The 49,266-nt window shown below is 62.6% G+C and carries 46 protein-coding genes (1 of these 46 only partly in view); 17 read left to right on the plus strand and 29 right to left on the minus strand.

The genetic code is table 11. The annotated features are described in order from the left end of the window. The 5 genes from M5B96_RS25470 to zur form a co-directional block, all read right to left on the minus strand. Positions 1 to 360, minus strand: the start of a protein-coding gene (locus tag M5B96_RS25470; RefSeq protein ID WP_177145587.1) for a methionine ABC transporter ATP-binding protein. Its footprint begins 648 nt before the window's first position; 360 of the gene's 1,008 nt are visible here — the first part of the coding sequence; its start codon is at positions 358 to 360; its stop codon lies off the left edge, out of view. A 263-nt stretch (positions 361 to 623) separates the two neighbouring features. Next, positions 624 to 1,340, minus strand: a complete 717-nt coding sequence (locus M5B96_RS25475; RefSeq protein WP_248799745.1) for a PA5502 family lipoprotein — start codon at positions 1,338 to 1,340, stop codon at positions 624 to 626. Between the two features lie 37 nt (positions 1,341 to 1,377). After that, on the minus strand, positions 1,378 to 2,166 hold the full coding sequence (znuB, locus tag M5B96_RS25480; RefSeq protein ID WP_248799746.1) for a zinc ABC transporter permease subunit ZnuB: 789 nt from the start codon (positions 2,164 to 2,166) through the stop codon (positions 1,378 to 1,380). Continuing rightward, complete coding sequence (gene znuC, locus M5B96_RS25485; protein WP_248799747.1) at positions 2,159 to 2,947, minus strand: zinc ABC transporter ATP-binding protein ZnuC; 789 nt, start codon at positions 2,945 to 2,947, stop codon at positions 2,159 to 2,161. The genes znuB and znuC overlap by 8 nt, the downstream gene beginning before the upstream one ends. Beyond that, a complete protein-coding gene (zur, locus tag M5B96_RS25490) occupies positions 2,947 to 3,429 on the minus strand; it encodes a zinc uptake transcriptional repressor Zur (protein ID WP_248799748.1) in 483 nt (160 codons plus the stop codon). Before zur ends, znuC begins: the two co-directional genes overlap by 1 nt. 66 nt (positions 3,430 to 3,495) lie before the next feature. On the opposite strand from zur, the gene M5B96_RS25495 reads away from it, so the two are divergent. Next, the gene (locus tag M5B96_RS25495; RefSeq protein WP_248799749.1) at positions 3,496 to 4,416 is read left to right on the plus strand and encodes a zinc ABC transporter substrate-binding protein; all 921 of its coding nucleotides are present in this window, start codon (positions 3,496 to 3,498) and stop codon (positions 4,414 to 4,416) included. 325 nt (positions 4,417 to 4,741) lie between these two features. Here the strand turns inward: M5B96_RS25495 and M5B96_RS25500 are convergent, their stop codons facing one another. Next, positions 4,742 to 5,692 carry a homoserine kinase gene (locus M5B96_RS25500; RefSeq protein ID WP_248799750.1) on the minus strand — a complete coding sequence of 317 codons (951 nt, stop codon included), beginning with the start codon at positions 5,690 to 5,692 and terminating at the stop codon, positions 4,742 to 4,744. Positions 5,693 to 5,748: 56 nt separating this feature from the next. Continuing rightward, positions 5,749 to 6,039, minus strand: coding sequence for a DUF2782 domain-containing protein (locus M5B96_RS25505; protein WP_248799751.1), 291 nt, complete (start codon positions 6,037 to 6,039; stop codon positions 5,749 to 5,751). Between the two features lie 74 nt (positions 6,040 to 6,113). Between M5B96_RS25505 and polA the strand changes: the two genes are divergently transcribed. Next, positions 6,114 to 8,933, plus strand: a complete 2,820-nt coding sequence (gene polA, locus M5B96_RS25510) for a DNA polymerase I (RefSeq protein ID WP_248799752.1) — start codon at positions 6,114 to 6,116, stop codon at positions 8,931 to 8,933. A gap of 517 nt (positions 8,934 to 9,450) precedes the next feature. On the opposite strand, the gene yihA is transcribed toward polA, so the two are convergent. After that, positions 9,451 to 10,095, minus strand: a complete 645-nt coding sequence (gene yihA, locus M5B96_RS25515; RefSeq protein WP_248799753.1) for a ribosome biogenesis GTP-binding protein YihA/YsxC — start codon at positions 10,093 to 10,095, stop codon at positions 9,451 to 9,453. A gap of 189 nt (positions 10,096 to 10,284) precedes the next feature. Between yihA and M5B96_RS25520 the strand changes: the two genes are divergently transcribed. The 7 genes from M5B96_RS25520 (at position 10,285) to M5B96_RS25550 (ending at position 17,813) form a co-directional block, all read left to right on the plus strand. Continuing rightward, positions 10,285 to 10,575 carry a c-type cytochrome gene (locus tag M5B96_RS25520; protein ID WP_248799754.1) on the plus strand — a complete coding sequence of 97 codons (291 nt, stop codon included), beginning with the start codon at positions 10,285 to 10,287 and terminating at the stop codon, positions 10,573 to 10,575. 45 nt (positions 10,576 to 10,620) lie between these two features. Next, positions 10,621 to 11,226 (plus strand): c-type cytochrome, encoded by a 606-nt coding sequence (locus M5B96_RS25525; protein ID WP_248799755.1) that lies wholly within the window; start codon positions 10,621 to 10,623, stop codon positions 11,224 to 11,226. A gap of 208 nt (positions 11,227 to 11,434) precedes the next feature. Beyond that, positions 11,435 to 12,079 (plus strand): thiol:disulfide interchange protein DsbA/DsbL, encoded by a 645-nt coding sequence (locus tag M5B96_RS25530; RefSeq protein ID WP_248799756.1) that lies wholly within the window; start codon positions 11,435 to 11,437, stop codon positions 12,077 to 12,079. A gap of 13 nt (positions 12,080 to 12,092) precedes the next feature. Beyond that, positions 12,093 to 12,950 carry an endonuclease/exonuclease/phosphatase family protein gene (locus M5B96_RS25535; RefSeq protein ID WP_412548650.1) on the plus strand — a complete coding sequence of 286 codons (858 nt, stop codon included), beginning with the start codon at positions 12,093 to 12,095 and terminating at the stop codon, positions 12,948 to 12,950. A 17-nt stretch (positions 12,951 to 12,967) separates the two neighbouring features. Further along, entirely contained in the window at positions 12,968 to 15,160 is a 2,193-nt protein-coding gene (locus M5B96_RS25540; RefSeq protein WP_248799758.1) for a GGDEF domain-containing protein, read from the plus strand. Between the two features lie 183 nt (positions 15,161 to 15,343). Then, positions 15,344 to 16,123, plus strand: a complete 780-nt coding sequence (locus M5B96_RS25545; RefSeq protein WP_248799759.1) for an N-acetylmuramoyl-L-alanine amidase — start codon at positions 15,344 to 15,346, stop codon at positions 16,121 to 16,123. Between the two features lie 76 nt (positions 16,124 to 16,199). Next, positions 16,200 to 17,813, plus strand: coding sequence for an EAL domain-containing protein (locus M5B96_RS25550; RefSeq protein ID WP_248799760.1), 1,614 nt, complete (start codon positions 16,200 to 16,202; stop codon positions 17,811 to 17,813). Positions 17,814 to 17,825: 12 nt separating this feature from the next. Here the strand turns inward: M5B96_RS25550 and M5B96_RS25555 are convergent, their stop codons facing one another. Together M5B96_RS25555 and algB are read right to left on the minus strand one after the other, a co-directional pair. After that, positions 17,826 to 19,604 carry an ATP-binding protein gene (locus M5B96_RS25555; RefSeq protein WP_248799761.1) on the minus strand — a complete coding sequence of 593 codons (1,779 nt, stop codon included), beginning with the start codon at positions 19,602 to 19,604 and terminating at the stop codon, positions 17,826 to 17,828. 10 nt (positions 19,605 to 19,614) lie between these two features. After that, positions 19,615 to 20,961, minus strand: coding sequence for a sigma-54-dependent response regulator transcription factor AlgB (algB, locus tag M5B96_RS25560; protein ID WP_248799762.1), 1,347 nt, complete (start codon positions 20,959 to 20,961; stop codon positions 19,615 to 19,617). Between the two features lie 448 nt (positions 20,962 to 21,409). Here algB and M5B96_RS25565 point away from each other — a divergent pair, with 448 nt between their 5' ends. From M5B96_RS25565 to M5B96_RS25580, 4 genes are all read left to right on the plus strand, one after another. Further along, positions 21,410 to 21,691: a hypothetical protein gene (locus tag M5B96_RS25565; RefSeq protein WP_248799763.1), complete on the plus strand. Its 282-nt coding sequence runs from the start codon at positions 21,410 to 21,412 to the stop codon at positions 21,689 to 21,691. A gap of 79 nt (positions 21,692 to 21,770) precedes the next feature. Continuing rightward, positions 21,771 to 21,935, plus strand: coding sequence for a DUF1328 domain-containing protein (locus M5B96_RS25570; protein WP_100940022.1), 165 nt, complete (start codon positions 21,771 to 21,773; stop codon positions 21,933 to 21,935). A 529-nt stretch (positions 21,936 to 22,464) separates the two neighbouring features. Further along, positions 22,465 to 23,796, plus strand: a complete 1,332-nt coding sequence (gene gltP, locus M5B96_RS25575) for a glutamate/aspartate:proton symporter GltP (RefSeq protein WP_248799764.1) — start codon at positions 22,465 to 22,467, stop codon at positions 23,794 to 23,796. 227 nt (positions 23,797 to 24,023) lie between these two features. Beyond that, positions 24,024 to 25,253: a nucleoside recognition domain-containing protein gene (locus M5B96_RS25580; RefSeq protein ID WP_248799765.1), complete on the plus strand. Its 1,230-nt coding sequence runs from the start codon at positions 24,024 to 24,026 to the stop codon at positions 25,251 to 25,253. 140 nt (positions 25,254 to 25,393) lie between these two features. On the opposite strand, the gene M5B96_RS25585 is transcribed toward M5B96_RS25580, so the two are convergent. From M5B96_RS25585 to M5B96_RS25625, 9 genes are all read right to left on the minus strand, one after another. Then, a complete protein-coding gene (locus M5B96_RS25585) occupies positions 25,394 to 26,026 on the minus strand; it encodes an ABC-type transport auxiliary lipoprotein family protein (RefSeq protein WP_248799766.1) in 633 nt (210 codons plus the stop codon). Continuing rightward, positions 26,023 to 26,961 (minus strand): MlaD family protein, encoded by a 939-nt coding sequence (locus M5B96_RS25590; RefSeq protein ID WP_248799767.1) that lies wholly within the window; start codon positions 26,959 to 26,961, stop codon positions 26,023 to 26,025. Before M5B96_RS25590 ends, M5B96_RS25585 begins: the two co-directional genes overlap by 4 nt. Before the next feature lies 1 nt (position 26,962). Further along, positions 26,963 to 27,766 (minus strand): ABC transporter ATP-binding protein, encoded by an 804-nt coding sequence (locus M5B96_RS25595; RefSeq protein WP_248799768.1) that lies wholly within the window; start codon positions 27,764 to 27,766, stop codon positions 26,963 to 26,965. Further along, positions 27,763 to 28,908, minus strand: a complete 1,146-nt coding sequence (locus tag M5B96_RS25600; RefSeq protein WP_248799789.1) for an ABC transporter permease — start codon at positions 28,906 to 28,908, stop codon at positions 27,763 to 27,765. Before M5B96_RS25600 ends, M5B96_RS25595 begins: the two co-directional genes overlap by 4 nt. Before the next feature lie 66 nt (positions 28,909 to 28,974). Then, positions 28,975 to 29,991, minus strand: a complete 1,017-nt coding sequence (locus tag M5B96_RS25605; protein ID WP_248799769.1) for a DUF5924 family protein — start codon at positions 29,989 to 29,991, stop codon at positions 28,975 to 28,977. A gap of 90 nt (positions 29,992 to 30,081) precedes the next feature. After that, a complete protein-coding gene (locus M5B96_RS25610; protein WP_248799770.1) occupies positions 30,082 to 31,461 on the minus strand; it encodes a M16 family metallopeptidase in 1,380 nt (459 codons plus the stop codon). 55 nt (positions 31,462 to 31,516) lie between these two features. After that, positions 31,517 to 33,175 carry a Na/Pi cotransporter family protein gene (locus M5B96_RS25615; protein ID WP_248799771.1) on the minus strand — a complete coding sequence of 553 codons (1,659 nt, stop codon included), beginning with the start codon at positions 33,173 to 33,175 and terminating at the stop codon, positions 31,517 to 31,519. 301 nt (positions 33,176 to 33,476) lie between these two features. Next, positions 33,477 to 34,226 carry a TerC family protein gene (locus M5B96_RS25620; RefSeq protein ID WP_248799772.1) on the minus strand — a complete coding sequence of 250 codons (750 nt, stop codon included), beginning with the start codon at positions 34,224 to 34,226 and terminating at the stop codon, positions 33,477 to 33,479. 90 nt (positions 34,227 to 34,316) lie between these two features. Further along, entirely contained in the window at positions 34,317 to 35,624 is a 1,308-nt protein-coding gene (locus M5B96_RS25625) for a CitMHS family transporter (RefSeq protein WP_248799773.1), read from the minus strand. A 345-nt stretch (positions 35,625 to 35,969) separates the two neighbouring features. Between M5B96_RS25625 and M5B96_RS25630 the strand changes: the two genes are divergently transcribed. Both M5B96_RS25630 and M5B96_RS25635 read left to right on the plus strand, forming a co-directional pair. After that, a complete protein-coding gene (locus M5B96_RS25630) occupies positions 35,970 to 36,278 on the plus strand; it encodes a hypothetical protein (protein WP_248799774.1) in 309 nt (102 codons plus the stop codon). Positions 36,279 to 36,483: 205 nt separating this feature from the next. Continuing rightward, positions 36,484 to 36,780 carry a hypothetical protein gene (locus M5B96_RS25635; protein ID WP_248799775.1) on the plus strand — a complete coding sequence of 99 codons (297 nt, stop codon included), beginning with the start codon at positions 36,484 to 36,486 and terminating at the stop codon, positions 36,778 to 36,780. A 14-nt stretch (positions 36,781 to 36,794) separates the two neighbouring features. Here the strand turns inward: M5B96_RS25635 and M5B96_RS25640 are convergent, their stop codons facing one another. The 10 genes from M5B96_RS25640 to M5B96_RS25685 all read right to left on the minus strand — a co-directional run bounded on the left by M5B96_RS25640 (position 36,795) and on the right by M5B96_RS25685 (position 46,608). Continuing rightward, positions 36,795 to 38,762 carry a DUF4105 domain-containing protein gene (locus M5B96_RS25640; protein ID WP_248799776.1) on the minus strand — a complete coding sequence of 656 codons (1,968 nt, stop codon included), beginning with the start codon at positions 38,760 to 38,762 and terminating at the stop codon, positions 36,795 to 36,797. Next, positions 38,759 to 39,079, minus strand: a complete 321-nt coding sequence (locus M5B96_RS25645; protein ID WP_248799777.1) for a DUF2388 domain-containing protein — start codon at positions 39,077 to 39,079, stop codon at positions 38,759 to 38,761. The genes M5B96_RS25640 and M5B96_RS25645 overlap by 4 nt, the downstream gene beginning before the upstream one ends. A 27-nt stretch (positions 39,080 to 39,106) precedes the next feature. Next, the gene (locus M5B96_RS25650; protein WP_248799778.1) at positions 39,107 to 39,400 is read right to left on the minus strand and encodes a DUF2388 domain-containing protein; all 294 of its coding nucleotides are present in this window, start codon (positions 39,398 to 39,400) and stop codon (positions 39,107 to 39,109) included. A 65-nt stretch (positions 39,401 to 39,465) separates the two neighbouring features. After that, positions 39,466 to 39,783, minus strand: a complete 318-nt coding sequence (locus tag M5B96_RS25655) for a DUF2388 domain-containing protein (RefSeq protein ID WP_248799779.1) — start codon at positions 39,781 to 39,783, stop codon at positions 39,466 to 39,468. 379 nt (positions 39,784 to 40,162) lie between these two features. Beyond that, positions 40,163 to 40,378 carry a DUF1127 domain-containing protein gene (locus M5B96_RS25660; protein WP_248799780.1) on the minus strand — a complete coding sequence of 72 codons (216 nt, stop codon included), beginning with the start codon at positions 40,376 to 40,378 and terminating at the stop codon, positions 40,163 to 40,165. 319 nt (positions 40,379 to 40,697) lie between these two features. Then, on the minus strand, positions 40,698 to 42,191 hold the full coding sequence (locus M5B96_RS25665) for an acetyl-CoA hydrolase/transferase family protein (protein WP_248799781.1): 1,494 nt from the start codon (positions 42,189 to 42,191) through the stop codon (positions 40,698 to 40,700). Positions 42,192 to 42,373: 182 nt separating this feature from the next. Beyond that, complete coding sequence (locus M5B96_RS25670) at positions 42,374 to 43,810, minus strand: NAD(P)(+) transhydrogenase (Re/Si-specific) subunit beta (protein WP_248799782.1); 1,437 nt, start codon at positions 43,808 to 43,810, stop codon at positions 42,374 to 42,376. Then, positions 43,810 to 44,133 (minus strand): NAD(P) transhydrogenase subunit alpha, encoded by a 324-nt coding sequence (locus tag M5B96_RS25675; RefSeq protein ID WP_017335806.1) that lies wholly within the window; start codon positions 44,131 to 44,133, stop codon positions 43,810 to 43,812. Before M5B96_RS25675 ends, M5B96_RS25670 begins: the two co-directional genes overlap by 1 nt. Positions 44,134 to 44,148: 15 nt before the next feature. Continuing rightward, positions 44,149 to 45,270, minus strand: a complete 1,122-nt coding sequence (locus M5B96_RS25680) for a Re/Si-specific NAD(P)(+) transhydrogenase subunit alpha (protein ID WP_248799783.1) — start codon at positions 45,268 to 45,270, stop codon at positions 44,149 to 44,151. Between the two features lie 417 nt (positions 45,271 to 45,687). Then, complete coding sequence (locus M5B96_RS25685; protein WP_248799784.1) at positions 45,688 to 46,608, minus strand: LysR family transcriptional regulator; 921 nt, start codon at positions 46,606 to 46,608, stop codon at positions 45,688 to 45,690. A gap of 158 nt (positions 46,609 to 46,766) precedes the next feature. Between M5B96_RS25685 and M5B96_RS25690 the strand changes: the two genes are divergently transcribed. Together M5B96_RS25690 and M5B96_RS25695 are read left to right on the plus strand one after the other, a co-directional pair. Beyond that, complete coding sequence (locus M5B96_RS25690; RefSeq protein ID WP_248799785.1) at positions 46,767 to 47,948, plus strand: acyl-CoA dehydrogenase; 1,182 nt, start codon at positions 46,767 to 46,769, stop codon at positions 47,946 to 47,948. A 17-nt stretch (positions 47,949 to 47,965) separates the two neighbouring features. Then, positions 47,966 to 49,186 carry a CaiB/BaiF CoA transferase family protein gene (locus M5B96_RS25695; protein ID WP_248799786.1) on the plus strand — a complete coding sequence of 407 codons (1,221 nt, stop codon included), beginning with the start codon at positions 47,966 to 47,968 and terminating at the stop codon, positions 49,184 to 49,186. Positions 49,187 to 49,266 lie beyond the last annotated feature (80 nt).

Genomic DNA, 49,266 nt, shown 5'->3' on the forward strand with positions numbered 1-49,266 from the left:
CTGGTCGATCTCGCGACGGGACAGCTCGCCGGCCAGGGTCAGCGGTAGCGCGACGTTGTCGGCCACGGTCTTGGAGGCCAGCAGGTTGAAGTGCTGGAAGATCATCCCGACCTGTTGGCGGAAACGCCGCAAGCCATTGGCGTCGAGCGCCGTGACCTCTTCGTCGTCGACAATGATCTGGCCGCCGCTGGGGGCTTCGAGGCGGTTGATCAGACGCAGCAGGGTACTTTTTCCCGCGCCGGAATGACCGATCAGGCCGAACACCTGGCCGTTCTCAACCCGCAGGTTGGTGGGGTGCAGGGCGGGAATATCCTTACCGGCGACCCGGTAGGTTTTATGGACGTTATGAAACTCGATCACGTAGCGAACCTTGTGGGGCGCAATGGAAAAAGGTCAGCGGTTAGCCGGGCGGGCATTTTAGCCGTTCTGCATAGAGGTTTTTAGCATTTATTTCGCATAAAACCTTTCAAATAGAAATAAGCCGACCTGCGGTCACAAACCCATGACCGTTGTGGGGGCCGGCTTGCCGGCGATGACTTCCACACGTTCGACGCAAGGCTTGCCGGCCTCATCGCTGCGGTGCGGCGTCCCGACAAGCCGACTCCTACAGAAGAGGGTCGGCCTTATGGCTTGCGTGGGGTCAACACCACCTGCGCCTTCACCTGTCGGTCGATCTGCTTGTCGATCTTCAGCGCGAAATCCGCATCGAGCTTTTTCACCCGTTTTTCCAGCAAGGTCGCCAGCCACGGATAATCCTGGGTACGCGGTACCTGGAAGGTCACCGTGCACTGGTAATTCACCACGTCCGCCGCCAGGGCATCCATCTGCCTGCGCAGTTGCGCAACATCCTGGATGTTCAGGGCAATCGTGCTGCTCTCGGCACTCGGATCGATCAAGCGTGCCGCCGGCTTGGCCTCGGCGGCCTTGAGCGCGGCCTCGGCCTTTTCCAGCTCGGCCTTGCGCGCCTGGGCAATCGCGCCATTGACTCCGCCGGTCAGGGCCGGAGCCTTGGGCATCAGCGCCCGGGCGCGGCTCAGGGCCGTGGCGGCGGCGTTGACGTCACCTTTTTGCAGCACGATCTGGCTGCGCTGCAGATAGGCTTCGGCCAACTGCCGCTGGTAGGTCAGCCACTGGGGATCGTCCGGCGACTGGGTCTGCAAGGCAGCCAACTGGTCCTCGGCGGTGGCCAGTTCATTGCTGTTGATGCTCCGCTCCAGCGCGGCGATGGCCGCGACCCGGGCGTCGGGCACCGAGGTGTCCAGCGGCGGGGTGCTCTGGCAGGCGCCCAGCAGCAGGGAAAATGCGACAAGGAGCAGATAACGGGAGGCGAACGGCTTCATTCCTGCGACTCTCTAATTGCGCAAAAAACGAGCAAGTCTACACCCCTCTGCGTGGCAGGACAAAACTCAGCAGAAACAGGCCGGCGGCCGTCACCACGATGGACGGCCCCGCCGGGGTGTCCTTGAACCAGGACAATGCCAGGCCACCGCACACCGCGAGCATGCCGAGCAGGCTGGCGCCCAGGGCCATCTGCTCCGGCGAACGGGCGTGGCGCTGGGCGGCGGCGGCCGGGATGATCAACAAGGAGGTGATCAGCAGCACGCCGACAATCTTCATCGCCACCGCGATCACCACCGCGATCAGCAGCATCAGCGCCATGCGCAACGACGCCACCGGCAGGCCTTCGACCGTGGCCAGTTCTTCATGCACGGTGATCGCCAGCAGTGGTCGCCAGAGGCCGATCAGCAGCACCAGCACCACCGCGCTGCCACCGAGGATCCAGTACAGGTCGGTGGTGCTGATGGCCAGCAGGTCGCCGAACAGGTACCCCATCAGGTCGATGCGTACTTCATGCATGAAGCTTAGTACCACCAGGCCGAGGGACAAGGTGCTCGGCGCGAGAATTCCCAGCAGGGTGTCGGAGGCCAGGGGTTGGCGCTGTTGCAGGGTCACCAGCAGCACCGCCAGCAGCAGGCAGCCGACGGTCACCGCCAGGGTCGGGCTGACATCCAGCAGAAAGCCCAGGGCCACGCCGAGCAAGGCCGCGTGGGACAAGGTGTCGCCGAAATAGGCCATGCGTCGCCAGACCACGAACGAACCCAAGGGGCCCGCCACCAGCGCCAGGGCCAAGCCTGCGAGCAGGGCGTAGAGCAGGAAATCAGCCATGCTTGCAGCTTTCTCCGTGAACGTGGGTATGGGCCGCGCCGGGCTCTTCGTTGACCACCGCGCCGTGCAGATCATGGGCGTGGTCATGGTGGTGGTGATAGATCGCCAGGCTCTGGGCGTTCTGCCCGAACAGCTCGACGAAGGCCGGGTCGCCGCTGACCTGCTCGGGATGGCCGGAGCAGCAGACATGGCGATTGAGGCAGACCACCTGGTCGGTGGTGCTCATCACCAGGTGCAGATCGTGGGAGACCATCAGCACGCCGCAACCGTGGCGGTCGCGCAGGCGGGTGATCAGGCTGTAGAGCTCGGCCTGGCCGGCGACATCGACGCCTTGCACGGGCTCGTCGAGCACCAGCAGTTGCGGTTCGCGCAGCAACGCCCGGGCCAGCAGCACGCGCTGCATTTCGCCGCCGGAGATGCTTTGCACCGGGCTGTCGATCACTTGTTCGGCGCCGACTTCGCCCAGCGCGGCCATGGCCCGCACGCGATCGACGCCTGGCACCAGGCGCAGGAAGCGCAGCACCGACAGCGGCAGGGTCGGGTCGACATGGAGTTTCTGCGGCATATAGCCGACCCGCAGCTTCGGCTTGCGCCAGACTCTGCCGCGATCCGGCTTGAGCAGGCCGAGCACGGCGCGCACCAGGGTGGTCTTGCCGGCGCCGTTGGGGCCGATCAGGGTGACGATCTGCCCGGGCTCGACGCTCAGGTCGATGTTGTCGAGCACGTTCTGCCCGGCAAAGGTCACGCCCACCTGCTCGAGGCGAATCAGCGCAGTGCTCATCAGGCCCCCTGGCAACCCGAGCAGAGCCCGATCACTTCGACGGTCTGGGCCTCGACGGCGAAGCCGACCTCCCGGGCACTGCCGATGATGGCGTCGCTGATGGATTTCTGTTCCAGCTCGATGGCGGCATGGCACTCGCGGCAGATCAGGAACTGGCCCTGGTGGGCGTGCTCCGGATGGTTGCAGCCGACAAAGGCGTTGAGCGATGCGATGCGATGGACCAGGCCGTTGTCCAGCAGGAAGTCCAGGGCGCGGTAGACGGTCGGCGGCGCGGCGCGGCGGCCGTCCTGCTCGCTCAGCACGGCGAGGATGTCATAGGCACCCAGCGGCTTGTGGCTCTGCCAGACCAGTTCGAGCACTCGCCGCCGCAGGGCGGTCAGGCGCAGGCCCTGGCGTGCGCACAGGGCATCGGCGTCGGACAGCGCGCTGTGCACGCAGTGAGAGTGATCATGGGGACGGCTGGCGAGAGGGGTTTTAGGCATGAGCGGCGACGGCGTTTGTGAGAGACGTTATTATGTTACCTGTTCCTGCCGCCTTGAGTGTTCATCGTGCCCCGTCTTTTTGCCTTTTTTGTCGCTATCAGTGCCAGTTTGTTGGTGATTTCCCCGGTTCAGGCGCAAGTCAGCGTGCTGACCAGCATCAAACCCCTGCAGTTGATTGCCGCCGCCGTGCAGGAGGGCGTCGACACGCCTGAAGTGCTGCTGCCGCCGGGCGCTTCGCCGCACAACTACGCACTGCGGCCTTCCGATGTACGCAAGGTGCAGTCGGTCGACCTGCTCTACTGGATCGGCCCGGACATGGAAAGCTTCCTGCCCCGGGTGCTCAAGGGCCGCGGGCTGCCGAGCGTGGCGGTGCAGGACCTGCCGGGGATGAAGCTTCGTCGGTTCGCCGAAGATAGCCACTCCCATGCCGAAGATGCCGACGAACATGACCATGATCATCGTCCGGGCACGCTGGACGCGCACCTCTGGCTGTCGACGGTGAACGCCCGGGTGATTGCCGCGCGCATGGCCGCGGACCTGAGTACGGCCGATCCGGCCAACGCGCAACGCTACCAAAGCAATGTAAATGCCTTCGATGCGCGGCTCGATGCCCTGGATGCGCGGTTGAAGGCACGTCTGGCAGGGGTGGCGGGCAAGCCGTACTTTGTCTTCCATGAGGCCTTCGACTACTTCGAGGATGCCTATGGGCTCAAGCACACCGGTGTGTTCAGCGTGGCCGCCGAAGTGCAGCCGGGCGCCCAGCATGTAGCGGCGATGCGCACGCGCTTGCAGGAAGTGGGCAAGACCTGTGTGTTCAGCGAACCGCCGTTGCGCCCGCGCTTGGCGGAAACCCTGGTGAGTGGCTTGCCGGTGAAGCTGGCTGAGCTGGATGGCCTGGGTGGCTATACGCCGGCGGGGGCGCATGGGTATGAGCAGGTGCTGGAGAAGTTGGGCAATGACCTGGCGGGGTGCCTGGAGTCGTTGTAGGTAGCCGAGCATTACCTCAATGCCATTGCGTCAAGGAAGCGCTGATTTATTCAAGAGGCCAGTTCTTGCTCTCAGGTAAATCAAGGCCTTCAGGGTGTTTTCGGACGAAAAACCGAATGAATCAGCGTTTCCCTAAGTGAAGATTAAAGCCGAGTGCGACCTTGTGGCGAGCGGGCTTGCCCGCGCTGGGGGGCGAAGCGCCCCTAAAACCGGCGAATGAAGTCTATCAGGCAGACCGAGGCGGCCGGTTTGCGACTGCTTCGCAGCCGGGCGCGGGCAAGCCCGCTCGCCACAAGGTGAGTTCGCAGTAGCTTGTAAATCGGCTTTAGAGCGCGAACGGCAACGAGCAACTGACCTGCTGGCGCTGCGCCAGGCGCTGCTGGAACTCCATCGGGTCGTGGATCAGCACGTCCTGCCCGGCAAAGGATTCGGCGGCAATCAGGCGCGACAGCCAGAAGCGCACGCAGCCCACCCGCAGCATGGTCGGCCACAGTTCCGCCTCACTCGCGGTAAACGGCCGCAGGCCGGCATACGCCCCCAGCAGTGCCCGGGCCCGTTGTCCGTCGAGCACCCCGGCGTCATCCGAGCACCAGTCGTTCAGGGCAATCGCCACGTCGTAGAGCATCGGCCCGGAACAGGCGTTGTAGAAGTCGATCAGCCCGGTCAGGTGAGTACCTTCGAACATCGCATTGTCGCGGAACAGGTCGGCGTGCAGGTTCGCCCTTGGCAGCGCGAGGATCTGCGCCTTGTACCGGCCGATCTCTTCCAGCGCCGCTTGCAGCAAACCGCGGGCCTCGTCGCCGAGGTGCGACTGCAACTTCTCGCCCTCTTCGAGCATCCAGTCCAGGCCGCGATCGGTCTTGCGTTCGAGGATATGGTCGCGGGTCGCCAGGTGCAGGTGGCCGAGCAACTCGCCGACCTGGGCGCAGTGCTGGGCGTTGGCCACCTTGATGTGCTTGCCGGCCAGCCGCGGTTGCAGCAACGCCGGCTTGCCGGCCAGTTCGCGCAGGGCCTGGCCGTCGGTGGTGCGCAAGGCATAGGGCACCGGCAGGTCGGCGTCGTGCAGCACGTCGAGCAGCTCGATGAAGAACGGCATTTCCTGCACCGGTCCGCGTTCAACCAGGGTCAGGACGTATTCACCCTTCTCCAGGCTGATGAAGAAATTGGTGTTTTCACTGCCGGCGGCAATTCCCTGGAAGTCGAGCAGACGACCGAGCCCGTAAGGGGCGAGAAAGGTTTCCAGCTCAGGCCGAGCCAGGGGGGTGAACACAGACATGGTTAAAACTGCCAGTACGGGCGCCGCCCAAGGCGGCGCCGATTAAAGTTAGGGGCTTACTTCCACTCGAAGATCTTCCACGCCGGAATCAGCATATCCGGTTGGTCCGAGCGGATATAGTTTGCATCAGTACCATCGGCACGGACCAGAAAGTAGGGCTTGCCACCCTTGGGGGTGACCTTGATGGCGTACAGAAAGCCATTTACCCGGTATTCCTGGATCGTTTTGTCACCTTCCGTGTGAATCGTCACTTCTGGTTCGGCTGAAGGCGCATCCGTCGCGGCCAGGGTGGCCAACGACGTCAGTGCAAGCAGGCCGCCCAATAACAGGCGATTGAGTTTACGCATGATAACCTTGTCCCTTTGTCGTCAACGGTCCGGCTATTCTAGCGCCGCACCCGCCGAAAAGGTTGATCGTACTCATGAACCAAGCTCCTCTCGTCCTGGTGGACGGTTCTTCCTACCTGTATCGCGCCTTCCATGCGATGCCGCCGCTCACCACGTCCAAGGGTTTGCCCACCGGAGCGGTCAAGGGCGTGCTGAACATGCTCAGAAGCCTGCGCAAACAGTATCCACAGAGCCCCTTCGCGGTGGTCTTCGACGCCAAGGGCGGGACCTTTCGCGATGAAATGTATGCCCACTACAAGGCCAACCGCCCGAGCATGCCTGACGACATGCGCGTGCAGATCGAGCCGCTGCATGCCAGCGTGCGTGCCATGGGGTTCCCGTTGCTGTGCGTGGAAGGCGTGGAAGCCGACGATGTGATCGGCACCCTGGCCCGCAGCAGCGCGGCCGCCGACCGACCGGTGGTGATCTCCACCGGTGACAAGGACATGGCGCAGCTGGTCGACGGGCACATTACGCTGGTCAATACCATGAACGAAACCTCGCTGGACGTGGAAGGCGTGAAGGCGAAGTTTGGCGTCGCTCCGGAGCAGATCATCGATCTGCTGGCGCTGATGGGCGACTCCTCCGACAACATTCCCGGGGTCAAGGGGGTCGGCGAGAAAACCGCCGTGGCCCTGCTGGTGGGGGTCAACGGCGGTTTGAAGGAGCTCTACGAGCAGCTCGACCAGGTGCCGAACCTGCCGATTCGCGGGGCCAAGACCTTGCCGGCCAAGTTGCTCGAGCACAAGGAGATGGCGTTCCTGTCCTATCAGTTGGCGACCATCAAGATCGATGTGCCGCTGACGATCGGCCTGGACGACTTGCACCTGGGCGAGCCGGACCGGGAGAAGCTCGCCGAGCTGTATGCCGAGCTGGAGTTCAAGAGCTGGATCGACGAGTTGCAGCGCGAAACCAAGCGTCTCGAGCAGGCGGCTGCCACGGCGCCGCAGGCTGACAGAGCCGGGCTCTTCGACGCCGAACCGGCGGATGCTACCCCGGCGCAGGCCGAGGCTCCCAGCGCGCCGCAGTACGAAACCATCCTCGACCAGGCCCGCTTCGATGTCTGGCTGAAGAAGCTCAAGGAGGCGAAACTTTTCGCCTTTGATACCGAAACCACCGGGATCGACGCGCAACAGGCGCAACTGGTCGGTGTTTCCTTCGCCGTCCGGGCCAATGAAGCCGCTTATGTACCGCTGACCCATTGCTATATCGATGCGCCGCCGCAACTGGACCGCGACAACGTGCTGCGGGCCTTGCAGCCGCTGCTGGAAGACCCGGAAAAGCTCAAGGTCGGCCAACACGCCAAGTTCGACATGAACATCCTCGCCAACTGCGCCATCGGCGGCGACCCGGCATGCGGCATCAGTGTGCGTGGCGTCGCCTTCGACACCATGCTCGAGTCCTACGTGCTGAATGCCACGGCGACCCGGCACGATATGGACAGCCTGGCGAAGAAGTACCTCGGCTACGACACCGTCAGCTTCCAGGACATTGCCGGCAGGGGCGCCAAGCAGCTGACCTTCGACCAGATCGCCCTGGAGCAGGCCGGGCCCTATGCCGCCGAAGATGCCGACGTGACCTTGCGCCTGCACCAGGCCCTGCATGCGCAGCTGGCGGCCGTGCCGAGCCTGCTCAGCGTGCTGACCGATATTGAAATGCCGCTGGTGCCGGTGCTGGCGCGGATCGAGCGCCAGGGGGCATTGGTCGATGCCGCGTTGCTCGGCGTGCAGAGCATCGAACTGGGCGAGAAGATGGTGGCGCTGGAGCGCGAAGCGTTCGCCATCGCCGGCGAGCAATTCAATCTCGGTTCGCCCAAGCAGCTGGGCGCGATCCTTTACGAGAAACTTGGCCTGCCGGTGCTGAAGAAGACCGGCAAGGGGCAGGCGTCCACGGCGGAAGAAGTGTTGGCCAAGCTGGCCGAAGATGACTATCCGTTGCCCAAGGTGCTGATGCAGTACCGTTCCATGAGCAAGCTGAAAAGTACCTACACCGATCGCCTGCCGGAGCAGATCAACCCGCGTACCGGGCGTATCCACACCTCCTACCATCAGGCGGTGGCGGCCACCGGTCGGCTGTCCTCCAGCGATCCGAACCTGCAGAACATCCCGGTGCGCACCGCCGAAGGGCGGCGGATCCGCCAGGCGTTCATCGCGCCCAAGGGCTACAAGCTGCTGGCGGCGGACTATTCGCAGATCGAACTGCGGATCATGGCGCACTTGTCCAAGGACGAAGGCCTGCTCAATGCCTTCCGCCACAACCTCGACGTGCACGCGGCGACGGCGGCGGAAGTGTTCAAGGTTGAGTTGGCCGAGGTCACCTCCGACCAGCGCCGCAGCGCCAAGGCCATCAACTTCGGCCTGATCTATGGCATGGGGGCGCAGAAGCTGGGCAAGGACATCGGTGTCGATACCAAGACCGCCAAGGCTTATATCGACGTCTACTTCGCCCGTTATCCGGGGGTTCGCGAATATATGGAGCGCACCCGCGCCCAGGCTTCGGAGCAGGGTTATGTCGAGACCCTGTTCGGGCGTCGGCTGTACCTGCCGGAAATCCACTCCAACCGGCCCCAGGAGCGTGCTGGCGCCGAGCGCACGGCGATCAACGCGCCGATGCAGGGCACGGCGGCGGACATCATCAAGAAGGCCATGGTGGCGGTGGATAACTGGCTCTGCGAATCCGGCCTGGATGCCCGGGTCATCCTCCAGGTGCACGACGAACTGGTGCTGGAGGTGCGCGAGGAGCTGGTGGAGGAAGTCAGTGAGAAGATTCGCCGTTACATGAGCGGCGCGGTGCAGCTGGATGTGCCGTTGCTGGTGGACGTGGGCGTGGGCGATAACTGGGATGAGGCGCACTGAGCCTGGACCTTGAACGCGCCACGGACCTCTGTGGGAGCCGGCAAGCCGGTTCCCACAAAAGCAGGGTTTTGCCGTGACATGGCGTTGCGGCAAAACACCATCGAAAGGCCATTAGTTCCGGAATTGGCGCCACTTATGCCAAATAGTTTTTGAAAATATTCGGAACTAAATCGGCAAGGCCGCACTCAGAGTTACTGAATGGCTGGTGAAGCCCTTCGATGCTCCTATGTTGTGTTAAGTGTTGGCAGATATTCCGGACGCCGCCCTAGCGGTTCGGAACTTAGACCCCGAACTTCCCCTCCCCATACGAAGTCCGGGGTTTTTTTTACTCAAAATTTGCCCCCATGGTGCGTCATGCCGCGTCAGAGGCCGGTTCGCGGCTCTTCGTAGGCGCCTGGCTTGTCGGATGCCGCAGCGCAGCGATGAGGCCCTTGAGCCGTGCGTCGCCCTTTCGGCCGCCATCGCCGGCAAGCCGGTTCCCACAAAGGTCCGTGGCATATTGCCCGGCCGCGGCGCGTTATTCCGCTGCGGCTTCGCTGCCCTTGTCCGCCAGTTCCATCCAGTCCGCCAGCACCGTGTAGGCCTCTTCCAGGCCCAGGCGCTTGGGCGCCGAGAACAGCTGGATGCTGATGCTGTCGCCCCAGCCCTTGCGGATTTCCGCCTGTACCTTGAGCAGGGTGTTCTTTGCCGCGCCATAGGTCAGCTTGTCGGCCTTGGTCAGCAGGATATGCATCGGCATGCCGCTGGCCACCGCCCAATCGAGCATCAGGAGATCGAAGTCGGTCATCGGATGGCGGATGTCCATCATCAGGATCAGGCCCTTCAGACTCTCGCGGCCACCCAGGTACGCTTCCAGGTGGCGCTGCCAGTGCAGCTTGAGCGGAATCGGAACTTTTGCATATCCGTAGCCCGGCAGGTCGACCAGACGCCGATCATCGTCTAGCTTGAAGAAGTTCAACAACTGTGTGCGACCCGGGGTTTTCGAGGTGCGCGCCAGGCTCGCATGGGTCAGGGTGTTGAGGGCGCTGGATTTGCCGGCGTTGGAACGGCCGGCAAAGGCCACTTCAAAGCCTTCGTCGTCCGGGCACTGGTCGACTTTGGCGGCGCTGAGCATGAAGGTGGACTGTTGGCACAGGCCGAGAATGGGGTTCTTGAGTTGCATGGGATTTCCGATGTGGGCGGTGCCGGGGATGGATGCGGCAGCAGTGTCGTTTCCGTTTCAGTAGCGCCAGTATATAATGCCGCAGATTTTGTGTGTGCTTTGTCCCTACACAGGATAAAGCCCACGGGGGCGATAGACCTAGACCGCGCAGTAGAACGCGGTGTGTCCCCAACCCTGAGAAGGTCATTTATGACCCAATGGCTGCTGGCCGCCGGGCTCTTGATGCCGCTTTACAGCGCGCAGGCTACACAGGATCCGGAAGCCGTGTACAACCGTGTTTGTGGTGCCTGCCATGCCGGACAGTTGCCGATGGCCCCTCGAAAGGGTGACCCGCTGGCCTGGAAGCCAAGATTGGCGCAAGGTATGGAGACGCTGGTGCAACACGTGACCCAGGGTTTCAAGGCGATGCCGCCGCGTGGTTTGTGCATGGACTGCAGTGCCGAGGATTACCGAAGCATCATCCAGTGGATGAGCGAGTAAGCCCGGTCCATAACTCTTAACCCTTAGCCGTAGTTGGATTAGCTGATGAACAAACTGATCGTGAGTCTGCTGTTGACCCTGGGGATCACAGGCCTGGCACAGGCCGCTGGCGATGCCAAGGCCGGTCAGGCCAAAGCCGCCGTCTGCGGAGCCTGCCACGGGCCCGATGGCAACAGCATGGCCCCCAACTTCCCGAAACTGGCCGGCCAGGGCGAGCGCTACCTGACCAAGCAAATGCAGGACATCAAGTCGGGCAAGCGCACCGTGCTGGAAATGACCGGCCTGCTGACCAACCTGAGCGATCAGGACCTGTCCGATATCGCCGCCTACTTTTCCAGCCAGCAGGGCAGCGTCGGTGCCGCCGATCCCAAGGTCGTTGCCCGCGGTGAAGAGTTGTTCCGCGGCGGCAAGCTGGACCAGGGCATGCCGTCCTGCATCGGCTGCCACTCGCCCAATGGCGCCGGTAATGCCGCCGCCGGCTTCCCGCACCTGGGCGGCCAGCATGCGCAATACGTTGCCAAGCAGTTGACCGACTTCCGTGAAGGCAACCGCACCAACGACGGCGATACCATGATCATGCGCAGCATCGCGTCGAAGATGAGCAACAAGGATATCGAAGCCGTCTCCAGCTACGTACAGGGTCTGCACTGAGGTTCTGACGGTCAGGCGCGCGGCGGATTGTCATCTTTGGCAACGTTAATGATCGATTAATCCGCCGCTGCAACGATAAAAGGGTGGCCTTGGCCGCCCTTTTTTGTGGCCGCTGCCGTTACACTGATTATCGAACTAGAGCCCGCCCCGGCCTGTCTGGATGACAGGTCGCGTCCGAGGCCACTTATTCCCTGTCCAGGAGCAAAGCATGCGTAATCTGATTCTCAGCGCCGCACTCGTCACCGCCAGCCTGTTCGGCATGACGGCCCAGGCCGCCGATGTGCCACTTGAGGCCGGCAAGACCTACGTCGAGCTGGAAAAACCCGTGCAGGTTGCCGTCCCGGGCAAGATTGAGGTGATCGAGTTCTTCTGGTACGGCTGCCCGCATTGCTATGCCTTTGAACCGACCATCAATCCCTGGGCCGAGAAGCTGCCCAGCGACGTCAACTTCGTGCGTATCCCGGCCATCTTCGGCGGCCCCTGGAACGCCCACGGGCAAATGTTCCTGACCCTCGAAGCCATGGGTGTGGAAAACCGTGTGCACAAGGCGGTGTTCGAAGAAGTGCAGAAAACCCACAAGATGACCCAGCCTGAAGAGATGGCCGACTTCCTCGCCGGCCAAGGCGTCGACAAGCAGAAGTTCCTCGATACCTTCAACTCGTTCGCGATCAAGGGGCAGATGAAAAAGTCCAAGGACCTGGCTGAGCAGTACGGCATCTCCGGCGTACCGACCATGATCGTCAACGGCAAATACCGCTTTGACCTCGGTACCGCCGGTGGTCCTGAAGCCGCGCTGAATGTCGCCGACCAGTTGATCGCCAAGGAGCGGGCCGCCATGACGGCGGCCAAGTAAGGCCGCCGCCGTGATCGGGCGCTGGGGGACGGAGCGTCTCGTTGGCCTGCATGAGCCCAGGGTCAACGAGCGTCACCTGGAGAGTACCGGCCTGCCGGCGGACAACCGCCTGCGCCTGCTCAGTTTCAATATCCAGGTGGGGATCAGTACCCAGCGTTATCGACATTACCTGACCCGTGGCTGGCAGCACTTGTTGCCCGCCACCGGGCGCGCGGACAACCTGCAGAAGATCGGCGGCCTGCTCGCCGACTTCGACCTGGTGGCCCTCCAGGAGGCCGATGGCGGCAGCCTGCGTTCGGGCTACATCAATCAGGTCGAGCACCTGGCCCAACTCGGCGCTTTTCCCTACTGGTACCAGCAACTCAACCGCAATCTCGGGCGGCTGGGCCAGCACAGCAATGGGGTGCTGAGCCGTTTGCGGCCCTCGGCGATCGAGGATCATCCCTTGCCGGGGCCGGCCGGCCGCGGGGCCATTCTCGTGCGTTTTGGCGAGGGCCCGGAGGCCCTGGTGGTGGTGATGATGCACCTGGCCCTGGGGGCGCGGGCGCGTACCTTGCAACTGGCCTATATCCGCGAGTTGATCGGTGGTTTTCGGCACCTGGTGCTGATGGGCGACATGAACACCCAGGCCAGCGACCTGCTGCTACACTCGCCTCTACGAGACCTCGGCTTACTTGCGCCGCAGGTGGAAGCCACTTTCCCCAGTTGGCGTCCGCAACGCTGCCTGGACCATATTCTGCTCAGCCCGAGCCTGACGCTGGAGCGAGTCGAGGTGCTGGCCCAACCTATTTCCGATCATTTGCCGGTGGCCGTCGAAATTCGTCTGCCAGGTTCCATCGGTTCTGATACGTTGCCGGCCTTGAGTAGCTAAATCTCGCGGACGCCGGCATGAGCAGCGAAGAAGTCGAACGCTGGAAAGAGAAATACCTTAAAAGCATCGAACAACAGGAAAAGCTCGAGCGTCGTTGGGACGCCCGTCTGGACCTGCTTCGCCGTGGGCTGGTGCGCAGCACCCTGGCGGCGGAAGGGACCGACCGTGCGGTTGACCAGTGCATGAAGGAAATGCGCGACATCGTGCGCAGCGACGATATGGATGCGGCGTTGTCGGCCCTGTTGCCGCGGCTGGAAAAGGCCGTGCTCGACTCCGAGCAGCGTCGTGAGATCCGCTCCGAACAAGTCAGCAGCGCGTTGAATGCGCTGGTGACCCAGCTGCAATCCCTGCCGCTGCCCCGCGAAGTCAGGCGGCCGCTGAAGAACTTCGCCAAGCAGCTGGAGGGGCGCGTCGGCCAGGCGCGGGAAATCCCCCTGCTGCTCAGCGAGCTCAGCAGCCTGCAAGGCAAGGCCCTGACGCAGCTTGAGCAGCCGGCTGAGCCGGGTCGGCCGAGCCTGTTGCAACGGTTGTTCGGCGGCAAGGAGAGCGTGCCGGAAACCACCCCGGGGCATCCCCCGGCGCCCTCTGCCGGGGCCGAAGGGGTTGCGGTCCATGCGGTCGAACCCACGGCCCGTGACGCCGAGGTGTCGGAGCCTGTTCATGCACCGGCCCCGGCCCCCGCAGCACCTGCTGTAACACCTGCACCTGTAGCTGCCCCGGCCGTAGCGTCGGCGCCTGCGCTTGTGGCCCCGGTCGAGGTCGCCGCGCCAGAATTGCCTCGCTCGGCGCCGCCCGCTATCGAGTCCGAGCCGGCCCCTGCGGCAGCGCCCGTCGAGGCCGTGGCCTATGTGCCGCCGGTGTTGTCGCCGGAGCCGTTGGCCGCGGTCGCCGAGCCGGTACCCGAGGCACCGTCCATGGCCCCGGCGAGCAAAGAGCAGCAACCGCCGTCGCCGCTAGCGGCGGCCGAGCCCGGGGGGCCACCCGCTTCGCTCGTCAAGGTGGCCGCCCCGCCAGAAGCGCAGGCCCTCGCGGTACATCCCGTGGCCACGGTATTTATCGACAGCCTGCCGTTGCCGCCGGTGATGGCTGAAGCGCTGGCGGCGGTCGACCCGGAGTATCCGGAACCGGATGTGCTGTTTGCCTTGCCCGAATCCCCGGAGCCGTCCTACAGCTCGGTGGCCGAACACATCGAGTCGACGTTGCTGGGCCTGCTGGATGACCTGACCCTGCCCGAACGGCACCAGGCGCACGCCGAAGCCATGCGCCACCGGCTCGAACATGGGCTGAACTGGTACGAGTTGCTACCGATCCTCGACGATCTGGCGGTATTGATGCTGGCGATCAACGATAGCGGCCAACACGATTTCCAGATCTACCTCAAGCAACTCAACGAACGCCTGGAGTCGTTCCAGAGCAACCTGCAGGCAGCCAGTGCGGGGCATGCCGAAGGGCGTACGGCGGCGAATGAGTTGCACAGCCAACTGCGCGAGCATGTCGATAGCCTGCAGAGCAGCGTGCAGGATGCCGCGGACCTGGACAGCCTCAAGCACGTCCTGGAAAACCGCCTCGAAGGTTTGCTCGGCACCATGGACCAGCACCAGCAGCAACGGGCGATCCGCGAGCAGGAAGTCGCCTTGCGCCTGCAAAGCCTGGCCGAGCGTGTGGCGCACATGGAGCAGGAGGCCCAGGGCTATCGTGATCACCTTGAGGAACAGCGTCAGAAAGCCCTGGTCGACCCGCTGACCGGCCTGCCCAATCGCGCGGCCTGGAGTGAGCGGCTGGAGCATGAGATGGCGCACTGGCAGCAGCATGGCAACACCCTGCTGATCGCCATGCTCGATCTTGATCACTTCAAGCGGATCAACGACAACTATGGCCACCTGGCCGGCGACAAGGTGTTGAAGATCATTGCCGGCGAGTTGCGCAAGCGCCTGCGTGCCAGCGATTTCATTGCCCGGTTCGGCGGCGAGGAATTCGTCCTGTTGGTGCCCAATACCCCGATCAGCGCCGGGCTCAAGCTGGCCGAGAGCTTGCGCGCGGCGATTGAAGCCTGTCCGTTCCACTTCAAGGGCGAGCGGGTGACGATCACCGTGTCGGTCGGGCTGTCGGCGTTCAAGACCGGTGAGCGCGGCGATCATGCGCTGAAAAGAGCCGATGAGGCGCTTTACCGGGCCAAGAATGCCGGACGCAATCGTGTCGAGCAGGGCTGAGTACAAGGCCTGCGTTCTGTAGGCGCCGGCAAGCCGGCTCCTGCAGTGCGGGTGTTGAGCGAAAGGGTTGGACCAGGGGCAGGACGCTGCTCCAGGTTGCATCAGGTAACAGTGTATTGGGCGCTGCCGGGCTTACCAGTACGTTATGCTGTCAAATTACTGTCTTTGTTTGTTGCCGCCACCATGAAACTGCTCCCCTTGCTTCTTTCGATCCTGCTGCTGGCGGGCTGCGCCAGCGGTCCGCGCATCGACACCAGCCACCCGTCGGTCAACTACGACAACCGCGTGCAGTTCGTGATCCTCCACTACACCTCGGCGAATATGGAAAACTCGCTGAGACTGCTGACCCATGGCCAGGTCAGCAGCCATTACCTGATCGGCGACGACCCCCGCGCCACGATCTACAAGCTGGTGGACGAGAGCCAGCGCGCCTGGCACGCCGGGGACAGCGAGTGGCTGGGCCGTACCTGGCTGAATTCCAGCTCCATCGGCATTGAAATCGTCAATCCGGGTTTCCGCGACACACCCGGCGGGCGGGTCTGGTTCCCCTACAGCGAGGCCCAGATCCAGGCGCTGGTGCTGCTGCTCAAGGACATCGTCAAGCGCAATCATATCGAGCCGCGTAATGTGATCGGCCATAGCGATATCGCGCCGTTGCGCAAGCAGGACCCGGGACCGCTGATGCCCTGGAAGCGCCTGGCGGCGGAAGGCCTCGGTGTCTGGCCTGACGAACAGGCGGTCGCGGCCTTGCAAGGCGTCTATGCCGCGCAATTGCCGAGCATCACCTGGTTCCAGCAGCAGCTCGTGCGCCTGGGCTATGCCACGCCGCAGACCGGCGAACTGGATGTTGCCACGCGCCATGTACTGGCGGCCTTCCAGATGCACTTCCGCCCCAGCCGCTTCGACGGCCTGCCGGATGCGCAAAGTGCGGCGATCCTCCAGGTGCTGAATTCGTCAGAATAACGTCACTGCCGGACGGTCAGCGCCAACTCGCCAATCTGTTGCTATAACTCATTGGTAAGTCTTCGGATATTCGCTGATGCCGGCTCGTGAGACGTTGCGCACCTGGTTCCATCGTCCCTGGTCGCTGGCATTGCTGGCGGCCCTGCTCAGTATCGTCCTGTTGTTGGCCGGTAGCCTGGGAGTGGCGATGCATCAGGTCAGGCAGCATGAAAGCGAACAGATGAATGCCCAGGGACAACGTTTCCTTGAGCGCCTGGAGCAGCTTTTCGGCCAGCTACGTGAGGGGCTCGATCAATTGGAGGCCCAGCCCTTGCGGGACTGCAGCCCGGCGATGATCGACACTCTGCAACAGCTGAGCTTCAACTACCGCTTTATCTCCGAAGCCTTCTATGTCGATGCCGTCCAGTCCTGCTCCAACTGGCCGAACCGGGAGGCGCACATGACCTTGCGCAGGCCGGATATGCGCGGGCCGACCTACAGTTATTGGCTCAATACCTCGACCGAGCCCAATGACAACCTGGCCACCCTGATGCTCGGACGTGGTCACTTCCGGGTGTCCACCTCCCGTGGGCATCTGAGCGATGTGGTGGAACTGCCGCCGGGGGCCAGCCTGCTGGTGGTGGTCGACCGTGGTCGGCGGGCGATTCCGGTGTTGGGGCCGACGCAGGCCTGGCCGCCCCCTGGCTGGCCGACCAGCGCGCGCGAACCGCTGGTGATCACGCCGGATGAGTTGATCTATCGCATGCCCACCCGCACCCCGGAATACCAGCTGGTGATGGTGGCGCCGCGCGAGACCATGCCGCTGCCGATCGACCCGCTGTGGTGGTGGTTGCTCTCGGTAAGCCTGCTGATTGCCTTCTGTATTGGTGGCCTGACCTTGCAACTGGCCCGTCAGCGCCAGTCGCTCAACGGCGAGCTGCAAGGCGCGCTGCGCCGTGGTGAATTCCAGGTGCTGTATCAACCGATCTTCGACCTCGGCAGTCGCCATTGCGTGGGCGCCGAAGCCTTGATCCGCTGGCGCCGGCCGGATGGCACGCTGACCAGCCCCGACCTGTTCATCCCCCTGGCGGAAGACACCGGGCAGATCCGCCAGATCACCGATTTCGTCCTGCAGCGTTTGCTGGACCAACTGGGCCAGCTGTTGCGGGCCAATCCGCAGCTGTATATCTCGGTGAACCTGGCGGCTTGCGATGTCATGGTGCCGCGTATCGGCGAGGTGATTGCCGACCTGTTGCGGACACACCGGGTCAGCGCCCGGCAGATCGCCTTCGAAGTGACTGAGCGCGGGCTGATCGATGTGGTGGTGGCCCGGGATAATTTGCAGGCCCTGCGCGACGTTGGTCACCAGGTGTTGATCGATGACTTCGGCACCGGCTATTGCAGCCTGGCCTACTTGCAAACCCTGCCGGTGGACTGCCTGAAGATCGACAAGGCCTTTATCGATGCCCTGGGCCATGACGCCGCCAGCAGTGGCGTGGCGCCGCATATCATCCGCATGGCCCATGCGCTGCATTTGCGGGTGATCGCCGAGGGCATCGAGTACGAGCACCAGGCCGTGCTGCTGAGCAGCGAAGGGGTCAATTACGGCCAGGGTTGGCTGTTCGCCCAGGCGCTGACGGCGGTGCAGTTCGTCGAGTTGATCACTCGCGGTCGCCGCCTGGCCTCGCGGCGCCTGGACGACGAGGCCTAGGTGGTGGAGCCGCTAGAGCGGCAGCGCCATATAGAACTGCGTGCCCTGCCCCGGCCTTGAATACACACCCATGCGCCCGCTGTGCAACTGCACGATTTCCTTGCACAGGGCCAGGCCGAGGCCGGCACCGCCTTTCTTGCGGCCGACCTGGACGAAGGGCTCGAAGATCCGGCCCTGTTGACCGTAGGCAATGCCCTCGCCGTTGTCCTCGACGCTGATGATGACCCGCTCGCCATGGCGCCGGGCCTGCAAGCGAATCTGCCCGCCGCGGGCGGTATGGCGCAGGGCATTGTCCAGCAGATTGTCGAGCACGCGCTCCAGTTGCGCTTGATCGGCCGGCAGGCGCGGCAAGGGTGGTTGGAGTTCCACCTGCAGGTCGATGCCCTGGTCCAGGGCCCGTTCGGCGTAGCGCAGGCGGCTGGCTTCGAGCAGTGAGTCGATGTCGCAAGGCTCCAGGGTCAGCTTCTGCAGGCCGTTCTGGTAACGGGAGAAATTCAGCAGGTCGTTGATCAATTGCATCAGCCGCTGCATCTCTTCGTTGACCGTGTTCAGAAGGTCCGCTTCCCGCGATTCGCTGTCGAAATGCACCCGCTCCTGCAACAGGCCGAAGGCCATATGCATGCCGGTAACCGGCGTGCGCAGTTCGTGGGAGGCGCGCAGGACGAACTCGCTCCGCACCCGCTCGAAGGCCCGTTGTTCGGTGACGTCGTGGAGCACCATCACCGCGCCGAGAATATGGCCCTGGGTGTGACTGACCGGGGTCAGGCTGTAGGTCAGCAGGCGGGACTCGCCTTCGACCTCGACCTCAAGGTCCTCCGGTGCCCGTTCCAGGCTGGCCCCGCGCAGGATCAATTGCAGCTGTGCGTCCAGCTCGGGCCGTTGCAGGGCCTCGCCAAGACCTTGACCCAGGCGGTCGCTGTCCCAGCCCAATTGCCGTTGCGCCACCGGGTTGAGGTGCTCCAGGCGGCCTTCGCGGTCAATCATCAGCAGCCCGTCGTCGATGCTGTCGAGCACAGCCTGCAAGCGTTGCTGACCGGCCAGCAATTCGTCGATGTTGGTTGCCTGATGCTGGCGCAGGGCCTCGGCCATGATGCCGAAGCGCCTAGTCAGCAGGTTCATCTCCTGCGCCGAGGAAATCGGCAGGGTCACTTCGAAGTTGCCCTGGCCGATGTGGTCCGCCGCCTCGGCCAGGGCCTCGATCGGCGCGCCGAAACGCCGGGCGATGCCGTGGGCGGTGATGAAACCGATGATCAGCACCGCCAGCCCGACAAACCCCAGCAACCCGGCCACCAGCAGCGCCCGCTCGCGAGCGTTGATTTCCGTCGAGCTGATGTTATCCAGCGCCTGCTTGTGCTCGGCGATCAGGCCGTTGCGCAGGACGTTGAAGCTGCTGGTGAGCTCCTCGATGCTGCCGCTGCCGTCGCGCGAGCGGGCGAAGGCCTGGAGGAACTGCTCGTAGTCGATTCGCGCCTGGGCGAAGCCGCTGCGTACATCGCTGCCCTGCTCATGATCGATGCCTTCGTGGAGCAGCTGCAGGTAGTGCTCGCGCGCCGCCTCGAGCGCGACCTGGTCGGGTTTGTCGCCGAGCATCAGGAGCAACTGGTCGCCCAGGCTCTGGCGTAGCTTGAGGCCCAGGTCCAGGGTGATGAAGTTGTCGCTGACCAGCGACTCCTGGGTCTTGGCCATCTGCATCACGCTGACCAGGCCGAGCATCAGCCCGAGCAAGGCGACCGTGATCAGAGCCGAAATACTCAGGAAGAGCCGGGTGCGCAGCTTCATCGTGAGCTTCATGGTGTGCGACTCACAGGTTGTACTGTTTGCGTTTGCGGTACAGCGTCGAGGCATCGATGCCCAGGGTCTTGGCGGCCTGGTCGAGGGTGTCGCTGGTGGCCAGTACGGCACCGATATGGGCTTTTTCCAGTTCGTCCAGGCTCAGGGCGGCACCGATACGCGGTGCGCTGTTGGCCGGTTGCTCGGCCATGCCCAGGTGGCTGATCTCCACGCGCTCCTGGGGACAGATGATGCTGGCGCGTTCGACCACGTTGCGCAATTCGCGGATATTGCCCGGCCAGCGGTAGTTGAGCAGGGCTTCGCGGGCTTCATCGCCGAAGCCGCGGGCCGGCCGCGCGTACTCCTTGACGAATCGCGCGAGGAAACGATCGGCGAGCATCAGGATGTCTTCACTGCGCTCGCGCAGGGGCGGCAGGTGCAGGGTGATGACATTCAGGCGGTAGAGCAGGTCCTCGCGAAAACGGCCGTCGCGGACCATGTCTTCGAGGTTGAGGTTGGTGGCGGCGAGGATGCGCACATCGGCCCGCCGGGTCACCGGATCGCCGACCCGTTCGTATTCCTTGTCCTGGATAAAGCGCAACAGCTTGGGTTGCAGGGTCAGGGGAAAGTCGCCGATCTCGTCGAGAAACAAGGTCCCGCCATCGGCCTGGTTGACCCGCCCCAGGGTGCTTTCGCTGGCGCCGGTGAAGGCCCCGCGGCTGTGCCCGAACAGCTCGCTTTCCATCAGCTCGGCGGTCAGCGACGGGCAGTTGATGGTCACGCAGGACTTCTTCGCCCGTTTGCTCCAGCCGTGGATGGCCCGCGCCAGTTCGCCCTTGCCGGTCCCGGACTCGCCGAGGATCAGGATGTTCGCATCGGTGCCGGCCACCTGTCGTGCGGTCTCCAGCACGGCCATCATCGACGGGCTGTGGGAATCCAGGCCGTCCTTGGGCTGGCGCACTTCACCTTCGAGGGCTTCGAGGCGGGCCGACAGTTGCCGCACCTCCAGTTGCTTGGCCGTGGCCAGGCGCAGTTGGTCGGGGCTGCACGGCTTGACCAAATAGTCGGCGGCACCGGCCTGGATGGCGTCGACAGCGGTGTCCACGGCGGAGTGGGCGGTGACGATCACCACACGCATCCAGGGCGCCTGGATGCGCATCTGGGCCAGCACATCGAGGCCGTTGTCCTCGCCCAACCGCAGGTCGAGGAAGCACAGGTCGAAGACCTGGCGCTGCAACAGGCTGTCGGCCTGGGCCGCGCTGTTCGCCGTGGCGACGGTGTAGCCTTCGTCTTCCAGGCAATAGCGAAAGGTGCGAAGGATGGCGGATTCATCATCCACCAGCAGAATACGGCCTTGATGTTCCGTGGCGGATTCCATACCCCATGCTCCTTTAGTGAAAGTTTCCAGACTGTCCCGGAAAAATCCGGCACGTTAGAGAGCTGATTCCGATTGACCCGATAACAAGCAGGGTAACGGTCTCCGTCCCTGATTGCTAACCCGCTGATTTGGGGAATTTTTTAAGCTCTTTGCTTCCGACAGTTGGGGGCTCAGCTAATTCCTACTGATTTCTTGCTCTTTATTCGTGAGTTTAGGTTCTTTCCTACGGATTTATCGTGCAATACGCACGACTGCAGGATGGGTATCGTGCAGGATGCGCGTTCATCAATTGGATGAGTTTTTCAACTTATTGATTTTATTGATTATTTCCAATAAAAAAAGCTGGCATGCAGGCTGCAATGCTCCTCCCACGAGTGTTCACAGTGGTCGGGTTGGTTCCTCTCCCCCGGCCCTGGAACAATCACCCTTGTGTCGGAGGAGTTTCAGGATGAATCGCCCACGTACCGCCCATTTCCATCTTTCGCCATTGCACCTGCAGCAAGGATTGTTTGCCGTGCTGGCGTTACTGCTCACGTTGCTTGCCGGCCAGCAGTTCCAACGTTGGAGCCAGGCCAGTGTCCAGGTCCAGCGCCTGCCCGGGCATGCCCTGCAACAAACCCATTTCAGTGCCGCCGGTGCCAGCATCAGCGACCCTGCCGCCTACCGTCTGACGTCGGTCGATCAGGTCCAGGTGCCTGACGAGCCGTTTCAGCAGCGTTGGGTGTTCTAGGCAATAACCGGGCGGTCGGATGCTCGCCCGTGAGCAGCAAAGGCCGCATCGAAAAACTTGTAAGTTGAGGAGAATCACCATGTTGAGCTGGGCAGTCACATTCCTGATCATTGCCATTGTCGCCGCGGTATTGGGCTTTGGTGGCATCGCCGGTACCGCTACGGGTATCGCCAAGATTCTCTTTGTCGTATTCCTGGTGATGTTCGTGGTGTCCTTCCTGTTCGGACGCCGCGGTCGAGGTTGACCCTGAGCCGTAGCCGCCCTGCCGTGGGGCGGCAGCTCCTGTGCTGGCAGGACAGCCGTTTGCCGCTTTAATCCTATGTCGTTCTGACATTAAGTGGCATTTTCACGGGATCCCTGGTTCGGCTGTGACCGTACGTCTAGAAATACCCTGCCAATCCCCCCGATGTTTCCGATTGAATTTGTAGGACTTTTCTGCTTGTTTGGCCTCGATCCACTCTTGTGATACAGAGGGAAAAATGCTTTGTAATGGCCGGTTTACGGCACTTTTTTCGGCTGAAATGTCCTGTCGGCGAGGGGCAAAACAGTCGTATTGTTGAACAAATGTCATGCCGATTCGGCATAGGGTAGTCGTTTACGGCATTAGACGTCCCCCCCTTGCATGGGAATAGTTGCGCCTTTTTTCGCCTGCCAAAAAGCCATCAGGCTGGTGGGCGATGACCTTCCATGGGCGACAGTTGCCAACACTTGGCCTGCATCAGCGCAGTGCTGAGGGGCTCCTGTCCGGCTCCACTTGAAGCAAGGGTAACGACATGAAGAAGGCAAAGCTCAGCCTCGCCTGGCAGATCCTTATCGGTCTGGTACTGGGGATTGCAGTGGGCGCGCTGCTCAACCATTTCAGTGCCGAGAAGGCCTGGTGGATCAGCAATGTGCTGCAACCGGCAGGCGATATCTTTATCCGCCTGATCAAGATGATCGTCATACCGATTGTCATTTCCTCGCTGGTGGTCGGCATTGCCGGGGTCGGCGATGCGAAGAAACTGGGGCGCATCGGCCTCAAGACCATTATCTACTTCGAGATCGTCACCACTATCGCCATCGTGGTCGGCCTGCTGCTGGCCAATGTGTTCCACCCGGGCTCGGGCATCGACATGAGCACCCTGGGCACCGTGGATATCTCCAAGTACAAGGCCACCGCCGCCGAAGTGCAGCATGAGCATGCGTTTATCGAAACCATCCTCAATCTGATTCCTTCGAACATCTTTGCCGCCATGGCTCGTGGCGAAATGCTGCCGATCATCTTCTTCTCGGTGCTCTTCGGCCTGGGCCTGTCGAGCCTGCAGGCCGAGTTGCGCGACCCGTTGGTGAAGATGTTCCAAGGCGTCTCGGAAAGCATGTTCAAGGTCACCCACATGATCATGAACTACGCCCCGATCGGTGTGTTCGCCCTGATCGCGGTGACCGTCGCCAGCTTCGGCTTCGCTTCGCTGCTGCCGCTGGCCAAGCTGGTGCTGCTGGTCTACGCCGCCATCCTGTTCTTCGCTTTTGCCATACTTGGCCTGGTGGCCCGCCTGTTCGGCTTCTCGGTGATCAAGCTGATGCGCATCTTCAAGGACGAGTTGGTGCTGGCCTACTCCACCGCCAGTTCTGAAACCGTGTTGCCACGGGTGATCGAGAAGATGGAAGCCTACGGCGCGCCGAAAGCCATTTGCAGCTTTGTGGTGCCGACCGGCTACTCTTTCAACCTCGACGGTTCGACCCTGTACCAGAGCATCGCGGCAATCTTCATTGCCCAGCTCTACGGCATCGACCTGTCCATCAGCCAGCAACTGCTCCTGGTGCTGACCCTGATGGTCACCTCCAAGGGCATTGCCGGGGTTCCGGGCGTGTCCTTCGTGGTGTTGCTGGCGACCCTGGGCAGCGTCGGTATTCCGCTGGAAGGCCTGGCCTTTATCGCCGGTGTCGACCGGGTGATGGATATGGCGCGGACCGCATTGAACGTAATCGGCAATGCCCTGGCGGTGCTGGTGATTTCCCGTTGGGAAGGCATGTACGACGATGCCAAGGGCGAGCGCTACTGGAACTCCCTGCCGCACTGGCGCAGCAAGGAGCCGCTGCCGGCGGGTGAGGTCTCCAAGGGCTAACCGCCGTGCCCATGGTGTGGAAGTGGCGCTGTTCTTGTGGGAGCAGAGCTTGCTCGCGAAGAGGCCAGCGGGAACGCTAGAAGCTTCGTCGGAGTGCCGCCCAGACCAAGCGCCGCTTCCACAGGTTCGGTGTATTTCCAGCCGCCCAGACAAACCCCGGACTTTCCGGGGTTTGTTGTTTCTGGCCTGACCGCTATCATTCGCCGCATCCTCAAGGAGTTCTCCCGATGCTCAATGGCCTTTGGCTTGGCTTTTTCGTGGTGGCGACCGTCTCGGCGCTGGCGCAATGGCTGCTGGCTGGCAACCATGCGATCTTCGCCGCGATGGTGGAAAGCATCTTTGCCATGGCCAAGCTCTCGGTGGAGGTCATGGTCCTGCTGTTTGGCACCCTGACCCTCTGGCTCGGTTTTCTGCGGATTGCCGAAAAGGCCGGGATCGTCGAGTGGCTGGCCAAAGCCCTGGGGCCGTTGTTCAGCCATCTGATGCCGGAGGTGCCGCGAGGTCACCCGGCCATTGGCCTGATCACCCTCAACTTTGCCGCCAACGCCCTGGGCCTGGACAACGCCGCCACACCCATCGGCCTCAAGGCCATGCGTTCCCTGCAGGAGCTCAACCCGAGCCAGACCGTGGCGAGCAACGCGCAGATCCTGTTCCTGGTGCTCAACGCCTCGTCCCTGACCCTGCTGCCGGTGACCATCTTCATGTACCGCGCGCAGCAAGGCGCGGCTGACCCGACCCTGGTGTTCCTGCCGATCCTGCTGGCCACCTGCGCCTCGAGCCTGGTCGGCCTGTTCTCGGTGGCGGTGATGCAGCGCCTGCGGCTGTGGGACCCGGTGGTGCTGGCCTACCTGATTCCCGGCGCGTTGCTGCTCGGCGGTTTCATGGCACTGCTGGCCGGGCTGTCGGCCACGGCGTTGGCCGGCCTGTCGTCGATCCTCGGCAACCTGACGTTGTTCGGCCTGATCATGCTGTTCCTGGTGATCGGCGCGTTACGCAAGGTGAAGGTCTATGAGGCCTTTGTCGAAGGGGCGAAAGAGGGTTTCGATGTCGCCAAGAACCTGTTGCCGTACCTGGTCGCGATGCTTTGTGCGATTGGCGTGCTGCGGGCTTCCGGGGCGCTGGACTTTGGCCTCGACGGCATTCGTCACCTGGTGCAGTGGGCCGGTTGGGATACGCGTTTCGTCGATGCCTTGCCGACGGCGATGGTCAAGCCGTTCTCCGGCAGTGCCGCCCGGGCCATGCTGATCGAGACCATGAAGACCCAGGGCGTGGACAGCTTCCCGGCGCTGGCGGCGGCGACTATCCAGGGCAGCACCGAAACCACCTTCTACGTGCTGGCGGTGTATTTCGGCGCGGTGAATATCCAGCGCGCGCGACATGCGGTGGGTTGCGCCTTGCTGGCGGAACTGGCCGGGGTGCTGGCGGCGATCGGGGTGTGCTACTGGTTCTTTGGCTGAAACCTGCGCTTGCCTGTGGTTGTGTGGCAAGACTCACCGCCGCTATCGCCGGCAAGCCGGCTCCCACAGTACGGTGTCTGGCCGCAATCTATCGGCAAGCGCGGATCCTTGTAGAAGCTGGCTTGCCGGCGATGGCGGCCTCAGCGTTTAGCCGAGTCCTCGCCCTGCTGCACTGCCCAGCCGATCATCTGTGCCATCAGCTTGTCACCGGCCTGGCCGAAGCCCGCCACCACGCCAGGGACCTGTTTGTCGCTGATCGGCTGGCGCACTTCAAAGCGTCGGCTGGCAAGAATCCGCTGGTCAATCCCACGCACCAGCCGCGCATCGAAGCGGATCACCACCTCGGCCCCCTGTCCGCGGTACTCGGTCTGGAACGCCTGCAACTCGCCGCCCAGCTCGAAATCCGCCTGCAGGTTGCTGTCGTCGGTGCTCAGCAGGCGTACCCGGCCGTCGCGCTGGAAGGCGTCGAGGATCCGGTTGCGCAACAGCACCGGTGCCGGATCGCTCCAGCGCGAGGCCTTGTAGTGGCTGATCAGGTCGCCCTGGGGCACCACGGCGATATTCGGGTTGTTCAAGGCGTCACTGGCAATCGGCTTGGCAATCCGCAACGACCAGTTGACCGGCAGGCTGTTGGGCGCCGGCACACTGTTCTGCGCCGTCGGCAGGCGATAGACATCCGCCGGGTCGGCCTGGGGCAGGATCGAGCAGCCGCCGCTCAAGGCCAGGCCGACAACCAGGGTAAGCTGGCTCAATACACGAGGGGCACGCCTCATGGGGTGAATTCCTTGTTCTTGTCACGGCCCAGCAAGTAGCCGCTGGGGTTGGCTTCCAGGCGCTTGGAGATCGCGCGCAGGGAACTGAGGGTGTCACGCAGCTCGCGGATCGCCGGGGACAGCTCATTCAAACCCTGCAAGCCGCTGTTGACCGAGTCCTGGTTGTTGTTCAGCAGCTTGTTGATCGTCGCGCTGCTCTGCTCCAGGGATTGCATGGCCCGCTCGGCGCTGCCGAAGGCCTGCTTACCCTGGTTGTCGAGCAGGCCGTTGGCGTTGCGCATCAGCGCGCTGGTCTGCTCCAGGGTTGCACTGACCTGCTTGCTGACCAGGCTCAGTTGCTTCAGGGTCTGGCGGATATCGTCGCGCTGGCCGGCGATGGCCCCGGTGGCCTGCTGGAGGTTGTCCAGGGTCTGGCTGACCTGGTCGACGTTTTTCTGCGAGAACATTTCGTTGGCATTATGCAGCAGCAGGTTGATCCCGCTCATCAGGTCGTTGCTGTCGTTGAGCAGGCGTGAGATCGGTGACGGCGAGGCGATGATCTGCGGCAGGTTGCCGTCCTTGCCCCTGAGCTCGGGACTTTGCGGCGTGCCGTCGCTGAGCTGGATCAGCGAGGTGCCGGTGATGCCGGTCAGGGCCAGCTTGGCGCGGGTGTCTTCCTTGATCGGCGTGTCACCGGCCAGGCGGATCCGTGCCAGCACCCGGCGCGGGTCTTTCGGGTCGAGGCTCAGTTGCAGCACATCACCGACCTTGATCCCGCTGTACTGCACCGGGCTGCCCTTGGACAGGCCGCTGACCGCCTCGTTGAACACCACTTCATAGTCCTTGAACGCGGTGTCGACGCTGGACTTGGCCAGCCACAGGCCGAACAGCAACGCGGCCACGACCACCAGCACGCTGAACAGGCCGATCATCACATGATGGGCACGGGTTTCCATCTCATCCCTCCTTGTGCGGGGTTACCGCGTCAAATGCGGCGCGGCCACGCGGGCCATGGAAGTATTCATGAATCCACGGATCGTCGGTGTCGGCGACCCGGTCGATGGCATCGGCCACCAGCACGCGTTTCTGCGCCAGCACCGCGACCCGGTCGGTGATGGTGTAGAGCGTGTCCAGGTCGTGGGTGACCAGGAACACACTCAGGCCCAGGGCATCGCGCAGGGTCAGGATCAGTTGGTCGAAGGCTGCCGCGCCTATGGGGTCGAGGCCGGCGGTGGGTTCGTCGAGAAACAGGATATCCGGGTCCAGCGCCAGGGCCCGGGCCAGGGCGGCGCGCTTGATCATCCCGCCGGACAGCGAGGCCGGGTATTTGTTGGCGGCCGACAGCGGCAGGCCGGCCAGGGCCAGCTTGACCGCCGCCAGGTGCTCGGCATCGCGCCGGCTGAGGCCGGCGTGCTCGATCAACGGCAGGGCGACGTTCTCGGTGACCGTCAGCGAGGAAAACAGCGCGCCCTTCTGGAACAGTACGCCGAAGCGCCGTTCGACCAGGGAGCGCGCCTGTTCCGAGAGGCTGCGCAGGTCCTGGCCGAACACCCGCACGCTGCCCTCGCTGGGTTTGCGCAGGCCGACGATGCTGCGCAACAGCACCGATTTTCCGCTGCCGGAGCCGCCGACCACGGCGAGGATTTCGCCGCGGTAGAGGTCCAGGTCGAGGTTTTCGTGGACGCTCTGGCTGCCGAAGCGGTTGCACAGCCCGCGCACCTCGATCACCGCCTCGCTCGGCGCCCGTGGCGGCCGGCTCACCAGCCCATCTCCATGAAGAACAGCGCGGCAACGGCATCCAGCACGATCACGATAAAAATCGACTGGACCACACTGGAGGTGGTGTGGGCACCGACCGACTCGGCGCTGCCGCTGACCTTGAAGCCTTCCAGGCAACCGACGGCGGCGATCAGGAAGGCGAAGAATGGCGCCTTGGCCATGCCCACCAGGAAATGCCGGACGCCGATATCGGCCTGCAACAGGGACAGGAACATCGCCGGCGAGATCCCCAGCGACCAGGCGCAGACCACGCCGCCACCGACAATCCCGCAGAGCATCGCCAGGAAGGTCAGCATCGGCAGGGCGATCAGCAGGGCCAGAACCCGCGGCAGCACCAGCAGCTCCATGGGGTCGAGGCCGAGGGTGCGAATGGCATCGATCTCCTCGTTGGCCTTCATCGAGCCGATCTGCGCGGTGAAGGCGCTGGCGGTACGCCCGGCCATGAGGATGGCGGTGAGCAGCACGCCGAACTCGCGCAGGAAGGAGAACGCCACCAGGTCGACGGTAAAGATACTGGCGCCGAAGCTTTTCAATACCGTGGCGCCGAGAAACGCCACCACGGCGCCGACCAGGAAGGTCAGCAGGGCGACGATCGGGGCTGCATCGAGGCCGGTCTGTTCGATATGCGCGACGGTCGCGGTCATGCGCCAGCGCCGCGGGTTGAAAATCCCCCGGGCCAGGGTCTCGAGAATCAGGCCGACAAACCCGAGCAATTGCAGGGTATCTTGCCAGACGGCATCGACGGCGCGGCCGATGCGCTCGAGCAACTGGATGCCCGCCGCCTCTTCGGGTTCGCGCACCGGCTCGCAGAAGTCCGCCAGCGAGCAATACACGGTGTGCAGCAGGGCCCGGTCGGCGGCACTGATGCGGCAGCTCGGGTGCTCGGCCGAGCGGCCGAGGCGTTCGGCGCCCAGCAGTTCCACCAGCAAGGATGCGCCGGCGGTGTCGAGGGCGCCGAGGTCATTGAGGTCGATATCGGTACTGGCGTCGTATTGGCCAACCAGTTGCGCGGCACGTTGCTTCAGGTTGGCGTAATGGGCCAGCGTCCAGTCACCACTGATCCGCAGGCGCGCGGGACTGCTCGAGGTATCCAGGTGGGCGGTGCCGGCCGTTGCGCTGATGATCGAAAGCTCCGTGCTTAACAGATATTGATACTGGCCTCTGTAATAGCACGATCTTGCCCCTGATCTCTAGTCAGGCGCGTCCGTCACCTTGAAGCGCAGCACGCCGAGCATCTGGCCGCCCTCGGTGAGTACCCGGACCTGCCAGTCGCCGGTGGGATCGGCCGGGAAGTTCTGCTTGTGCGACCAGGCGCGATAACCTTCCTTGCGTCCGCCATGGATATCCAGGGCGATGCGGTCGACCTCGCGGCCGTTGAACTGCCAGACATGGTAGATCCGCTCGTCCAGCCCACGCGGTGCGTTGATCGCGGTGTAGGCATACAACCCGTCCTTGCGCACCTGGCGGGTGCTGACTTGATCCAGGCCCTCGCCCGGGGTGCGGTCCTGCAACTCGGTGGTCACCGCGACTTCGGTCATCCACAAGGTCGCCGGCGGTACCCACGAGCGCAGGAACCAGCCGGCGCCGCCGATCGCCAGGCTGACCCCGATCAGCATCCACCAGCCCCGCCAACTGCGCAGCGGCAGGCTCACCGCCAGGCTTGGGATCGATAGCAGCAGCGCGGTTCCCAGCGCCAGCTGGTAGCTCTGCGGGGTGGTCAGGTGCAGGATGATCGGCAGGGCGGTCAGCAGCGCGGCGAACAGGGTCAGGGTATGCAGCGCCAGCAGCAGCCAGCGTCTCGGCGAGAGCCAGTTGTAGTACAGCGGGTCGATGATCGAGACCAGCGCCGCCGCGCCGAGCAATCCGGTGAACAGCAGCTGGCTGCTGTTCCAGGTGGTGGTAATGAAAAAGAACGGCAGGACAAAGGACAGGCTTTGCTGGTGGATCATCTGCGTGGCATAGCGCAGCAGCGGCTCGGGGATGTCGTGTTTGAACACGCGGCTGAAGAACTGCGTCAAGACGTTCTCCAACATCAACCAGAGCCAGCTCACCAGCAGGATGACCGCAATCCAGCTGGCGGAATCCTGCTGGCGGTCGACCAGGATGAAGCTGGCAATACCGGAGCAGAATCCGAAGGCGGCAATGACCCCTGGATAACGCTTCATCAATGCGAGGAGGCGTTGGATGTGCAGGGTCCAGTTCGGCATTCGGCGGTTCACAGTTCGGGCGATTAGAATATCGCGACACAATACCGTTTCAGGCCGGATTAGTCGTGTCAGTGATGGCCTTCTTATGGCCTAGTGGCGTCGATAGCTCCGCCAACCCAGCAGCCCGATCAGCAGCAAGCCCGCCAGGGCGGCGCCCAGGCCGATCAGTTGCTCATCGCTGAGCAACGGTTTTTCGACCCGCAGGTAACCCGGCTGCTTGAGCAGTTGGCGCAGTGCCTGGTTGGCATCCGCCAGCGTCACCGCCCGCAGGGCCTGGGCCGGGTCGGTAAAATGGCCGTCCTCGTAGTCGCCCAGCGCCCCCCAGTAGTAGTCGGCCAGGGCGCTGTTGCCTTGCACCGCCCAGGCCTGGCGGGCGATGGCGGCCTGTTGCAGGCGGGCGAAGGTGTCCGGGTCGAGCCCGTCCTTGAGCAGGCGGGCCTTGAGTTGCTCGAGCACCTGCCGGGCGTCGTCCAGGTTATCGCGCTCGACATCGGCGTTGACGCTGAAGAAGCCAACGCCGCCGAGCACCTCGCGTTCGCTCCACGGCCCGTAGGACAGGCCGTGGTCCAGGCGCAAGTGCCGATACAGCGCCCAGTCCAGATAATCCTTGAGCAGGTCGAAGGTCTCGTCGGGCAACCCTTCGAGTACCGGCTCGGGAAACAGCCAGTGGATTTTCGCCCCATTGCCGACCCAGCCGCGCGGCAGGTCACGTTGCGCGGCGGCGGCCTGGTTGTGGATCTCCGGCAACGGCAGATGGTCATTCGGTTCAATCGGCTCCAGTGCGCCGAAGGCCCGGTCCAGGTAGGCCGGAAGCAGGCGATCGAGCTCGCCGACCATGATCAGAGTCATGTTGTTCGGCGCGTACCAGTTCTTGCGCACGGCCTCCAACTGTTCGCGGGTCAGGTGCTGGACATCGGCGCGTTCGGTGCATTTGAGTCCCAACTCCACCGCCAACTGGTTGCTGGCGCTGTGCCCGAGGTCCTGGCGGTCCAGCCAGCGCTGCAAGTGCGAGTAATGGCCGCCTTCCTCGCGCTCCACCACCTGCTTGGCGGCGGCGATGGCGCTGTCGCTGAGCTCGGTGCGGGTGAGGATCTCCAGCAGCAGGTCGAGAATCTTGCGCTGGTTCGCCGCCGGGGCCTCGATCACGAAGGTGGTGTCGGCGTTGCTGGTGTAGGCGTTCCATTCGCCCCCGAGGGCTTGCATGCGCTCTTCCAGCCCGCCTTCGCCGCGGGCATCGACGCCGCTGAACAACAGGTGTTCGAGCAGGTGCGGCAGTTCCTTGTCGGCACAGGAGAAATCGTCGAAGCCGACCCCCACCACCAGGCGGATTGCCACGTGGCCGTGCTCGCTGCCGGGTTTGAGCAGCAGTTGCAGGCCGTTGGGCAGTTGATAACCCTCGACCTGGAAGCGATCAAGGGCGGCGGCGTGCAGGGTATTGAGCAACAAGCAAGCGAACAACAGGCAACGCATAACCATTTTCCGAAGGCAGGGTCCTACGCAAAGACAACGCTGGAACCGTGGACGTTCAAGACGATTGGCTGATGTCGTCGAGATTTTCCGAGGCCAGGGCGCCGGTCTCGGCGGTTTCCAGCACCGCATAGGCGCTGCCGCAGAATAGCGAATTCAAGCGTTTCATGTCGGCAATCAGCTCCAGGTGCAGCGAGCTGGTTTCCAGGCTTTGTACCACCCCACGCTGCAAGCGACTGACATGAGCGTGGGCCAGGCGCCGTTCCTGGGCGCGGAAACGACGTTTTTCCCGGAGCAATTGCCGGGCGTTGTGCGGATCGGCGCCGAGGAACACCGTGAGGCCCAGGCGCAGGTTGTCGATCAGTTGCCGCTGCAGCCCGGCCAGCTCCTCCAGGCCATCCTCGGAAAACGAGCGGCGTTGCGAGGTTTTCTGTCGTTGCACCTTGCGCAGCATCTGCTCGATTAGGTCGGCCGCCAGCTTCAGGTTGACCGCCAGTTCGATGGTTTCCGCCCAGCGCCGGCTGTCCTGGTCGCCGAGGTCTTCCCGGGGCATCTGCGCCAGATAGAGTTTGACCGCGCTGCAGAGCACCTCGACGTCGTCGCACAGGCGGCGTATCTCGATGGCCACGGCGGTCTGCTTGCCATTGAGCACGTTGAGCATGGCGTCGAGCATGCTGTCGACCAGGTCGCCGATGCGCAGGGTTTCCCGCACCGCGTTGGACAGCGCCAGGCTCGGGGTGTCGAGGGCGGCGAGGTCGAGATGACGGGGGGTGGCCTTGCCGTTGGCCTCGGGACGCTCCGGCAGCAGCCAGGTACAGAGCCGGGCCATCGGCCCGACGCTGGGCAGCAGCAGCAGGCAGCGCACTGTGTTGTAGAGCAGGTGGAAGCCGATGACGATTTCCTGGGGGCTCAAGCCAAGGTGGTTGAGCCAGTGCGCCAGCGGACTTAGCGCCGGGATAATCAACAGCAGGCCGATCAGCTTGTACAGCAGGCTGCCGAGGGCCACCTGGCGGCCGGCGGCGTTCTGCATGCTGGTGCCGAGGAAGGCCAGCACGCCGCTGCCGATGTTCGCGCCGATCACCAGGCCGATGGCCACCGGCAGGCTGATCACGTTGGCGCCGGCCAGGGTCGCGGTGAGCAGCACGGCGGCCAGGCTGGAGTAGGAGACCATGGCGAACAGCGCGCCGACCAGGGCATCGAGGAGGATGTCGCCGGTCAGGGAAGCGAACATCACCTTCACCCCCTGGGCATGGGTGATGGGCGCGGCGGCTTCGACGATCAGTTGCAGGGCAAGGATGATCAGCCCCAGGCCGATGCCCACGCGGCCGAGCTGGCCGGCGCGGGTCTGCTTGCGCGAAAGGAAAAAGATCACCCCGAGGAAGATCAGCAGCGGCGACAGCCAGGACAGGTCGAAGGTCAGGACCCGGGCCATCAGTGCGGTGCCGACGTCGGCGCCGAGCATGATGGCCAGGGCCGGGGTCAGCGTCATCAGGCCCTGGCCGACGAAGGACGTCACCAGCATGGCGGTGGCGTTGCTGCTCTGGACCATGGCGGTGACCAGGATTCCGGCGACAAAGGCCAAGGGGCGCCTGGACATGTTGCGGCCGATGACGTGGCGCAGCTGTGAACCATAGACCCGCAGGATGCCGGTCCGGACGATGTGCGTGCCCCAGATCAGCAGGGTCACGGCGGAAAGCAGATTGAGCAGGGTCAGCATGGAGGGCCCCCTGGGATGACTGGTGCCCCATCGGGGCAAGCTCGGATTGTGACCGTGCGCCTTTTCTACGACTTGTCCTTAAGCTGTAGTTGGCTATTTGGCTAAGCGCCAGCATCGCATGAGTAGCGCCGGGCCTGAAACAAAAATGTCATATTTCCGTGAGGCCCTGTAGGTCCCTGACGCTGTTCGCTTGGCCTGAGCGCGTACCTTGTGGGAGCGGAGCTTGCCCGCGAAGGGGGCCGTGAGACCGCTAAAAGCTCCGCTCCCACAGTGGGTCCAGGGTTATTGATCCGCCACATCCTCAGTGCCGTTTCGCAGCTTGCTCCTCCTGCTTCTTTTTCTGCATCGCCGTGCGCATCTTGATGTTGATCGCTTCCACCGCCAGGGAGAACGCCATGGCGAAGTAGACATAGCCCTTGGGCACGTGCACGTCGAAGGCTTCGGCGATCAGCACGGTGCCGACCACGATCAGGAACGACAGCGCGAGCATCTTCAGCGACGGGTGCTTGTCGATGAAGTCGCCGATGGTCTTCGAGGCCAGCATCATCACCAGCACCGCGACGACGATCGCGGCAATCATCACCGGTACATGGGAGACCATGCCCACGGCGGTAATCACCGAGTCGAGGGAAAACACGATGTCGATAATGGCGATCTGGATGATGGTGTAGAGGAAGTTGCCGCCCTTGCCTTTCGGCCCGTCGCCCGCCTCTTCCGCGCCTTCCATGCCATGGTAGATCTCCTGGGAGCTTTTCCACAGCAGGAACAGGCCACCGAAGAACAGGATCAGGTCACGTCCGGAGATCCCCTGGCCGAAGACCACGAACAGGTCGTCGGTCAGGCGCATGACCCAGGTGATCGACAGCAGCAGGAGGATCCGCGTGATCATCGCCAGGGCCAGGCCGAAAATCCGCGTGCGTTGCTGCATATGCCGGGGCATGCGGCTGACCAGGATCGAGATCATGATGATGTTGTCGATGCCCAGGACAATCTCCAGGGCGGTCAGGGTGAAAAAGGCCACCCAGAGTTCCGGGTTGGTCAGCCAATCCATATCTATTCCTTTGAACGAGTGTTTGAGCCGTATCGGCGCCAGGCTCCAGGTTCTGAAGGCCGCGCGCCTATACGACAGTGAATCATTGCCTTATAGACTACCGAAGAGCGGAAAGGTCCCCAGCAACAAGGCGGCCAGCAGTATGCACAGGCACACCAGCACCGCCCACTTGAGAGTGAAGCGCTGGTGATCGCCGAACTCGATACCGGCCAGGGCCACCAGCAGGTAGGTCGAGGGAACCAGTGGACTCAACAGGTGGACGGGCTGGCCGACGATCGAGGCACGGGCCATTTCCACGGCGCTGATGCCGTAGTGGCTGGCGGCTTCGGCGAGCACCGGCAGCACGCCATAGTAGAAGGCGTCGTTGGACATGAAGAAGGTGAACGGCATGCTCACCAGCGCGGTGATTGGCGCCAGGTACGGACCGAGCGCCGGTGGGATCACCGCCAGCAGGCTCTTGGACATGGCGTCGACCATGCCGGTGCCGGACAGGATGCCGGTGAAGATACCGGCGGCGAAGATCAGCCCGACCACCGCCAGCACGCTGCCGGCATGGGCGCCGATGCGGTCCTTCTGCTGTTGCAGGCACGGGTAGTTGACGATCATGGCGATACTGAACGCCACCATGAACAGCACCGGCAACGGCAGCAGGCCGGCGATCAACGCGCCCATCAGGGCGACGGTCAGCGCGCCGTTGAACAGGATCAGTTTCGGCCGGCGCGCGTCGGGGAATTGCGAGACGCTGATTTCGCTGTGATCGACCTCATCGCCGATGACATGCAGCTCGCCCAGGCGCGCGCGCTCGCGCAGGCCATAGACGTAGGCAATGGCCAGGATCGCCAGGACCCCGGCGAGCATGGCCGGGATCATCGGTACGAAGATATCCGAGGGGTCGACGTGCAGCGCGCTGGCGGCACGGGCGGTCGGGCCGCCCCAGGGAGTCATGTTCATCACCCCGCCGGCGAGGATGATCAGCCCGGCCATGATTCGCGGACTCATGCCGATGCGACTGTACAGCGGCAGCATGGCGGCGACGCAGATCATGTAGGTGGTGGCGCCGTCACCGTCGAGGGACACCACCAGGGCCAGCACGGCGGTGCCCACCGAGACTTTCAGCGGGTCGCCCTTGACCAGCTTGAGGATCTTGCGCACGGCCGGGTCGAACAGACCCGAGTCGATCATCAGGGCGAAATACAGGATGGCGAACATCAGCATCACGCCGGTGGGCGCGAGCTTGGTGATGCCGTCGATCATCATCTTGCCGATACCGGCGGCGAAGCCACCGAACAGGGCGAAGACAATCGGTACGATGATCAGGGCGATCAGCGCGGACAGGCGCTTGGTCATGATCAGGTACATGAAGGTAATGACCATGGCAAAGCCAAGGAAAGTCAGCATGGGCGTACTCCGGGCGGGGTCGCAACGAAGAGGCGGGTCTTAGCAAGCATCGGTATCACCATTTTTGTTGTTAGTTGGGTCGTGGAGCGCTTGTGGCGCGCTCCGTGGCCGACCGGTCTGGTGGCGGTGGCGGGGCGATGCTAATGGGGTGAAGCTTTCAGCCAGCTTTCGTGAAACAAACTCTAACAAATGGACTTTTGTAGGAGCAGCCGGTCGTGGCGATAGCGTCCGATCAGGCGATATAAATCTCAGGACACATGTCGTCGGCACGCTAGCCGCAGCAAGCTGGCTTATGGTTCCAATGCTATTCACTCAAGGCCGAACACGGTCTTGTGGCGAGCGGGCTTGCTCGCGCTGGGTGGCGAAGCGGCCCTAAAACCTGCGAATCTGGTGCATCAGGTAGACCGAGGTGGCCGGTTTTGCGACTGCTGCGCAGCTGAGCGAGGTATTCAGTTTTTTATCGCCAGCCACTCTTATTTTGTCGTGAAGGCTTTGTACTTGGCAGCGCAAAGGAAGAGGATCTCTATCCCTGTTCTGTCGTCACTCGACGATCATTGGGCGTCCGATGATCTGCAAGCAGGCATGCCGGATAACCCGATCATTGATGAGTCCATCAGACTTTACGAACAGGAAGTGGAGCTGACTCTGGGATGAGTATTGAATTCGACGAATCAGGTATGCGCTTCGGTCCTTGCGAGGAAGACAATTTTTCCCCATAGAGCGCAGCTCGGTTTATAAAAAGGCTGGAGACGGGCTGAAAATAGCCGAGTTCGTACTGGTAAGACCCTCCCCAGGAGGCAGGGAAGAGGCTTGGATTGTGGAGGCCAAGTCTAGTGTGCCGCGAGACTCGGCAGACTATATGGGAGAAATCCGTCAAAAATTGACGAATGCGGCGCAACTGACCATTGCATCATGCCTTGGACGTCATGGTGATGCTGTTGCCGAACTACCGGCAGCTTTGCAGGCATTAGATATGCGGACGTGTGGTTTCAAGCTCGTATTAATCATCAACGGTGTGCCCAAGCAATACCTACCTGACTTGAGCAATGCGTTGGCCAAGGAAATGAGACCTTTGGTCAAAACGTTGGGATTCGATCCCCTGTCGGTATCTGTCATTAACGACATCAAGGCACGCGATATCGGTTTGATCGTGTAACGATGGCCTGAGCCTCAAGGCAGTTCCAACCCGCCCGCCGCCTTGTGCAGCGCCCGCAGGTGTTCGCCGACAAGCTTCAGGTTGGCTTCACTGGCCTCGATCTGCGCTTCCCGGGCCGGGTCCAGCAGCTTGCGGATTTCCTTGTCCAGGTCGCCGGTCAGGCGCTGCAGCTGCTGCTGGCGCTGGCTGCTTTCAGCTTCCAGGCGCTTCCACTCGGACGCTTGCGGCAAGCCATAGCCGCTGCTGCCGAGCAATTCCGCCGGACGACTGAGGTAGCCGCTGTTGGCAAGAATCTCCTGCAAGGTGCGGTTGGCCTTGTCCATGTCGTTGTCCTTGAGCTTGATGTCGCGGGCACCGAGGTATTTCTGTTTCACCTCGTCCTGGGCCAGCAGCAACTGCCGGCGGAAGCTCGCCTGCTCCAGCAGCAGCATGGCGGCGCTGGCGCGCAGGTTGGCCTGGGCAAACCACGGGCGACGGGCTTCGGCGGACTGCGACAACCAGTCCTCGACGGTTTCCTGCTTGATCGGCAACTGCTTTCTCAGGACATCGAACATGGCCTGGTAGCGATCCCGGTAGGAGTCGAAGCGGTAACCCAGGCGCAAGGCTTCGCGGGGATCGTCGAGCACGCTGGTATCGGCCAGGCCGCGACCCTTGAGCACCTCCAGCAAACCATTCGGGACTATGCTGTCCAGGCCCTTGAGCTGGGCGTTGTCGCTGCCGCTGCGCAGCAGCTTCAAGGTCTCCACGGCGCAGTTGTTGCTGATGAAGTAGTAGTTGCCGTCGTAGCTCCAGTGCATTTCGGCGGCGTGCTCGACCACTTCCTCGATTTCCTTGCGCGACAGCTTCAGCGGCACCGAGGCCAGGCTGCGCAGTTCGGTCTTGGTGTATTCGTCGATCACCTGGGACAGCGGCAGGACGAACAGCCGCGACGGGTAGGCGCCGGTCAGGCCGCCCCAGGTCGAGAGCTGGACGTCGTTGACGAAGGCGCGATAGGACAGCACCAGGTGCTGGTCCAGGTCCAGCCGGCAATCCGGCCCACGTGGTCGGCCAGGGGCGCAGATCACCAGGCGCAGCATGCTGTGGCCCCAGCGGCTGACCCAGTTCTGGTTGGCCTCGGCCAGCAGGTAGTCGACTTCATAGACGCGCTCGGGGTCGATCTTGCCCAGGGGCGTCTTGCCAAAATCGTTGCCGGCGTTGAGGAACGGGAAGGCCTGGTCGCAGCTGTCCTTGGTTGCTGGCGCCCAGCCGAAACGTTCCTGGTAGTAGCGATACAGCGCCGGACGGCGGCAGGCATAGGCCGGGTCGAGGAGGAAGTACTCCATGTTGACCGCGACGAACTCCTTGGGATTGGTGGTTTCGTAGATATCCGGGCTGCGGACGACCTGGCCGTTGCGCTGTTCCCGCTGGCCGCGACTGCCGACCACTTGTTGCCAGCCGGCGAGGTCGAGCAGGCGCGGGTCGTCGCTGAGGGTGAAGCGCCGAGCGGTCTGGCCCCGGCATTGATCGGGCAGGCCGACCAGGCCGGTATTGCTGTCACGCTGGCTGCAGCGCCGGATCAGCGTCCGTTCGGCGTCGGGCCACAAACGGGCGCGGTCATAAATATGGGTCAGTTCGTGGAGCACGGTGGCGAGCATTTCCTCGCGCACGGTGCCATGGGGACGATTGGTTTTTTTCGTCGCCGCCGAACCGTCCACCAGGCCGGGCAGCAAGATGCGATTGAGGTCCACTTCGGAGACCAGCGAGGCTTCGCCGTAGGCGTTGTCCGGCATCTGGGTCGACCAGACGACATCGATGCGGCGGTCCAGTTGCTCGATAAAACGCGGTGGCAGATGGGCCATGGCCTCATCGATCAGCGCCTGGCTGGCCTGTTGTTCGGCCGGGCTCAGGCCTTCGCTCTTGAGCTGCAATTGCAGGCTGGCCTGGGCCGCGTTACCGAACAGCAACAGGGCGCAGGCCAGCAACCCACCGGTAAGTAGTCTCACAGGGCGAGAATGGCTTCGGCGAGGTCTTGATCGCTGGCATCACGGGCGTTCGGCACTTGGGTGCGCAAGGCGGCGAAGGCGGCTTCCAGATGGGCGCCGCGGATATCGCCCCGGCTGGCGACGAAACTGGCGGCGTCGTCATGGGCTTCGCGGACCACTTTCGAGTCGCGGATCGAGGTGGTGGTGTCCGAGGTGAAATCGAGGGTACGGCCCGTGGCCCGTACGAGCATGTTGCTGGTAGCCACCAGGGTGTGCGCCGAAGCCACGTCGGTCAGCAACAGCAGGCCGAGTGCGGCGGCGATCAGGGGGGTACGCATGTAAAGGTCTCCGGGAATGCAAAGTGACTATTGGACGAGAATTGCCTGGGCCAGTTCAAGGTCGCTGGCATGAAGTTCTGGCTGGGTTTGACGCAGGTAGCCCAGGGCCGACTCCAGTTGTGCGCCGCGTAGTCGGCCATCGCTGGCAACGAAAGCGGCAGCATCATCCCGGGCGGCGAGTATCAGTTTACGGTCGAAGGGCGCGGTGGTCACTTGGCTGGTGACATAAGCGCTGCCAACCAGGGTCTGGGTGGTCAGGTCGAAGGCCTGGGCCTGGCTGATCCAACCGAGCGCTATGAGCAATAAGCTGAGTGTTCGCATGGGTCTCGGTGTCTTATTGAGCGAGCGCCAAGGCTAGCGGAATGCTCGACCCATGCGCCAGGGTTTCAGATCGCCAGTATCGCCTGGGCCAACTGTGCATCGCTGGCCTGCAATTGCGGGGCCTGGCGGCGGATGGTGTCGAAGGCACTTTCCAGCTTGACGCTGCGGATCTGGCCATTGCTGGCGACGAAGCTGGCGGCGTCATCCTGGGCGGCGCGCACGATCTTGTTGTCGCGCAACGACGAGGTGGCATCGGACGAGGCGTCGGAGGTGGCCTTGAGGGCTCCGACCAGCGAATCGGTGGTGACGATGAAGCTGCTGGCGTGGGCGGCGCTGGCCAGGGTCAACAGGGCGGCGGCACTCAGCAGGCGAAAGCGGGACATGGTGAATCTCCTGGGGCTTGAAAAGGAACAGTGGTAGCGGACAGGGACCGCCACTCGGACATGATGAACGATGAACCTCAGACGCACATTCCGCGCTGCTGGCTACCTAAGACCGCGATATTAGACAGAGTTCCCGAGCCGCCGAAAGCGAGTTTCGTCGGCTGATCCGCGGTTTAGAGGCTTTCGCGTAGGTCGAGCTAAAGTGTACCTGTTAATTGTTAAAAACATATAACTGTACCTGTCAGGCTTTTTCGTACGCCTTTCTCCGAAAATATCTCGCCGAAACGACAAAGCCCGTCGCGGTTTCCCGCGACGGGCTCTGTTTTTTCAATTCGGGTGCTGGCGGTGGACCCGGTGGGTCAGGGCCAGCGAGCGCTGCTTAGCGCCAGAACGGCTTGCTCAACTCTTCGTAACGCTGTGCTTCGCTGATCCCGGCATCGGCCAGCAGGCGCGAATCCAGGCGAGCCAGTTGATGGCGGCTGGCAATGCGGCGCTGCCACAACATCAGGTTGGCGAGAACGCGCAGAGGCAGGGAAGCTTGAGCGTCGGTAGCGGTGTTTTCGTAGAACATGTCGGAACTGAGTGTACGTTCCATGATTAGCATCCTTCCGCTTGTGGCGGGATTAGGTAGTGGTTTAACTGATGCCAATGATCCTCCTCTTTGCCTAGTCTCTCTAGATACAGTTCATCTGTATTGTGAGGGCTCAGTTAACTGTTTAAGGGTGCTGTACTGCTCGAAAGTGAGGCAACTGTACCTGTCTGCCTCTAAATGGTGCATTTTGGTCGTGCGGAGGGAGCTGCCAGGTGATTCGAGGTGGGAAATGACCGGTACAGCAGTACAGTTTTTATCGATCCTTTGAAAAATAAAAGGCCGCTGACGAAACTGTGTTTGCGTCAGCGGCCAACTGTATCAATCAGCTCGGCAGCATCTTCCCGGTTTCTTCCAGGTTGATGTGCCAACTCAGTGCTTCGCGCAGGATGTGCGGGGTATGACCGCCCAGGGCGCAGGCGCGCTCGAAGTAACTGTTCAGGGCTTCGCGGAAGTCCGGGTGCACGCAGTTGTCGATCACCGCCCGCGCCCGTTCCCGTGGCGCCAGGCCCCGCAGGTCGGCCAGGCCGATTTCGGTGACGAGGATATCCACGTCATGCTCGGTGTGGTCGACGTGGCTGACCATCGGCACCACGCTGGAAATCGCCCCGCCCTTGGCAATCGACTTGGTGACGAAGATCGCCAGGTGCGCGTTGCGGGCGAAGTCGCCGGAGCCGCCGATGCCGTTCATCATCCGCGTGCCGCAGACGTGGGTGGAGTTGACGTTGCCGTACAGGTCGAACTCCAGGGCGGTGTTGATGGCGATGATGCCCAGGCGCCGCACCACTTCCGGGTGGTTGGAGATTTCCTGCGGGCGCAGCACCAGCTTGTCCTTGTAGTGTTCCAGATTGCCGAACACATCGCTGTTGCGCCGGCTCGACAAGGTGATCGAGCTGCCGGAGGCGAAGGACAGCTTGCCGGCGTCGATCAGGTCGAAGGTCGAGTCTTGCAGCACTTCGGAGTACATGGTCAGGTTTTCGAACGGCGAGTCGATCAGGCCGCACATCACCGCGTTGGCGATGTTGCCGATACCGGCCTGCAGCGGGCCAAGGTTGTTGGTCATGCGTCCGTCGGCCACTTCTTCCTTGAGGAAGTCGATCAGGTGGTTGGCGATAGCCTGGGTGTCGCTGTCCGGCGGGGTCACGGTGGACGGCGAGTCGGACTTGTTGGTAATCACGATGGCGACGATCTTGGCCGGGTCGATCGGGATCGCGGTGCTGCCGATGCGATCGTCGACCTTCACCAGCGGGATCGGTGTGCGGGTCGGCCGATAGCTGGGGATATAGATGTCGTGCAGACCTTCCAGGTTCGGATTGTGTGCCAGGTTGATCTCGACGATCACCTGCTTGGCGAAGATCGCGAAGCTGGCCGAGTTGCCTACCGAGGTGGTCGGCACGATATGCCCTTCTTCGGTGATGGCCACGGCTTCGATCACCGCCAGGTCCGGCAGCTTGAGCTGCTTGTTGCGCAGTTGTTCGACGGTTTCCGACAGGTGCTGGTCGATAAACATCACTTCGCCGGCGTTGATCGCCTTGCGCAACGTGCTGTCGACCTGGAACGGCATGCGCCGCGACAGCACGCCGGCTTCGGTGAGCTGTTTATCGAGGTCGTTGCCCAGGCTGGCGCCGGTCATCAGGGTGATTTTCAGCGGCGATGTCTTGGCGCGCTCGGCCAGTGCATGGGGCACCGCCTTGGCTTCACCGGCGCGGGTGAAGCCGCTCATGCCGACGGTCATGCCGTCCTGAATCAGAGCGGCAGCGTCGGCTGCGCCCATGACCTTGTCCAACAACGAAGGCAAGCGAATACGATCACGATACATAGCGTGTTATCTCAGGCAACGAAAGCAAGATGCGCAGTCTAGAGGTTTGAAAAAGTTTCGCCGCACGACAAAGGTCGAATGCCGGCCAACGATTCAGGGCCTTTGGTCGGTTTTTTCGCGAGCAAAGAAAAACCCCAACCTAGCAAAGGTCGGGGTTCTCGATATTGCGTTAACGCAAGCTTCTACTCGACAGCCTTGACCATGTCCTCGATGACTTTCTTCGCGTCGCCGAAGACCATCATGGTCTTGTCGAGGTAGAACAGCTCGTTGTCCAGGCCGGCATAGCCGCTGGCCATGGAGCGCTTGTTGACGATGATGGTCTTGGCCTTGAAGGCCTCGAGAATCGGCATGCCGGCAATCGGCGACTTCGGATCGTTTTTCGCCGCCGGGTTGACCACGTCGTTGGCGCCCAGCACCAGTACCACGTCGGCCTGGCCGAACTCGGAGTTGATGTCTTCCATCTCGAACACCTGGTCGTAAGGTACTTCAGCCTCGGCCAGCAAGACGTTCATGTGCCCGGGCATGCGGCCGGCCACCGGGTGGATCGCGTACTTCACGGTCACGCCACGGTGGGTCAGCTTCTCGGTCAGTTCCTTGAGCGCGTGCTGTGCCCGGGCCACCGCCAGGCCGTAGCCGGGGACGATGATCACGGTGTCGGCGTTGGTCAGCAGGAAGGTGGCGTCATCCGCCGAACCGGATTTCACCGGTCGGGCTTCCTTCGAGCCGGCCGGGCCCGCTGCGTCGGCCGTGTTGCCGAAGCCACCGAGCAGCACGTTGAAGAACGAGCGGTTCATTGCCTTGCACATGATGTACGAGAGGATCGCACCGCTTGAGCCCACCAGCGAGCCGGCGATGATCAGCATCGAGTTGTTCAGCGAGAAGCCGATCCCCGCCGCCGCCCAGCCCGAGTAGCTGTTGAGCATCGACACCACCACCGGCATGTCGGCGCCGCCGATCGGGATGATGATCAGCACGCCCATCACGAAGGCCAGGGCCAGCATCAGGGCGAAGGCGTTGAGGTTGCCGGTGAGCATAAAGGTCAGGCCGAGAGCCAGGGTGGCCAGGCCCAGCACCAGGTTCAGCTTGTGCTGTCCGGCAAACTGTACCGGTGCGCCCTGGAACAGGCGGAACTTGTACTTGCCCGACAACTTGCCGAAGGCGATCACCGAACCTGAGAAGGTGATCGCACCGATTGCGGCGCCGAGGAACAGCTCCAGGCGATTGCCCGGCGGAATCGAGTCGCCCAGCTGTTTGACGATGCCCAACGATTGCGGCTCGACCACCGCCGCAATGGCGATAAACACCGCCGCCAGGCCGATCATGCTGTGCATGAAGGCGACCAGCTCCGGCATCTTGGTCATTTCAACGCGCTTGGCCATGATCGAGCCGGCAGTGCCGCCGATCAGCAAGCCGACGATGACGTAGCCGATGCCGGCAGTCGCCAGCTCCGCGCCGAGCTTATAGATGAGGCCGATGGTGGTGAGGATCGCCAGGGCCATGCCGAGCATGCCGAACAGATTGCCGCGCCGCGAGGTGGTCGGGTGCGACAAGCCCTTGAGGGCCTGGATAAAGCAGATCGACGCGATCAAGTAGAGCGTCGTGACGAGATTCATGCTCATTACTTGGACGCCTCTTCTTTTACCGCTTTCGGGGCTTTTTTCTTGAACATCTCAAGCATCCTGCGGGTGACCAGGAAGCCACCGAACACGTTCACCGCTGCCAGGGCCACCGCCAGGGTGCCCATGGTCTTGCCCAGTGGGGTCACGGTCAGGGCTGCGGCGAGCATGGCGCCGACGATGACGATCGCCGAGATCGCGTTGGTGACTGCCATCAATGGTGTATGCAGTGCGGGTGTAACGTTCCAGACCACGTGGTAACCGACATAAATCGCCAGCACGAAGATGATCAGGTTGTAGATACCGGGGGAGATAAGCTCTTCCATCGTCTGAATCCCTGCTTAGGCGTTTTTGCGGATGACTTGGCCGTCGCGGCACATCAGGCACGCGGCGACGATGTCGTCTTCCAGGTTCACTTCGAATTGGCCTTCCTTGTTGAAGACCAGCTTGAGGAAGTCCAGCAGGTTGCGTGCGTAGAGGGCCGAGGCGTCTGCCGCGACGGCGCCGGCCAGGTTGGTCGGGCCGCAAATGGTCACGCCATTTTCGACCACCACCTGATCGGCCACGGTCAGCGGGCAGTTGCCGCCCTGGGCTGCCGCAAGGTCGATGACGACCGAGCCGGGCTTCATCTGCGCGACGGTTTCGGCGCTGAGCAGTACCGGCGCCTTGCGACCCGGGATCAGCGCGGTGGTGATGACGATATCGGCCTGCTTGGCGCGCTCGTGCACCGCCAGGGCTTGGCGCTGCATCCAGCTGGCGGGCATCGGCCGGGCATAACCGCCGACGCCGACCGCGCATTCGCGTTCTTCATCGGTCTCATACGGCACGTCGACGAACTTGGCACCGAGGGATTCGATCTGCTCCTTCACCGCGGGACGCACGTCGGATGCCTCGATCACCGCACCCAGGCGTTTTGCCGTGGCGATCGCCTGCAAACCGGCCACGCCAGCACCGAGAATCAGCACGCGTGCGGCTTTTACGGTACCCGCGGCGGTCATCAGCATCGGCATGAAGCGGGGGTAGTGATGGGCCGCCAGCAGCACCGCCTTGTAGCCGGCGATGTTGGCCTGAGACGACAGCACATCCAGGCTCTGGGCACGGGAGGTGCGTGGCGCAGCTTCCAGGGCAAAGGCGGTGATGCCGTGTTCGGCCAGCTTGGCGAGGGTTTCGTTGTTGAACGGATTGAGCATGCCCACCAGGACGGTGCCGCGTTTGATCAGCGTCAGTTCGCTGTCGCTGGGCGCCACCACCTTGAGGATCAGCTCGGCGCCAAAGGCGTCGCTGGCGCTGCCGATGGCGGCGCCTGCCGCCTCATAGGCACTGTCGACAACGCTGGCGTTAACGCCGGCGCCGCTTTGCACAGTGACCTTATGACCCTGGCCGATCAGCTTCTTGATGGTTTCCGGGGTTGCAGCAACCCGCGTTTCACCCGTCTGGGTTTCGAGAGGAACACCAATGTGCACGTCAAATCTCCTGCGTGATCTTTTTTATAAGAGGCCAGCGCACTGCGGATGGTGCATCTGGAGCGGCCGATCAGCACGATCCCGCCGGATTTGTCGGCGGGGCGCGGCATTTTGCAGGTGAAAACCACACCCTTCAAGATATTCTGAAAGGTGACGCAATATTAACTACAAGTCACTCTGTGACCAAATGTCGCAGATAGACGCCGTGAGCCCATGATACAGGGGGCTCACAAGGATTTTGGCTGGAATTGAAGAAAATTCGAATCGGTGGCGTGAATGAGTCGGTATTGGACGGAAATAGAGCTTACAAGCCTTGCTGGCAGGCACTCTCGTGCCAAATTTCTCGGTATCGGTACAGTCTGCCTAAAAGCGACATATTGTTATATCTGTAGGTGTTAAGTGTTATTGACTACAGAGTCAACTAAGGCTCGGGGACCTTGAGGATAGCAGGCTGTAGCCTTGTGCCTGGTTCACCAGCCAGTCCCGAAAAGCACGCAAGGACGCTGATTCGACCTTTCGTTCGGGAATCATCAGGTAATACGCCTTGATGCTGGACAACGCGCTGGGGTTGGCGATCACCAGGCGCCGCTCTTCCAGTTCGCGCTGGATCAGGAAGGGTGGAATCAGCGCGACGCCCATCTCGTGCATGGCTGCTTGGGCCAGCATGGAGAATAGCTCGTAGCGCGGACCTGTCATGTCACGAGGCACATTCAGTTCCTGAGCGTTGAACCATTGGCGCCAGGCATAGGGGCGCGTGGTCTGTTGCAGCAGCGGCAGCTCGGCGATCCGTGCCGCGCTCAGGCCCTGCTGGTCGCCCAGCAGGCTGGGGCTGCACACCGGCATGGGGTTCTCGCCCATCAGCCGATGGGACTCGGTACCCGACCAGTCGGCATCGCCGAAGTAGATCGCGGCATCGAAGTCGGTGTCGGCGAAGAGAAACGGGCGGGTGCGGTTGGTCAGGTTGACCGTGACTTCCGGGTGCTGCTGCTGGAAGTCCTTGAGCCTGGGTAGTAGCCATTGGGTGCCGAAGGTCGGGACCACGGCCAGCTCGATGACATTGGCACCCTGCTGGCCCATGACCGACAGCGTGTCGCGTTCCACCGCGTCCAGTTGGGTGGCGACCCGCCGGCTGTAGGAAAGCCCTGCTTCAGTCAGTTTTACCCCGCGCCGGGAGCGTCGGAACAGTTCGACGCCGAGAAACTCCTCCAGGCTGGCGATCTGTCGGCAGATGGCGCCTTGAGTAAGGGAGAGCTCCTGGGCGGCCTTGGTAAAGCTCTCGTGACGGGCTGCGGCTTCGAAGCTGATCAGCGCGGTGGTGCTGGGGATTTTACGGCGCATGTACGGCAACCTCACTAAAGATGATGCTGAATAGCGGTTAAAAGCTTCTCGGAGTGAGAAATTAGCACAACAGTATGCGAAATCCTCGTTTGCCGGATGGTCGGGTGGCGCCTAGGATCAGTCCATACCTTTTTCACTGACTTCACGAGGACTCAACCATGGGCGCCAAGGCAAGCTTCAACTGGATCGATCCCCTGCTGCTGGATCAGCAACTCACTGAAGAAGAACGCATGATCCGCGATACGGCTGAGCAGTTTGCCCAGGACAAGTTGGCGCCACGTGTTCTCGAAGCCTTCCGTCATGAAAAAACCGATCCGGCGATTTTCCGTGAAATGGGTGAGGTCGGCCTGTTGGGCGCGACCATTCCGGTGGAGTACGGCGGCAGTGGGCTGAACTATGTCAGCTACGGCCTGATTGCCCGGGAAGTCGAGCGTGTCGACTCCGGCTATCGCTCGATGATGAGCGTGCAGTCGTCCCTGGTGATGGTGCCGATCAATGAGTTCGGTACCGAGGCGCAAAAACAGAAGTACCTGCCGAAGCTGGCTTCTGGCGAATGGATCGGCTGCTTTGGCCTGACCGAGCCGAACCATGGTTCCGACCCGGGCGCGATGATCTGTCGTGCGCGCAAGGTTGACGGCGGCTACAGCCTGACCGGCAACAAGATGTGGATCACCAACAGCCCGATTGCCGATGTGTTCGTGGTCTGGGCCAAGGACGATGCCGGCGATATCCGCGGCTTCGTGCTCGAGAAAGGCTGGAAGGGCCTGAGTGCTCCGGCCATTCACGGCAAGGTTGGCCTGCGGGCCTCGATCACCGGTGAAATCGTCATGGACAATGTGTTTGTCCCTGAAGAAAACATCTTCCCTGAAGTGCGTGGCTTGAAAGGCCCGTTCACCTGCCTCAACTCCGCGCGTTATGGCATTTCCTGGGGCGCATTGGGCGCTGCCGAGTTCTGCTGGCACACCGCTCGCCAATACACCCTGGATCGCCAGCAGTTCGGCCGGCCTTTGGCGGCGACCCAACTGATCCAGAAGAAGTTGGCCGATATGCAGACTGAAATCACCCTCGCCTTGCAAGGCTGCCTGCGCCTGGGGCGGATGAAGGATGAAGGCACGGCGGCGGTGGAAATCACTTCGATCATGAAGCGCAATTCCTGCGGCAAGTCCCTGGATATCGCCCGTATGGCGCGTGACATGCTCGGCGGCAACGGGATCTCCGACGAATTCGGGATTGCCCGGCACCTGGTGAACCTGGAAGTGGTGAATACCTATGAAGGTACCCATGACGTCCATGCGCTGATCCTCGGGCGTGCCCAGACTGGCCTCCAGGCGTTCTATTAATAGAAGGAGCTTGGCTCATGGGCGCGCTATCGCATCTGCGAGTGCTGGATTTGTCGCGAGTGCTGGCCGGGCCCTGGTCCGGTCAGATCCTCGCGGACCTCGGGGCTGAGGTGATCAAGGTCGAGCGGCCGGGTAATGGCGACGATACCCGCGCCTGGGGCCCACCCTTCCTTAAGGACGCTTACGGCGAGAACACCACGGAGGCGGCTTATTATCTGTCGGCCAACCGTAACAAGCAGTCGGTGACCATCGATTTCACCCGGCCCGAGGGACAGCGTCTGGTCCGGGAGCTGGCGGCCAAGTCCGATATCCTGATCGAGAACTTCAAGGTTGGCGGATTGGCGGCGTATGGGTTGGACTATGCGTCGCTCAAGACGCTCAACCCGAAGCTGATCTATTGCTCGATCACCGGCTTCGGTCAGACCGGGCCCTACGCCAAGCGTGCCGGTTATGACTTCATGATCCAGGGGCTGGGGGGGCTGATGAGCCTGACCGGTCGACCCGAGGGTGATGAGGGGGCTGGGCCGGTCAAGGTGGGTGTAGCACTGACAGATATTCTTACCGGGTTGTATTCGACAGTCGCCATTCTGGCGGCCCTGGCTCATCGCGATCAGGGTGGCGGCGGTCAGCATATCGATATGGCGCTGCTGGATGTCCAGGTGGCATGCCTGGCGAACCAGGCGATGAACTACCTGACCACTGGAGTGGCGCCCAAGCGCCTGGGTAATGCCCATCCGAATATCGTGCCGTATCAGGACTTCCCGACGGCCGATGGCGACTTCATCCTGACGGTGGGCAATGACGGGCAGTTCCGCAAGTTTGCCGAGGTAGCGGGTCAGCCGCAGTGGGCGGACGATCCGCGGTTTGCGACCAATACGTTGCGGGTGGCCAACCGGGCGGTGCTGATTCCGTTGATTCGCCAGGCGACAGTGTTCAAGACTACCGCTGAGTGGGTGACGCAGTTGGAGCAGGCGGGTGTGCCGTGTGGGCCGATCAACGATCTGTCGCAGGTGTTCGCCGATCCCCAGGTGCAGGCCCGTGGCCTGGCGGTGCAGTTGCCGCATCCGCTGGCGGAGCTGGTGCCGCAGGTGGCGAGTCCGATCCGCTTGTCTGCGACGCCGGTGGAGTATCGCAGTGCCCCTCCTCTATTGGGTGAGCACACGCTGGAGGTGTTGCAGCGAGTGTTGGGCCTGGCGCCGGAAGCGGTCGACGCATTGCGTGAAGCGGGCGTTCTCTAGGCGCCCTGCTCTCTTCTATATGGACGCGCCACAAGGCTTGAGGCGGCCGCAACCCTCGTTGTTTGCACCGTTTCTGGCTC

This window comes from Pseudomonas sp. MWU13-2105 (genome assembly GCF_023242315.1).
Lineage (GTDB): Bacteria > Pseudomonadota > Gammaproteobacteria > Pseudomonadales > Pseudomonadaceae > Aquipseudomonas.

Coding starts and splice junctions, on each gene's coding strand:
- M5B96_RS25615 (WP_248799771.1), bottom strand. CDS start 33,175: ATGCTGACCCTGCTCAATCTGCTTTCCGCCGTGACCCTGCTGATCTGG.
- polA (WP_248799752.1), top strand. CDS start 6,114: ATGAACCAAGCTCCTCTCGTCCTGGTGGACGGTTCTTCCTACCTGTAT.
- M5B96_RS25650 (WP_248799778.1), bottom strand. CDS start 39,400: ATGCGAACACTCAGCTTATTGCTCATAGCGCTCGGTTGGATCAGCCAG.
- M5B96_RS25590 (WP_248799767.1), bottom strand. CDS start 26,961: ATGGAAACCCGTGCCCATCATGTGATGATCGGCCTGTTCAGCGTGCTG.
- algB (WP_248799762.1), bottom strand. CDS start 20,961: ATGGAATCCGCCACGGAACATCAAGGCCGTATTCTGCTGGTGGATGAT.
- M5B96_RS25530 (WP_248799756.1), top strand. CDS start 11,435: ATGCGTAATCTGATTCTCAGCGCCGCACTCGTCACCGCCAGCCTGTTC.
- M5B96_RS25655 (WP_248799779.1), bottom strand. CDS start 39,783: ATGTCCCGCTTTCGCCTGCTGAGTGCCGCCGCCCTGTTGACCCTGGCC.
- M5B96_RS25565 (WP_248799763.1), top strand. CDS start 21,410: ATGAATCGCCCACGTACCGCCCATTTCCATCTTTCGCCATTGCACCTG.
- M5B96_RS25610 (WP_248799770.1), bottom strand. CDS start 31,461: ATGCGTTGCCTGTTGTTCGCTTGCTTGTTGCTCAATACCCTGCACGCC.
- M5B96_RS25475 (WP_248799745.1), bottom strand. CDS start 1,340: ATGAAGCCGTTCGCCTCCCGTTATCTGCTCCTTGTCGCATTTTCCCTG.
- M5B96_RS25695 (WP_248799786.1), top strand. CDS start 47,966: ATGGGCGCGCTATCGCATCTGCGAGTGCTGGATTTGTCGCGAGTGCTG.
- M5B96_RS25675 (WP_017335806.1), bottom strand. CDS start 44,133: ATGGAAGAGCTTATCTCCCCCGGTATCTACAACCTGATCATCTTCGTG.
- M5B96_RS25645 (WP_248799777.1), bottom strand. CDS start 39,079: ATGCGTACCCCCCTGATCGCCGCCGCACTCGGCCTGCTGTTGCTGACC.
- M5B96_RS25635 (WP_248799775.1), top strand. CDS start 36,484: ATGGGAGAAATCCGTCAAAAATTGACGAATGCGGCGCAACTGACCATT.
- M5B96_RS25540 (WP_248799758.1), top strand. CDS start 12,968: ATGAGCAGCGAAGAAGTCGAACGCTGGAAAGAGAAATACCTTAAAAGC.
- znuC (WP_248799747.1), bottom strand. CDS start 2,947: ATGAGCACTGCGCTGATTCGCCTCGAGCAGGTGGGCGTGACCTTTGCC.
- M5B96_RS25585 (WP_248799766.1), bottom strand. CDS start 26,026: ATGAGGCGTGCCCCTCGTGTATTGAGCCAGCTTACCCTGGTTGTCGGC.
- M5B96_RS25685 (WP_248799784.1), bottom strand. CDS start 46,608: ATGCGCCGTAAAATCCCCAGCACCACCGCGCTGATCAGCTTCGAAGCC.
- M5B96_RS25500 (WP_248799750.1), bottom strand. CDS start 5,692: ATGTCTGTGTTCACCCCCCTGGCTCGGCCTGAGCTGGAAACCTTTCTC.
- M5B96_RS25525 (WP_248799755.1), top strand. CDS start 10,621: ATGAACAAACTGATCGTGAGTCTGCTGTTGACCCTGGGGATCACAGGC.
- M5B96_RS25580 (WP_248799765.1), top strand. CDS start 24,024: ATGCTCAATGGCCTTTGGCTTGGCTTTTTCGTGGTGGCGACCGTCTCG.
- M5B96_RS25670 (WP_248799782.1), bottom strand. CDS start 43,810: ATGAGCATGAATCTCGTCACGACGCTCTACTTGATCGCGTCGATCTGC.
- yihA (WP_248799753.1), bottom strand. CDS start 10,095: ATGCAACTCAAGAACCCCATTCTCGGCCTGTGCCAACAGTCCACCTTC.
- M5B96_RS25505 (WP_248799751.1), bottom strand. CDS start 6,039: ATGCGTAAACTCAATCGCCTGTTATTGGGCGGCCTGCTTGCACTGACG.
- M5B96_RS25520 (WP_248799754.1), top strand. CDS start 10,285: ATGACCCAATGGCTGCTGGCCGCCGGGCTCTTGATGCCGCTTTACAGC.
- zur (WP_248799748.1), bottom strand. CDS start 3,429: ATGCCTAAAACCCCTCTCGCCAGCCGTCCCCATGATCACTCTCACTGC.
- M5B96_RS25620 (WP_248799772.1), bottom strand. CDS start 34,226: ATGGATTGGCTGACCAACCCGGAACTCTGGGTGGCCTTTTTCACCCTG.
- gltP (WP_248799764.1), top strand. CDS start 22,465: ATGAAGAAGGCAAAGCTCAGCCTCGCCTGGCAGATCCTTATCGGTCTG.
- M5B96_RS25690 (WP_248799785.1), top strand. CDS start 46,767: ATGGGCGCCAAGGCAAGCTTCAACTGGATCGATCCCCTGCTGCTGGAT.
- M5B96_RS25550 (WP_248799760.1), top strand. CDS start 16,200: ATGCCGGCTCGTGAGACGTTGCGCACCTGGTTCCATCGTCCCTGGTCG.
- M5B96_RS25660 (WP_248799780.1), bottom strand. CDS start 40,378: ATGGAACGTACACTCAGTTCCGACATGTTCTACGAAAACACCGCTACC.
- M5B96_RS25665 (WP_248799781.1), bottom strand. CDS start 42,191: ATGTATCGTGATCGTATTCGCTTGCCTTCGTTGTTGGACAAGGTCATG.
- M5B96_RS25545 (WP_248799759.1), top strand. CDS start 15,344: ATGAAACTGCTCCCCTTGCTTCTTTCGATCCTGCTGCTGGCGGGCTGC.
- M5B96_RS25570 (WP_100940022.1), top strand. CDS start 21,771: ATGTTGAGCTGGGCAGTCACATTCCTGATCATTGCCATTGTCGCCGCG.
- znuB (WP_248799746.1), bottom strand. CDS start 2,166: ATGGCTGATTTCCTGCTCTACGCCCTGCTCGCAGGCTTGGCCCTGGCG.
- M5B96_RS25625 (WP_248799773.1), bottom strand. CDS start 35,624: ATGCTGACTTTCCTTGGCTTTGCCATGGTCATTACCTTCATGTACCTG.
- M5B96_RS25605 (WP_248799769.1), bottom strand. CDS start 29,991: ATGCCGAACTGGACCCTGCACATCCAACGCCTCCTCGCATTGATGAAG.
- M5B96_RS25555 (WP_248799761.1), bottom strand. CDS start 19,604: ATGAAGCTCACGATGAAGCTGCGCACCCGGCTCTTCCTGAGTATTTCG.